At 68.9% G+C, this 54,797-nt stretch carries 57 protein-coding genes and 1 pseudogene (2 of these 58 running past the window's edge); 40 read left to right on the forward strand and 18 right to left on the reverse strand.

Annotated features, from left to right (window positions below; all coding sequences use genetic code 11):
- Positions 1-139, reverse strand: the start of a protein-coding gene (gene hydF / locus ACZ45O_RS15730) for a [FeFe] hydrogenase H-cluster maturation GTPase HydF (RefSeq protein WP_464854278.1). 1,103 nt of this gene lie to the left of the window's left edge; 139 of the gene's 1,242 nt are visible here — the first part of the coding sequence; the start codon lies at positions 137-139; the stop codon falls past the left edge of the window.
- A 281-nt stretch (positions 140-420) separates the two neighbouring features.
- Here hydF and ACZ45O_RS15735 point away from each other — a divergent pair, with 281 nt between their 5' ends.
- The 5 genes from ACZ45O_RS15735 (at position 421) to ACZ45O_RS15755 (ending at position 4,237) form a co-directional block, all read left to right on the forward strand.
- Entirely contained in the window at positions 421-1,272 is an 852-nt protein-coding gene (locus tag ACZ45O_RS15735; protein WP_464854279.1) for a BglG family transcription antiterminator, read from the forward strand.
- A 200-nt stretch (positions 1,273-1,472) separates the two neighbouring features.
- Entirely contained in the window at positions 1,473-2,597 is a 1,125-nt protein-coding gene (locus ACZ45O_RS15740; RefSeq protein ID WP_464854280.1) for a PTS transporter subunit EIIC, read from the forward strand.
- Positions 2,598-2,640: 43 nt separating this feature from the next.
- Positions 2,641-2,880 (forward strand): glucose PTS transporter subunit EIIB, encoded by a 240-nt coding sequence (locus tag ACZ45O_RS15745; protein ID WP_464854281.1) that lies wholly within the window; start codon positions 2,641-2,643, stop codon positions 2,878-2,880.
- Positions 2,881-3,363: a PTS sugar transporter subunit IIA gene (locus tag ACZ45O_RS15750; RefSeq protein ID WP_464854282.1), complete on the forward strand. Its 483-nt coding sequence runs from the start codon at positions 2,881-2,883 to the stop codon at positions 3,361-3,363. It begins immediately after the preceding gene.
- Positions 3,350-4,237, forward strand: coding sequence for a DUF7916 family protein (locus ACZ45O_RS15755; protein WP_464854283.1), 888 nt, complete (start codon positions 3,350-3,352; stop codon positions 4,235-4,237). The genes ACZ45O_RS15750 and ACZ45O_RS15755 overlap by 14 nt, the downstream gene beginning before the upstream one ends.
- A gap of 51 nt (positions 4,238-4,288) precedes the next feature.
- Here ACZ45O_RS15755 and ACZ45O_RS15760 read toward each other — a convergent pair whose 3' ends face one another.
- Positions 4,289-4,591: a rhodanese-like domain-containing protein gene (locus tag ACZ45O_RS15760; protein WP_464854284.1), complete on the reverse strand. Its 303-nt coding sequence runs from the start codon at positions 4,589-4,591 to the stop codon at positions 4,289-4,291.
- Positions 4,592-4,762: 171 nt separating this feature from the next.
- Here ACZ45O_RS15760 and ACZ45O_RS15765 point away from each other — a divergent pair, with 171 nt between their 5' ends.
- Positions 4,763-6,448, forward strand: a complete 1,686-nt coding sequence (locus ACZ45O_RS15765) for an FAD-dependent oxidoreductase (RefSeq protein WP_464854285.1) — start codon at positions 4,763-4,765, stop codon at positions 6,446-6,448.
- Positions 6,449-6,500: 52 nt separating this feature from the next.
- Here ACZ45O_RS15765 and ACZ45O_RS15770 read toward each other — a convergent pair whose 3' ends face one another.
- Both ACZ45O_RS15770 and ACZ45O_RS15775 read right to left on the reverse strand, forming a co-directional pair.
- Entirely contained in the window at positions 6,501-7,157 is a 657-nt protein-coding gene (locus ACZ45O_RS15770; RefSeq protein WP_464854286.1) for a formate dehydrogenase subunit gamma, read from the reverse strand.
- A gap of 2 nt (positions 7,158-7,159) precedes the next feature.
- Positions 7,160-8,167, reverse strand: a complete 1,008-nt coding sequence (locus ACZ45O_RS15775; protein ID WP_464854287.1) for a 4Fe-4S dicluster domain-containing protein — start codon at positions 8,165-8,167, stop codon at positions 7,160-7,162.
- A gap of 353 nt (positions 8,168-8,520) precedes the next feature.
- On the opposite strand from ACZ45O_RS15775, the gene tig reads away from it, so the two are divergent.
- From tig to ACZ45O_RS15810, 7 genes are all read left to right on the forward strand, one after another.
- Complete coding sequence (gene tig, locus ACZ45O_RS15780; RefSeq protein ID WP_464854289.1) at positions 8,521-9,810, forward strand: trigger factor; 1,290 nt, start codon at positions 8,521-8,523, stop codon at positions 9,808-9,810.
- A gap of 44 nt (positions 9,811-9,854) precedes the next feature.
- Complete coding sequence (locus tag ACZ45O_RS15785) at positions 9,855-10,463, forward strand: ATP-dependent Clp protease proteolytic subunit (RefSeq protein WP_464854290.1); 609 nt, start codon at positions 9,855-9,857, stop codon at positions 10,461-10,463.
- Between the two features lie 17 nt (positions 10,464-10,480).
- Entirely contained in the window at positions 10,481-11,755 is a 1,275-nt protein-coding gene (gene clpX, locus ACZ45O_RS15790; RefSeq protein ID WP_464854292.1) for an ATP-dependent Clp protease ATP-binding subunit ClpX, read from the forward strand.
- Positions 11,756-11,928: 173 nt separating this feature from the next.
- Positions 11,929-13,677 carry an ATP-dependent protease LonB gene (gene lonB / locus ACZ45O_RS15795; RefSeq protein WP_464854293.1) on the forward strand — a complete coding sequence of 583 codons (1,749 nt, stop codon included), beginning with the start codon at positions 11,929-11,931 and terminating at the stop codon, positions 13,675-13,677.
- Between the two features lie 220 nt (positions 13,678-13,897).
- A complete protein-coding gene (gene lon, locus ACZ45O_RS15800; RefSeq protein WP_464854295.1) occupies positions 13,898-16,309 on the forward strand; it encodes an endopeptidase La in 2,412 nt (803 codons plus the stop codon).
- 99 nt (positions 16,310-16,408) lie between these two features.
- Positions 16,409-17,110 carry a GTP-binding protein gene (locus ACZ45O_RS15805; protein WP_464854297.1) on the forward strand — a complete coding sequence of 234 codons (702 nt, stop codon included), beginning with the start codon at positions 16,409-16,411 and terminating at the stop codon, positions 17,108-17,110.
- 94 nt (positions 17,111-17,204) lie between these two features.
- Positions 17,205-18,707, forward strand: coding sequence for a methyl-accepting chemotaxis protein (locus ACZ45O_RS15810; RefSeq protein ID WP_464854298.1), 1,503 nt, complete (start codon positions 17,205-17,207; stop codon positions 18,705-18,707).
- Here the strand turns inward: ACZ45O_RS15810 and ACZ45O_RS15815 are convergent.
- Positions 18,704-19,621: a DMT family transporter gene (locus tag ACZ45O_RS15815; protein WP_464854299.1), complete on the reverse strand. Its 918-nt coding sequence runs from the start codon at positions 19,619-19,621 to the stop codon at positions 18,704-18,706. The genes ACZ45O_RS15810 and ACZ45O_RS15815 overlap by 4 nt on opposite strands.
- 204 nt (positions 19,622-19,825) lie before the next feature.
- Here ACZ45O_RS15815 and ACZ45O_RS15820 point away from each other — a divergent pair, with 204 nt between their 5' ends.
- The 13 genes from ACZ45O_RS15820 (at position 19,826) to minE (ending at position 31,881) form a co-directional block, all read left to right on the forward strand.
- Positions 19,826-20,383: a GNAT family N-acetyltransferase gene (locus ACZ45O_RS15820; protein WP_464854301.1), complete on the forward strand. Its 558-nt coding sequence runs from the start codon at positions 19,826-19,828 to the stop codon at positions 20,381-20,383.
- Between the two features lie 320 nt (positions 20,384-20,703).
- Entirely contained in the window at positions 20,704-23,439 is a 2,736-nt protein-coding gene (locus ACZ45O_RS15825; protein WP_464854302.1) for a valine--tRNA ligase, read from the forward strand.
- A 5-nt stretch (positions 23,440-23,444) separates the two neighbouring features.
- Positions 23,445-24,800: a bifunctional folylpolyglutamate synthase/dihydrofolate synthase gene (locus ACZ45O_RS15830; RefSeq protein ID WP_464854303.1), complete on the forward strand. Its 1,356-nt coding sequence runs from the start codon at positions 23,445-23,447 to the stop codon at positions 24,798-24,800.
- Between the two features lie 111 nt (positions 24,801-24,911).
- The gene (locus tag ACZ45O_RS15835) at positions 24,912-25,766 is read left to right on the forward strand and encodes an SPOR domain-containing protein (protein WP_464854304.1); all 855 of its coding nucleotides are present in this window, start codon (positions 24,912-24,914) and stop codon (positions 25,764-25,766) included.
- Between the two features lie 183 nt (positions 25,767-25,949).
- Positions 25,950-26,183: a DUF4321 domain-containing protein gene (locus ACZ45O_RS15840; protein WP_464854305.1), complete on the forward strand. Its 234-nt coding sequence runs from the start codon at positions 25,950-25,952 to the stop codon at positions 26,181-26,183.
- A 15-nt stretch (positions 26,184-26,198) separates the two neighbouring features.
- The gene (locus ACZ45O_RS15845) at positions 26,199-26,780 is read left to right on the forward strand and encodes a Maf family protein (protein ID WP_464854306.1); all 582 of its coding nucleotides are present in this window, start codon (positions 26,199-26,201) and stop codon (positions 26,778-26,780) included.
- Between the two features lie 16 nt (positions 26,781-26,796).
- Positions 26,797-27,501: a RadC family protein gene (gene radC, locus ACZ45O_RS15850; protein ID WP_464854307.1), complete on the forward strand. Its 705-nt coding sequence runs from the start codon at positions 26,797-26,799 to the stop codon at positions 27,499-27,501.
- Between the two features lie 48 nt (positions 27,502-27,549).
- Positions 27,550-28,569, forward strand: a complete 1,020-nt coding sequence (locus ACZ45O_RS15855) for a rod shape-determining protein (protein ID WP_464854309.1) — start codon at positions 27,550-27,552, stop codon at positions 28,567-28,569.
- A 39-nt stretch (positions 28,570-28,608) separates the two neighbouring features.
- On the forward strand, positions 28,609-29,457 hold the full coding sequence (gene mreC / locus ACZ45O_RS15860; protein ID WP_464854311.1) for a rod shape-determining protein MreC: 849 nt from the start codon (positions 28,609-28,611) through the stop codon (positions 29,455-29,457).
- The gene (gene mreD / locus ACZ45O_RS15865; RefSeq protein ID WP_464854313.1) at positions 29,454-29,969 is read left to right on the forward strand and encodes a rod shape-determining protein MreD; all 516 of its coding nucleotides are present in this window, start codon (positions 29,454-29,456) and stop codon (positions 29,967-29,969) included. The genes mreC and mreD overlap by 4 nt, the downstream gene beginning before the upstream one ends.
- A 131-nt stretch (positions 29,970-30,100) precedes the next feature.
- Complete coding sequence (gene minC / locus ACZ45O_RS15870; RefSeq protein WP_464854314.1) at positions 30,101-30,787, forward strand: septum site-determining protein MinC; 687 nt, start codon at positions 30,101-30,103, stop codon at positions 30,785-30,787.
- A complete protein-coding gene (gene minD, locus ACZ45O_RS15875) occupies positions 30,787-31,593 on the forward strand; it encodes a septum site-determining protein MinD (protein WP_464854315.1) in 807 nt (268 codons plus the stop codon). Before minC ends, minD begins: the two co-directional genes overlap by 1 nt.
- A 15-nt stretch (positions 31,594-31,608) precedes the next feature.
- Complete coding sequence (minE, locus tag ACZ45O_RS15880; protein ID WP_464854317.1) at positions 31,609-31,881, forward strand: cell division topological specificity factor MinE; 273 nt, start codon at positions 31,609-31,611, stop codon at positions 31,879-31,881.
- Positions 31,882-31,925: 44 nt separating this feature from the next.
- Here the strand turns inward: minE and pxpB are convergent, their stop codons facing one another.
- The 6 genes from pxpB to ACZ45O_RS15910 form a co-directional block, all read right to left on the reverse strand.
- On the reverse strand, positions 31,926-33,815 hold the full coding sequence (pxpB, locus tag ACZ45O_RS15885; protein ID WP_464854319.1) for a 5-oxoprolinase subunit PxpB: 1,890 nt from the start codon (positions 33,813-33,815) through the stop codon (positions 31,926-31,928).
- A 174-nt stretch (positions 33,816-33,989) separates the two neighbouring features.
- Positions 33,990-34,511, reverse strand: coding sequence for a signal peptidase I (gene lepB / locus ACZ45O_RS15890; protein WP_464854321.1), 522 nt, complete (start codon positions 34,509-34,511; stop codon positions 33,990-33,992).
- Between the two features lie 46 nt (positions 34,512-34,557).
- Positions 34,558-35,328, reverse strand: coding sequence for an ABC transporter ATP-binding protein (locus tag ACZ45O_RS15895; protein ID WP_464854323.1), 771 nt, complete (start codon positions 35,326-35,328; stop codon positions 34,558-34,560).
- On the reverse strand, positions 35,325-36,023 hold the full coding sequence (locus tag ACZ45O_RS15900; protein ID WP_464854325.1) for an ABC transporter permease: 699 nt from the start codon (positions 36,021-36,023) through the stop codon (positions 35,325-35,327). The genes ACZ45O_RS15895 and ACZ45O_RS15900 overlap by 4 nt, the downstream gene beginning before the upstream one ends.
- Before the next feature lie 27 nt (positions 36,024-36,050).
- On the reverse strand, positions 36,051-36,980 hold the full coding sequence (locus ACZ45O_RS15905) for an ABC transporter substrate-binding protein (RefSeq protein ID WP_464857809.1): 930 nt from the start codon (positions 36,978-36,980) through the stop codon (positions 36,051-36,053).
- Between the two features lie 180 nt (positions 36,981-37,160).
- Positions 37,161-38,222: a substrate-binding domain-containing protein gene (locus tag ACZ45O_RS15910; protein WP_464857811.1), complete on the reverse strand. Its 1,062-nt coding sequence runs from the start codon at positions 38,220-38,222 to the stop codon at positions 37,161-37,163.
- Positions 38,223-38,379: 157 nt separating this feature from the next.
- Here ACZ45O_RS15910 and ACZ45O_RS15915 point away from each other — a divergent pair, with 157 nt between their 5' ends.
- The 8 genes and pseudogenes from ACZ45O_RS15915 to ACZ45O_RS15950 all read left to right on the forward strand — a co-directional run.
- The gene (locus tag ACZ45O_RS15915) at positions 38,380-38,898 is read left to right on the forward strand and encodes a hypothetical protein (RefSeq protein ID WP_464854327.1); all 519 of its coding nucleotides are present in this window, start codon (positions 38,380-38,382) and stop codon (positions 38,896-38,898) included.
- On the forward strand, positions 38,867-40,198 hold the full coding sequence (locus tag ACZ45O_RS15920; RefSeq protein ID WP_464854328.1) for an AAA family ATPase: 1,332 nt from the start codon (positions 38,867-38,869) through the stop codon (positions 40,196-40,198). The genes ACZ45O_RS15915 and ACZ45O_RS15920 overlap by 32 nt, the downstream gene beginning before the upstream one ends.
- A gap of 25 nt (positions 40,199-40,223) precedes the next feature.
- Positions 40,224-41,063, forward strand: a complete 840-nt coding sequence (gene cpaB, locus ACZ45O_RS15925; protein ID WP_464854329.1) for a Flp pilus assembly protein CpaB — start codon at positions 40,224-40,226, stop codon at positions 41,061-41,063.
- A 2-nt stretch (positions 41,064-41,065) separates the two neighbouring features.
- On the forward strand, positions 41,066-41,866 hold the full coding sequence (locus ACZ45O_RS15930) for an AAA family ATPase (RefSeq protein ID WP_464854331.1): 801 nt from the start codon (positions 41,066-41,068) through the stop codon (positions 41,864-41,866).
- Positions 41,867-43,138: a CpaF family protein gene (locus ACZ45O_RS15935; RefSeq protein WP_464854333.1), complete on the forward strand. Its 1,272-nt coding sequence runs from the start codon at positions 41,867-41,869 to the stop codon at positions 43,136-43,138.
- A gap of 4 nt (positions 43,139-43,142) precedes the next feature.
- Complete coding sequence (locus ACZ45O_RS15940) at positions 43,143-44,042, forward strand: type II secretion system F family protein (protein WP_464854334.1); 900 nt, start codon at positions 43,143-43,145, stop codon at positions 44,040-44,042.
- A gap of 12 nt (positions 44,043-44,054) precedes the next feature.
- On the forward strand, positions 44,055-44,918 hold the full coding sequence (locus tag ACZ45O_RS15945) for a type II secretion system F family protein (RefSeq protein ID WP_464854336.1): 864 nt from the start codon (positions 44,055-44,057) through the stop codon (positions 44,916-44,918).
- 45 nt (positions 44,919-44,963) lie between these two features.
- A pseudogene (locus ACZ45O_RS15950) lies at positions 44,964-45,023 on the forward strand (hypothetical protein); the annotation flags it as partial.
- On the opposite strand, the gene ACZ45O_RS15955 reads toward ACZ45O_RS15950, so the two are convergent.
- Entirely contained in the window at positions 44,999-45,151 is a 153-nt protein-coding gene (locus ACZ45O_RS15955) for a hypothetical protein (protein WP_464857839.1), read from the reverse strand. The pseudogene ACZ45O_RS15950 and the gene ACZ45O_RS15955 overlap by 25 nt on opposite strands.
- 221 nt (positions 45,152-45,372) lie before the next feature.
- On the opposite strand from ACZ45O_RS15955, the gene ACZ45O_RS15960 reads away from it, so the two are divergent.
- Positions 45,373-46,131, forward strand: a complete 759-nt coding sequence (locus ACZ45O_RS15960; RefSeq protein ID WP_464854338.1) for a pilus assembly protein TadG-related protein — start codon at positions 45,373-45,375, stop codon at positions 46,129-46,131.
- A gap of 90 nt (positions 46,132-46,221) precedes the next feature.
- On the forward strand, positions 46,222-46,356 hold the full coding sequence (locus ACZ45O_RS15965) for a Flp family type IVb pilin (RefSeq protein ID WP_464854339.1): 135 nt from the start codon (positions 46,222-46,224) through the stop codon (positions 46,354-46,356).
- A gap of 37 nt (positions 46,357-46,393) precedes the next feature.
- Here ACZ45O_RS15965 and ACZ45O_RS15970 read toward each other — a convergent pair whose 3' ends face one another.
- From ACZ45O_RS15970 to ACZ45O_RS15990, 5 genes are read right to left on the reverse strand one after another with little or no spacing between them, the layout of a single operon-like run.
- Positions 46,394-47,227: a type II secretion system F family protein gene (locus tag ACZ45O_RS15970; protein ID WP_464854341.1), complete on the reverse strand. Its 834-nt coding sequence runs from the start codon at positions 47,225-47,227 to the stop codon at positions 46,394-46,396.
- Positions 47,228-47,239: 12 nt separating this feature from the next.
- Positions 47,240-48,052 (reverse strand): type II secretion system F family protein, encoded by an 813-nt coding sequence (locus tag ACZ45O_RS15975; protein WP_464854342.1) that lies wholly within the window; start codon positions 48,050-48,052, stop codon positions 47,240-47,242.
- On the reverse strand, positions 48,052-49,374 hold the full coding sequence (locus ACZ45O_RS15980) for a CpaF family protein (protein WP_464854343.1): 1,323 nt from the start codon (positions 49,372-49,374) through the stop codon (positions 48,052-48,054). Before ACZ45O_RS15980 ends, ACZ45O_RS15975 begins: the two co-directional genes overlap by 1 nt.
- Positions 49,371-50,492 carry a hypothetical protein gene (locus tag ACZ45O_RS15985; RefSeq protein WP_464854344.1) on the reverse strand — a complete coding sequence of 374 codons (1,122 nt, stop codon included), beginning with the start codon at positions 50,490-50,492 and terminating at the stop codon, positions 49,371-49,373. Before ACZ45O_RS15985 ends, ACZ45O_RS15980 begins: the two co-directional genes overlap by 4 nt.
- Positions 50,489-51,094, reverse strand: coding sequence for a hypothetical protein (locus ACZ45O_RS15990; RefSeq protein WP_464854346.1), 606 nt, complete (start codon positions 51,092-51,094; stop codon positions 50,489-50,491). Before ACZ45O_RS15990 ends, ACZ45O_RS15985 begins: the two co-directional genes overlap by 4 nt.
- A gap of 99 nt (positions 51,095-51,193) precedes the next feature.
- On the opposite strand from ACZ45O_RS15990, the gene ACZ45O_RS15995 reads away from it, so the two are divergent.
- Genes ACZ45O_RS15995 through ACZ45O_RS16005 form a run of 3 tightly spaced genes read left to right on the forward strand, consistent with a single transcriptional unit; the run spans position 51,194 to position 53,658 of the window.
- Entirely contained in the window at positions 51,194-51,958 is a 765-nt protein-coding gene (locus tag ACZ45O_RS15995) for a TadE/TadG family type IV pilus assembly protein (protein ID WP_464854348.1), read from the forward strand.
- 13 nt (positions 51,959-51,971) lie between these two features.
- Positions 51,972-52,676, forward strand: coding sequence for a TadE/TadG family type IV pilus assembly protein (locus ACZ45O_RS16000; protein WP_464854349.1), 705 nt, complete (start codon positions 51,972-51,974; stop codon positions 52,674-52,676).
- On the forward strand, positions 52,651-53,658 hold the full coding sequence (locus ACZ45O_RS16005) for a hypothetical protein (protein WP_464854350.1): 1,008 nt from the start codon (positions 52,651-52,653) through the stop codon (positions 53,656-53,658). Before ACZ45O_RS16000 ends, ACZ45O_RS16005 begins: the two co-directional genes overlap by 26 nt.
- A gap of 10 nt (positions 53,659-53,668) precedes the next feature.
- On the opposite strand, the gene ACZ45O_RS16010 is transcribed toward ACZ45O_RS16005, so the two are convergent.
- Positions 53,669-54,580: a complex I NDUFA9 subunit family protein gene (locus ACZ45O_RS16010; protein WP_464854352.1), complete on the reverse strand. Its 912-nt coding sequence runs from the start codon at positions 54,578-54,580 to the stop codon at positions 53,669-53,671.
- A 193-nt stretch (positions 54,581-54,773) separates the two neighbouring features.
- On the opposite strand from ACZ45O_RS16010, the gene ACZ45O_RS16015 reads away from it, so the two are divergent.
- Positions 54,774-54,797 carry the 5' portion of a DUF302 domain-containing protein gene (locus ACZ45O_RS16015; protein ID WP_464854354.1) on the forward strand. Its footprint extends 366 nt past the window's final position, so the window shows 24 of its 390 coding nt (coding positions 1-24); its start codon is at positions 54,774-54,776; its stop codon lies off the right edge, out of view.

A 54,797-nucleotide genomic window follows, 5' to 3' on the forward strand; every position in this document is an offset into this window, starting at 1 on the left:
TGGTCGTGCCGGCCACCGGGGAGACGAGCGAGACCGCCTGCTGGCTCAGGGCGTTGATCAGGCTCGACTTGCCGGCGTTGCGCCGGCCGAAGAAGGCGATATGCAGGCGTTGGCTCGAGGGGGTACGCTGTGCCGTCATATTTGTTCACCCTTTCACATGCCAAGGTCATTGTAATCCGTTTGTAATGGGTCCGGCGCAGCCGCTCCGCGGGTTTGCCGAAAACGGGCCCTTCCGGAGCAGGTGAGCTGAACCGAAGGCGGAGGGGTATCTAGGGTGATCCCCCGAGGGCGGTGCCCGCAGCGCATCCGACTTCCAAAGGAGGCGCGTGGGAGGCGCGTGAATTCGTGTGGCGTAACGTTTATATACTCAGACAGCCGCCCTAGCAGGAATTTTGCAAACCGAGGGGAATACCATGTCACATGGAGACAAACCGGGACTGCCGCTTGCAACCCCTGAAGGCCCTGAACAACAACGTCCTGCTCGCGTACGACCTGGCGTCCGGCCAGGAGGTCGTGGTGGTGGGGCGGGGGCTGGGGTTCCAGGTCTCGGGCCCTGTCAGCCCCGACGATTCGCGCATCGAGAAGGTCTTCCGGCTGGATGAGAGCCGGAACCGCAAGCGGTTCCTGCGCCTGACGGAGACCATTTCGGGCAGCGTGATCGGCGTGGCCGAGGAGATTCTCCACCTGGCCGCCGGTCGGTTCGGCCCCCTGGGGGAGGAGGCCCACCTCACGCTGGCGGAACACCTGGCGGCGACGGTGGACCGGGTCCGGCAGGGGATGCCGATCCCCAACCCGTTCCTGGCCCAGATTCAGCTGCTCTACCCCGAGGAGTACGAGTTGGCCGGTCAGGCGGTCCGGATGATCGCGGCCCGGCTTGGCGTGACGCTGCCGGAGGAGGAGCAGGGAATTCTGGCGCTGCACCTTCTCGGGGCGCGGCGCAGGGAGTCGCCCAAGGCCGTGGCGCGCCACCAGGCCCTGATCCGTGAGTCGGCCGCATTTCTGGCCGAGGAGGCGGGCATCTCCTGGTCCGAGAACGATCCGCGCCTGGCGCGCGTCCTGCTCCATCTCAGGCTGGCGATCGAACTGATCGTCTCGGGAAAGGGTGAAACGAACCCGGTTCTGGACCGCATTCGCAGCGAGTACCCCGAAGCGTTCGCCCGGGCCCGCCGGCTGGGCGACTACATGGCCCAGCGGCTGGGCCGCCCGGTGAGCGACGACGAGGTGGGGTACCTGGCCCTGCATCTCCTTCGCTTGAAAAACCTGACTCAGTGACTCGCGGAGCTGGCGTGTTACCGTTGACCGTAAACGGGCATGAGCCAGCCAGAGGAGTCCCGGCACCTGCGCGGGTGGTGGGGCGCTCTGGCTGGCTTTCTGTTTCGCCCGGGAAACGGGGGAAGGGGGGAAAGGCGACAGGTGACTGCAGCTCCCGGTCCTGGCTTACAACAACATGCTGTGAGAAGGAGGTCTGGAGGATGCTTGCTCAGCTGCAGAAGGTTGGTAAGGGTCTCATGATGCCCGTGGCGGTCCTCCCCGCGGCCGGTCTGCTCCTGCGGCTCGGTCAGCCCGACGTGCTCGACTGGCCGTGGATGGCGCAGGCAGGCGACGCCATCTTCAGCAACCTGCCCCTGCTCTTCGCGGTGGGCCTCGCGGTCAGCCTGGCCAAGGACTCCGGCGTGGCCGGACTCTCCGGCGTGGTCTCCTACTTCGTCATCACCAAGGTCGCCGTGACCATCAATGACGAGATCAACATGGGCGTCCTGGCCGGCATCATCGGCGGCATTCTGGCCGCCAACATGTACGTGCGCTTCAAGGACACCAAGCTGCCGGACTACCTGGGCTTCTTCGGCGGCCGGCGCTTCGTGCCCATCATCACCGCCGGCGTCTCCACCCTGCTCGGCCTCGTCTTCGGTTTCATCTGGCCGCCCATCCAGCACGGAATCGGGCTCGTCGGCGAGTGGCTGGTGGCGGCGGGGGCCCTCGGCGTCGGGGTATTCGGCCTGCTGAACCGGCTCCTGATCCCGCTGGGGCTGCACCATGTCATCAACAGCCTGGTCTGGTTCGTCTTCGGCGAGTTTCCGAAGGCCGACGGCACCATCGCCACCGGCGACCTGAACCGGTTCTTCGCCGGCGACCCGAGCGCGGGCTTCTTCATGGCCGGCTGGTTCCCGATCATGATGTTCGGCCTCATCGGCGCAGCCCTCGCCATGACCCACGCCGCGCGGCCGGAGAACCGCAAGCGGGTGGGCGGCATCATGCTCTCGGCGGCCTTCACCTCGTTCCTGACCGGCATCACGGAGCCGATCGAGTTCTCCTTTATGTTCGTGGCGCCGCTGCTCTACGTCATCCACGCTGTGCTGGCCGGGATCTCCATGGCGGTCGCGCAGCTGCTGGACATCCACCACGGGTTCACCTTCTCCGCGGGCCTGATCGACTATGTCCTGAACTACGGCATCGCCTCGGACAACGCCTGGATGCTGATCCCCATCGGCCTGGTCTTCGGGGTGCTCTACTACGTGATCTTCCGGTGGGCCATCGTGCAGTTCAACATCCCGACGCCCGGCCGGGAGGTGGACGACAGCGGCGCACCGAGCGTCTGACCAGGCGTCTGATGTATGGATAGAAAACGAAGGAGTGATCGTGATGGACGACAGGACCAAGGCGCAGGAGATCCTGGCCGCCCTGGGCGGCAAGGAGAACATCATGGAGCTCGAGTCGTGCATCACCCGGCTCAGGCTGGTGGTCGACAACCCCGGCGCTGTGGATGACAAGCGGCTGAAGTCGCTGGGGGCCGTGGGCGTCATGAAGGTCGGCCAGGTGGTGCAGGTGGTGCTGGGCACCTCCGCCGAGCGCATCGAACAGATCATGAAGGACATGATCTAGATGCCCGCGGTCACCCTCCTGGCCCCGATCACCGGCCGCGCCGTGCCGCTGGATGACGTTCCCGACCCGGTGTTCTCCGGCCGGCTGCTGGGCGACGGCCTGGCCATCGATCCCAGCGGCGACGTGGCCGTTGCCCCGGTCGCCGGCGAGGTGGCTGCCCTGTTTCCCACAGGCCACGCGGTGGCCCTGAGGACGGACTCGGGCGCCGAGATCCTGCTTCATCTCGGCGTCGACAGCAGCCGGGCCAGGGGCGTCTTCCGCCCCCTGGTCGGGCTGGGCGACCGGGTGGAGGCGGGCCAGCCGCTGATCCGCCTGGACCTGGAGGCCCTGCGGGCGGAGGCCCGCTCGCCGGTGAGCCCCCTGGTGGTGCTGAACGCCGGCGCGGACCGCCAGGTCGAGGTGGTGGCGGACGGACCCGTCGTGGCCGGCCGGGACGCCGTCTGCCGGCTCCGGGAAAGGAGGAAAGGCGATGCGACTCCTTGATCTGCCGCCCTCGGCGCTCACGCAACTCACGCGCGACGCGCTGCTGGAGGGCATCAGGCTCTCTGAAGGCCGCCTGGTGGTGGCCGAGACGGTGGTCGTGGCCCCGCCGCTGGTGGACGGCGTCAGCAACGCGGAGCTCGCGGCTGCCTTCGGCGCGGACATCCTGCTGCTCAACTGCTACGACTGCGAAGACCCGACGATCCTCGGACTGCCCGGAGAGCCGGGCAGGGGACAGACCTGCCGGGACCTGAAGACGCTGGTCGGCCGGCCGGTCGGGGTGAACCTGGAGCCCAGCGACCTGGTCCCGCCCGGCCGCAGGGCCACCCCGGAAAACGCCCTCCGTGCGGTGGAGCAGGGCGCCGACTTCATCTGCCTGACGGGGAATCCCCGCACCATGGTGACCAACGCGGGCATCCTGGAGAGTCTCCGGCGCATCAAGGAGGCCGTGGGCGACCGGGCCGCGGTGATCGCGGGCCGCATGCACGCCGCCGGCGCCGGCCTCTCCGCCGGCGGGGGACTCATCACCCCCGAGGAGGCCGAGGCGTTCGTGGACGCCGGCGCCGACGTGCTGCTGGTGCCCGCGCCGGGCACGGTGCCTGGCAGCACCGTGGGCGAGGTGCGCGCCTGCGTGCAGGCGGCCCAGCGCAAGGGCGCCCTGGCGATGTCGGCGATCGGCACCTCCCAGGAGGGAGCGGACGAGGGCACCATCCGGCAGTTGGCCCTGAACGCCAAGATGGCGGGGGTCGACCTGCACCACCTGGGCGACGCCGGCTACTTCGGCGTCTCGGTGCCCGAGAACATCCTGGCCTACTGCCTGGCCGTGAAGGGCAGAAGGCACACCTACCGGCGCATGGCGTTCTCCGCGAGGCGGTAGCGGCGCCGGCAGACGAAGGGGGGCGGCATCAGGCCGCCCCCTCCTACTCGATTACCGGGCCACTTTGCCGCGCCAGGTCACCATGCCGCCCGACACGTTCTTCACATTGGTGAACCCGAGCCGCTTCAGGAACTGGTAAGCCACGGCGGAGCGGCTGGCCGTCCGGCAGATCAGCAGGATCTCCTCGTTCTTGTCCAGCTCCCGCGCCCAGGTGCGAATCTGGCCGAGGGGCTTCAGGAGCGCCCCTGGAACGTGCCCCTCGTTGTACTCCCAGGGTTCACGCACGTCGATGATCTTCGGCTTCTCGCCCCTTTCCAGGCGCGCCTGCAGCTCAGCCGTGCTGATGGATTCCATGCGCAGTCCAAAACCAAACACGAACCATCGCCCTTTCGTGTGATCTCGCTTTGCAAAACCTCAACAAGGCCATAATACCCCTACCAGTACCGGTAAAGCAAGGGGTTGCAATACCCTGGGGGGTATAGTATATGATAGGCGTGAGTGCATGCAATCAGGGAGGAGAAAATGATGTCCCAGCGCAAGATCGTGATCGTCGGCGGGGTGGCCGGCGGGGCAACGGCTGCGGCCCGGGCCCGGCGCACCGATGAGCACGCCGAGATCATCCTGTTTGAGAAGGGTCCCTACATCTCGTTTGCCAACTGCGGGCTGCCCTACTACGTGGGCCGGGAGATCGGCGACCGCTCGGCCCTGCTGCTTCAGACCCCGGAGAGCTTCAAGGCCCGCTTCAACGTGGAGGTGCGGGTGAACCACGAGGTCATCGGCATCGACCGTGCCGCACAGCGCGTGACCGTGCGAAACCTGGAGACCGGCGAGAAGTTCTCCGAGAGCTACACCGCCCTGATCCTGGCGCCGGGCTCGGTTCCCATCCGGCCGCCGCTGCCGGGCATCGATCTGCCCAACATCTTCATGGTGCGCACGGTTCCGGACGCCGTTGCCATCCGGCAGCTGGTGGAGCAGGAGAACCCGACCCGGGCCGTGGTGGTGGGTGCGGGCTTCATCGGTCTGGAGATGGTGGAGAACCTGGTGGGCCTGGGGCTCTCCGTGACGCTGGTGGAGAAGGCGGACCAGGTGCTGCCGCCGCTGGATCCGGAGATGGCGGCCTTCGTGCAGCTGAACCTGGAGCAGATGGGCGTGGAGGTCATCACGGGCGACGGCATCGCGGCCTTCGCCGGCAGCGACCGCGCGACGGCGGTCCGGCTGGAGAGCGGCCGCGAGGTCGAGGGCGATCTCTTCATTTTGGGGCTGGGCGTCCGGCCGGATACCCGGCTGGCGAAGGAGGCCGGCCTGGCCATCGGGCCCACCGGGGGCATCCAGGTCAACGAGCGGATGCAGACCAGCGATCCCGACATCTACGCGGCCGGCGACGCCGTGGAGACGATCCACCTGGTGACCGGGCGGCCTGCCCTGATCCCGCTGGCCGGCCCGGCCAACAAGCAGGGGCGGGTGGCCGGCGCCAACGCCGCGGGCGACTCGCTCACCTTCCCCGGGGCGATCGGCACGGCTATCGTGCGGGTGGGCAGCGTGGTGGCCGCCTGCACGGGCCTTTCCGAGAAGGCGGCCCGGCGGGAGGGGTTTCAGGTCTACACCAGCTACACGGTCTCCGGCGATCACGCCGACTACTACCCCGGCATGCAGGAGCTGATGAGCAAGCTGGTCATTGAGGAGGGCACCGGCCGGCTGCTCGGGGCCCAGGTGATCGGCGCGAGCGGCGTCGACAAGCGGACGGATGTGTATGCGACAGCCATCCTGGGCGGGATGACCGTGGACCAGCTGGCGAGCCTGGACCTGGCGTACGCGCCGCCCTTCGGCTCCGCCAAGGACCCGGCCATCGTGGCCGGCATGGTGGCGCAGAACATCCGGCGGGGCGCCCTGCGTGTCATCACGCCGGAGCGGCTGCTGGAGCGGCTGGAGGCCGGCGAGGACCTGCAGGTGGTCGACGTGCGCAACTCCTACGAGTTTGAGATGGGCGCGGTGCCCGGCGCCGTGAACATCCCGGTGGACGAGCTGCGCAGCCGCATCGGCGAGCTCGACCCGGCGCGCGAGACGGTGGTCTACGACCGCACGGGTGCAACTGCCTACGTGGCCGCCCGGGTGCTCATGCAGCGGGGCTTCACCGTGTCCAGCCTCACGGGCGGATACGCCCTGTTCCCGGCCGCGGAGGCGGTGCGGATGCAGCGGCTGCTGCAGGGCTAGGACGCTCACATAAGGAAACCGGCCCCCCGGGCGGGGGGCCGATTCAATTTGCTCACTCGGCCGGCGGCGGGTTCCAGAGCGGGTGCCGCTTCCGGGCGTACTCGGCGTCGACCGTGCCGGTGAAGATCGATTTGACCAGCGGCCGGTTGGGGCGGAGCAGGAAGGCGGCCAGGTGAGCCACGATCCCGAGGATGATGAGCCCCGTGCCGATGTTGTGCAGGGCGGTGTTCCATTTGAGGACCGCGTACGGCAGCGAGACGCCCGGCAGGTTCTTGATGACCTTCACCAGGCCGGTCAGGATGAGCAGCAGCACCGTTGCAGCCATGTAGGCGTAGGCGAGCCGCTGTTCGGCCAGGAACTTGCCAGAGGGGGGCTCTGGCTTGCCGGTGAGCATCGCGGCGATGATCTGGACCGACTCCTTCAGGTCGCCCCGGCGGGGCAGGAGGCCCAGCCGCCGCGTGCGCAGGTTGAACAGCACGTGGTAGGCCGCCACGCCGATGAGGACGGCTGCGCCGATGTAGTGCAGGAGCAGGGTAGCGCCGTAGTCCGCCGACCACGCCAGGCCCGGAAGGTCCGCCACCTTGTAGCGCTTGTACATGGGCATCTGGCCGAAGCCGCTGAAGAGCAGCAGGAAGATGGAGAGCGCCACGCCCCAGTGGACCACACGGTCGGACAGGGTGTGCCGGCGCACCTGAGGTCGCCTTGCCATTCTCACGCGTCATCCCCCTTCTTCATCACACGGGCCGCCCCGGCCACCGCGGCCGCCACGCCGGCCACGGGGGCGATGAGCATGGAGAGCGCGAGGCCGGTCGGAGTGTCCAGCATGTTGCCCACGCCCACCGGCATGCCCGGACGGCCGGGCCTGGTGTCGCTTTCCTCCGCCTTGCGCTTGCGAATCGCTGCGTCGATCAGCTCGAACGGAATCTTGGACACATAGAAGGTAGAGGTACCGCCGTTTTCGGTCTCCCCGTAGATGTAGCCGCCGATCTCCTCGGCCCTGCGGCGGGCCAGGGCCCGCATCTCCTCCCGGGGCCCGAACGTGATGGCCCCACGCGGGCAGGCCGCTGCGCACGCCGGCGTCTCGCCGGCCTCCAACAGGTCCACGCAGCCGTCGCACTTGAACATGGCGCCGCCGCCCAGGTATTGCGGGGCGATGTCGAGGTAGGGGCCCACCCCGGCCTGCCGCTGGGGAATGCCCCAGGGGCACACGTCGCGGCACTTGGCGCCGCCCATGCAGGCCGACTGGTGGATCTCCACCATGCCGCTGGCATGCTGCTCGATGGCGGAGAACGGGCAGAGGCTCATGCAGGTCGGGTTCTCGCAGTGCATGCACCGCCGCGGCACCGATACCTCCTGCGCTACGCCGTCCACCTCCACGGTCACCGTCTCCACGTAGGTCCAGTTGTAGGGGGTGAGCCGGGTGATCACGTCGCGCTGCTGCGACCAGTCCTCGTGCTTCTTCTGGGGCCAGTAGTCCAGGATGGGCTGTACGGGTTCCGGGAACCGGTCGGCGTTCTTGGTCCGGCACGCAGCCACGCAGGCCGGCACCGCTTCCCCCTTGCAGCCGTCGCAGCGCGTGAGGTCGATGACCGATCCCATCGGGACCGTACCCGACCCTGCCGCCTCCGCGCGGCCGGTCAGGCCGTAGAGGATGCCGGCCCCCACCGCGCCGGCTGCCACGGAGCGCCTGAGGAAGCTGCGCCGTGATAATGCTGCCATCTGAGACCCTCCTCATCCAGCAATACCTGTACCCGTAGGGGTATACACCGACAGTTTACAGCGGCCAGCCCGGGCCCGCAAGGCACCTTAGACGAAAGTGTGCGGATTTGGCACGAAGGGACTATTTGGGTGCTCGGCTGACGTATCCAGATCGGGAGAGGCAAGGTCCAAACGCGAGGCAGCTCCGAACCTCGCCGCATGCGCGAGACGTCTTATAGACACGCGAGACCTTCGTTGTCTGCGCGGCTGCAGCATGGTATAATACCTGAGTTGCAGCCACAAGATCTGGCTGAATGTAGCGTATATGGCCAGCATGTGGTGGCCATATACTGAATAATTGAGGGGGAAACCAGATGAAGGCGACCTGGGACAAGTTAGAAAAAAACTGGATGCAGTTTGAAGTAGAGGTGGAGGCCTCTGAATTCTCCAAGTCGGTCGAGGCCGCGTTCAGGAAGATGAACCGGCAGGTGACCATTCCGGGCTTCCGCCGGGGGAAGGCGCCGCGGGCCATCTTTGAACGCGTCTACGGCAAGGAGGCGCTTGTCCAGGAAGCCGTGGATCAGCTTCTTCCCCGCGCGTACAGCGAGGCGCTGGAGCAGGGGCAGATCGAGCCGATCGCCCAGCCGGAGATCGAAGTGGTGCAGGCTGAGGAAGGCCAGCCCTTCATCTTCAAGGGCAAGGTTCAGGTGACCCCTGAGGTGACCCTGGGCCGGCTGTCGGGCTTCGGCATCGAGAAGGAAGTGCCCGAGGTCACCGACGAGGAAGTCGAGGAGCAGCTGAACGCCCTGCGGGAGCGGCTGGCCACCCTGGTCACCGACGAGTCGGGCGAGGTGGCCGAGGGCAGCTTCGCCGTCATCGACTTTGAGGGCTTCATCGACGGCGAGCCCTTCGAGGGCGGCAAGGGCGAGGGCTACACCCTCGAGATCGGTTCGGGCAGCTTCATCCCCGGTTTCGAGGAGGGGCTGGTCGGCGCGAAGGCCGGCGAGACCCGCGACGTCAATGTCACGTTCCCTGAGGAGTACCACGCCGAGCACCTGGCGGGCAAGCCGGCCGTGTTCAAGGTGACGGTGCACGAGGTGAAGAAGAAGGAGCTGCCCGAGCTGAACGACGAGTTCGCCCAGCAGGTGAGCCCCTTCAAGACCGTGGAGGAACTTCGGGCCGACATCAAGAATCGTCTCAGTGAGGCCGCCGCGGAGAAGGCGGAGCAGGAGTTCCGCAACAAGATCATCGAGGCCGTGGCCGACGAGGCATCCGTCGAGGTGCCCGAGGTGCTGGTGCACGACAAGGTTCACGACATGATCCACGATTTCGAGCACCAGCTGGCCCACCAGGGGATTACCCTGGAACTGTGGCACCAGATTACGGGCAAGACCCATGAGGACCTTCACAACGAGTTTGGGCCCCAGGCGACGAAGTCGGTGAAGGTGGACCTGGTGCTGTCCGCGGTTGCGAAGCAGGTGGGTCTGACCGTGACCGACGCCGAGCTGGAGGCGGAGTTTGACCGGCTCCTGGCCCTGTACCCGAACCAGCAGTCCTACATCAAGCAGCTCCGGCAGAGCGCGGTCTACCGGGCCCGGCTCCGCAGCGACCTCCTGAAGCAGAAGACGGTCGAACACCTGGTTGAGATTAACTCCGCTGCCTGAATCGGCCAGTTGCGGTATAAGTATCGGGTGGAGGAGGTCAGACTATGAGCTACCTGATTCCGTACGTCATCGAGCAGACGAACCGCGGCGAGCGCTCCTACGACATTTACAGCCGCCTGTTGAAGGACCGCATCGTGTTCCTGGGCACGCCTGTTGATGATCAGGTGGCGAACGTCGTCATCGCCCAACTCCTCTTCCTCGAGAGCGATGATCCCGACAAGCCGATCAACCTTTACATCAATTCGCCGGGCGGCTCGGTCAGCGCCGGTCTGGGCATTTACGACGCGATGCAGCACATCCGGCCGCCGGTGAATACCACTGTTGTGGGAATGGCCGCCTCCATGGGCGCCCTGCTCCTGGCGGCCGGAACCGGCAAGCGCTACGCGCTGCCCAACGCCCGGGTGATGATTCACCAGCCCCACCTGAGCGGGGTGGGCGGTCAGGTCACCGACATTGAGATTACCGCGCGGGAGGCTGTCAAGACCAAGCAGCTCATGGCTGAAATCCTCGCCAAGCACAGCGGCCAGCCGGTGGAGCGCATTCTGGCGGACACCGAGCGCGACCGCTGGATGTCGGCGCAGGAGGCTGTGGAGTACGGCCTGGTCGATGAGGTGCTGCACCCCAGGGAGAAAGCGAGCCGCTCCGCACGCTAAGGAAAAGGGGTGGGGGAATGTTCAAATTCACGGGTGAGGACAAGGGCCAGCTCAAGTGCTCGTTCTGCGGCAAGTACCAGGACCAGGTGAAGCGGCTTGTCGCTGGGCCCGGCGTCTATATCTGCGATGAGTGCATTGAGCTCTGCAACGAGATCATCGAGGAGGAGCTCAGCGAAGAGGTCGACATCGACCTGCGAACCGTACCGAAGCCGGCTGAGATCAAGGCCATTCTCGACCAGTACGTGATCGGGCAGGAGCGCGCCAAGCGCACCCTGGCCGTGGCGGTGTACAACCACTACAAGCGCATCAACCTGGGCAACAAGGTGGACGATGTTGAGCTCCAGAAGTCCAACATCGTGATGCTGGGGCCCACGGGTTCGGGCAAGACCCTGCTGGCGCAGACCCTGGCCAAGATCCTGAACGTTCCCTTCGCCATTGCGGACGCGACGTCGCTGACCGAGGCGGGTTACGTCGGCGAGGATGTCGAGAACATCCTGCTGAAGCTCATTCAGGCCGCCGATTACGACATCGAGAAGGCCGAGCGGGGCATCGTCTATATCGACGAGGTCGACAAGATCGCCCGCAAGTCCGAAAACCCGTCCATCACCCGCGATGTTTCGGGCGAGGGCGTGCAGCAGGCCCTGCTCAAGATCCTGGAGGGCACCGTCGCCTCCGTGCCGCCGCAGGGCGGGCGCAAGCACCCGCACCAGGAGTTCATCCAGATCAACACCACCAACATCCTGTTCATCTGCGGCGGCGCCTTCGACGGCATCGACAAGATCATCGCCAACCGGGTCGGTCGGCGCGGCATGGGCTTCGGCGCGGACATCCGGTCGAAGCAGGAGCAGAACGTCGGCGAGCTGCTGCGGCAGATTCTGCCTGAAGACCTGCTGAAGTTCGGGCTCATTCCGGAGTTCGTCGGCCGCCTGCCGATCATCGTCACACTGGACGCTCTGGATGAGAACGCGCTGGTGCGCATCCTGAAGGAGCCGAAGAACGCCCTGGTGAAGCAGTACCAGAAGCTCCTTCAGATGGACAACATCGAGCTGGAGTTTGAGGAGGAGGCGGTCCGGGCCATCGCCCACGAGGCCATGCGCCGCAACACGGGTGCCCGGGGCCTGCGCTCGATCATCGAGGACATCATGACCGATGTCATGTACGAGGCGCCCTCCCGCACGGACGTCGCGAAGTGCATCATCACCAAGGACGTCGTGCTGAAGAAGGAAGAGCCGATTCTGGTGCCGGTGGGCGATGCCAAGAGCCGGCGCGCCAAGAAGGAGGAGTCGGCCTGATTTCAGGCAGCTGCGAGCCCCAGTGGTTGAAATGACCACTGGGGCTCTTTTCATGTGCGGAACGTTCATCCAGCATTCGGCCCATCCGGAAGCGGAATACTACCTGAGAAACGCCGCGGAAGACCGGCGCTGCGGCTGGTGCCCAACACGGATGCGGAGGAGGGTTTCCAAGCATGGCCCTGGGCGGCATTCTTACAATCATCCACGTGCTTTTCGCCATCGTGATCGGCGTTTACTTCTGGAACCTGCTGCGGAGCCAGCAGGGAAACCGGCTCGCCGTCGAACGCGAGTCGCGCAAGGAAATGGATAGGCTGCGGCGCCTGCGGGCGATCAGCCTGACGGAGCCGCTCTCGGAGCGGACGCGCCCCGCCAGCTTCAGCGAGATCGTCGGGCAGGAGGAGGGGCTCAGGGCCCTGCGGGCGGCGCTCTGCGGCCCGAACCCGCAGCATGTCATCATCTACGGCCCACCGGGCGTGGGGAAGACGGCGGCCGCGCGCCTGGTGCTGGAGGAGGCCAAGCGCAACCCGGCCTCGCCGTTCGGCCCTGACGCCGCCTTCGTCGAGATGGACGCCACCACGGCCCGTTTCGACGAGCGCGGCATCGCCGACCCCCTGATCGGGTCCGTTCACGACCCCATCTACCAGGGGGCGGGTCCACTGGGCATCGCGGGCATCCCCCAGCCGAGGCCCGGCGCGGTGACCCGCGCCCACGGCGGCATCCTCTTCCTGGACGAGATCGGGGAACTCCACCCCATTCAGATGAACAAACTGCTGAAGGTACTGGAGGACCGCAAGGTCTTCCTGGAGTCCGCGTATTTCAGCCCGGAGGATCCCAACATCCCTTCCCATATTCGGGACATTTTCCTGAACGGACTGCCCGCGGACTTCCGGCTGGTGGGGGCCACCACGCGTCTGCCCCACGAGATTCCCCCGGCCATTCGCTCCCGCTGCATGGAGATCTTCTTCCGGCCGCTGCTCCCCGACGAGGTGGCCCAGGTAGCCCGGCGGGCGGCCGAGAAGGTGGGGATGGCCCTGGAGCCGGGCGCGGAGGAGGTCATCAAGCGGTACGCGTCCTCCGGACGCGAGGCCGTCAACATCGTGCAGATCGCGGCCGGGGCGCTCGCCGGTACCGGCCGGCGCACCATTCCCCGGTCTGAGGTGGAGTGGGTGATCAACTCCGGCCAGCTGCAGCCCCGCCCGGACCGGCGCATACCGGCCAAGCCGCTGGTGGGCTGCGTGAACGGGCTGGCGGTCAGCGGACCCAACGTCGGCCACCTGCTGGAGCTGGAGGTGGACGTGCGGCCGGCGAAAGCCCCGGGGCAGGGGGTGGTCACGGTCACCGGGGTGGTGGACGAGGAGGAGATGGGCGCGCCGGGCCGGACCATGCGCCGCAAGTCGATGGCCAAGGGCTCGGTGGAGAACGTGCTGACAGTGCTGAAGCAGTACCTGGAGGAGGACCCGCGCGACTTCGACATTCACGTGAACTTCCCCGGCGGCGTGCCCGTCGACGGGCCCAGCGCCGGCGTGGCCATCGCCGTGGCGGCGTACAGCGCCTTCACCGGCCGGCCCGTGGACAACCGCACCGCGATGACCGGCGAGGTCTCCATCCGGGGGCTGGTGAAGCCGGTGGGCGGCGTGGTGGCCAAGGTGGAGGCGGCGCGCCAGGCCGGCTGCACCCGGGTGATCATTCCCCAGGAGAACTGGCAGGAGTCCTTTGCGCACATGCCGGGCATCCGCGTGGTGCCGGTGGAGCGGCTGGAGGAGGTCTTCGCCCTGGCCTTCGACGTGCAGCCGGAGCGGGCTGCGGCGGCCGCGGCCGCTTCCCTGGACGAGCCGCGACCGGCGGAAGAGCCGCGCCCGGCGCCGGTCTTCGAGCTGCCGCTGCCACAGCCGGCGGTCTCGCTCACGGGTGCCGAGCCTTGACGGCGGCGGGGCGGGGACTCACGCAGTCCCCGCCCCGCATACTCCTGTGGAGGGCAGCGAAAGCTACTTCCGTTCAAACCTCTCGCAGGTGCAGGCGCACCTCTGGCCGCTTTGCAACGTCTTAATATAACGCGTACAGTGGTCCGTCAGGAGCCGAGTGGTTGAACCGGTTTGTTATGATAGAATCGGGAACACGCGGTACTGCCAGGAGGTGAGACCGGTGGCCAACAAGCGTACAGAGCAGCTTCTGAACCTGCCCTTGCTTCCGCTCAAGGGCCAGATCGTCTTCCCAACCATGATCGTTCCGCTTGAGGTGGGCCGGGAGAAGTCCATGCGGGCGGTGGAGGCCGCGATGAACGAGGGCCGGCGCATGGTTCTCGCCATGCAGAAGGACGCCAAGAACGAGACGCCCACGCCCGACGACATCTACCTGGTGGGTACGATTGTCGAGATCAAGCAGGTTGTGAAGGTTCCGGGAGGCACGTTCAAGGTCGTCTTTGAGGGCGTGGCCCGGGCTCGCATTGAACGTTATGTCGCCGAGGATCCCTATATGCGGGTCGCCGTGACGCAGGTGCCCGAGCCGACGACCCGCAGCGCCGAGGCCGAGGCGCTCATGCGCATGGTGATCAGCCAGTACGAGCGGTATATCAAGTCGGCCAAGAAGGTGCCGCCTGAGTCGCTGGTGACCGCCGTTCAGGTGGAGGAGCCGGGCCGTCTGGCCGACACCATCGCGGCGTACCTGACCAACCTGGACATGAAGGACAAGCAGGCGGTGCTCGAGGCCTTCGATGTGGTGGAGCGGCTCGAGCGGGTCTCCGACATCCTGAGCCGGGAGATGGAGGTCCTCGATCTCGAGCGCAAGATCAACGTGCGCGTCCGCAAGCAGATGGAGAAGACGCAGCGCGAGTACTACCTGCGCGAGCAGATCAAGGCCATCCAGAAGGAGCTGGGCGAGCGCGACGACCGGGGCACCGAGGCTGAGGCCTTCCGGGAGAAGATCGAGAAGCTGGGCATGCCGGAAGAGGTGAAGGAGAAGGCCCTGCGCGAGGTGGACCGCTTCGAGAAGATGCCGCCCATGGCTGCTGAGGCCGTGGTCGTGCGGAACTACCTCGAGTGGATCACCAGCCTGCCCTGGTCCACCTACACGGAGGATCAGGTGGATCTGAAGCGGGCCGAGGAGGTCCTGGAGAGCGAGCACTACGGGCTGAAGAAGCCCAAGGACCGCATTCTCGAGTACCTCGCGGTGCGCAAGCTGGTCAAGAAGATGAAGGGGCCCATCCTGTGCCTGGCCGGCCCGCCCGGCGTGGGCAAGACCTCGCTGGCCAAGAGCGTCGCGAACGCCCTGGGCCGCAAGTTCGTGCGCATCTCTCTGGGGGGCGTGCGGGACGAGGCGGAGATCCGCGGGCACCGGCGCACGTACGTGGGCGCGCTGCCCGGGCGCATCATTCAGGGCATGCGCCAGGCGGGCTCCCGGAACCCCGTCTTCCTGCTGGACGAGATCGACAAGATGTCGTCCGACTTCCGGGGCGATCCGGCGTCGGCCCTGCTGGAGGTGCTCGACCCCGAGCAGAACCACAGCTTCTCGGACCACTATATCGAAGTGCCGTTCGACCTCTCCGACGTGCTCTTCATCACCACCGCCAACGTGGTCTGGAACATCCCCCGCCCGCTGCTTGACCGCATGGAGCTCATCACCATCTCGGGCTACACCGAGGATGAGAAGGTGGAGATCGCCAAGCGGCACCTCCTGCCCAAGCAGCGGCAGGACCACGGGCTTACGGAAGAGAACCTGGAGGTCTCGGAGAACGTCATCCGCAGCATCGTGCGGGAGTACACCCGCGAGGCCGGCGTGCGCAACCTGGAGCGGCAGCTCGCGACCATCTGCCGCAAGGCCGCCCGGGAGATCGCGACCAAGGACGATGTTCAGACGGTGCGGGTGACCACGCAGAACCTCCACACCTTCCTCGGGGCCCCCCGGTACCAGTGGGGCAGGCGGCTGAAGGAGGACCAGGTCGGCGTGGCGACCGGCATGGTCTATACGGAGACCGGCGGCGACATCCTGCCCATCGAGGTCTCGCTCATGAAGGGCAAGGGCAATCTGATTCTCACCGGCAAGCTGGGTGAGGTCATGAAGGAGTCGGCCCAGGCAGGCCTCTCCTACATTCGCTCCCGTGCCCGGGACCTGGGGCTGGAGGAGGACTTCCACGCGAAGCATGACATCCACATCCACGTGCCCGAGGGCGCCGTGCCGAAGGAGGGTCCTTCCGCCGGCATCGCGATGGCCACCGCCGTCGTCTCGGCCCTCACCAACCGCCCCGTCCGGGCGGACGTGGCCATGACCGGCGAGATCACGCTGCGCGGCCGGGTCCTGCCCATCGGCGGGGTCAAGGAGAAGTTGCTCGGTGCGCACCGGGCGGGGATCAACAACATCATCCTGCCCCGGGAGAACCAGAAGGACCTGGAGGAGATTCCGGGCAACGTCCGCAAGAAGTTGCATGTGCATCTGGTGGACCACATGGACGAGGTACTCCGGGTTGCCTTGTTGGAGCCCAGGGAAGGCGATGAGCAGATCCTGCCGCCGCCCGAGGCCATCGGGGTGGAAGGGACGCATCCCAGCAGCCCTGTCGTATGAGTTAAAGGGCGGGAGGAACCTCTACCGGGGTTTCTCCCGCCTTCTGCATGGTTGGTAAGGGGCCCGGCGCCGGGCCCTGGCCGGACGAGGAGGGGTTCCATGGGAGTACACGCTGAATTCGTGCTGAGCGCGGCTGCGCCCAGCCAGTTCCCCGCCGACGAACTGCCGGAGGTGGCCCTGGTGGGCCGCTCCAACGTGGGGAAGTCGTCGCTGATCAATGCCCTCGTGCAGAATCGCAAGCTCGCGCGGACATCCAACACCCCCGGCCGCACCCAGACGCTCAACTTCTACCGTATCTGGCCGCAGGGGAAGCCCCGGCTGGCCGCCGCACCCCCGGCGGGCGCAGGGCCTGACCGCTTCACCCTGACCGGCGGGGCCCTCCAGGCGGCACGGGAGAGCGGGGCCTTCTACCTCGTGGACATGCCGGGGTACGGCTTTGCCCGCGTTTCCGAGGCGCAGAGGCGGCAGTGGGCCCGGCTGATCGAGGGCTACCTGCTGACGAGGGGGGTCCTGCGCGGGATCCTGCAGGTCGTCGATCTCCGGCACCCGCCCAGCCGCGACGACATCACGATGCGCGAGTGGATCCGGCACCACCGCCTGCCCAGCCTCTGCGTGGCCACCAAGGCCGACAAGATCGGGCGGACGGCCTGGCCCAGGCATCTGAAGGTGATCGCCCGGGACCTGGGGGTGGGGGGCGACGCGGAGCCGCTGATCCTCTTTTCCGCGGAGACCGGTGCCGGGCGGGAGGATGTGTGGCGGTGGGTCACCGAACAATTAGGCCGTGGGAACATCAACGGATAGGGCAGGAAACATATTTCAATATCCAAGTCAGATGTGTTACATTTAGAACTGTACGGTTTACTCCGTCATAGTGCTGTGCGCGGAGGGGAAAGACATGCGCTTGTCGCACCTGCTGAATCCACTGCAGTGGAACTTCGGGATTCGCACAGTGGCCACCCTGCTCACCTGGGCGCTGCTGCCCGTGGCCCTTACCGCCTTCGCCGCGTTCCGTCGCCTGCGCACCGCGGCCGCGACGGTGGGGCTGGGGGCGGAGCAACTCCAGATGCTGGAGTCTGAACTCCTGGAAGCTATCCTGTGGGTGGAGATTCCCATTCTGATCGTGGTTGTGGGCGCTTCCATCCTGTTCGCCTGGGTGGTCGTCCAGCCCCTGGCCCGCCTGAAGGAGGCAATGCACCGCGTCGCCCAGGGCGACCTGTCTGCCACCTCGGTGGTGGTCACCAGCCGGGATGAGGTCGGACAGGCCACCCGCTCCTACAACACGATGGCGACGCAGCTGGCTGCGATGGTGCGCACCATCGCCCAGACGGCTTCAGACCTCGACGAGGCGGCCGCCGGGCTGGATCGCAGCGCCCGCGAGGCCGACGAGGTGACGGAGGCTTCCACCCGGGAGATCGAGACGGTGCGCACGATGGCCGCCCAGCAGGCGGAGTACGCTGCGGACGGCGCGCGGGCCATCCGTGAGGTGGAGGAGGCGGCCTCCCAGGTCGCCGCCGCCGCGCAGTCGCAGGCGGAAGAGGTGGAGCGGGCCGCGGCCACCGTCCGGCAGATGGCCGAGGCGATCGAGCAGGTGGCGGACAGCGCCGGGGTGGTGGCCGAGGCGGCCACCCGTACCCGTGAGGCGGCCGAGCAGGGCGGCGAGGCGGTGCGGCTCTCGGCCGAGGGGATGAACCAGGTGCGCGACCGCGTGCTGGACGCGTCCAACCAGGTGCGCCAGCTGAGCGAGTCGCTGCAGCAGGTGGACGAGATTCTGCAGCTCATTACCGAGATTGCCGGCCAGACGGACCTGCTGGCCCTCAACGCCGCGATCGAGGCGGCGCGGGTGGGCGAGCACGGCAAGGGCTTCGCCGTGGTGGCCGGTGAGGTGCGCCGCCTGGCCGAGCGTGTGCGCACGGCTGCGGGCGAGATCGCCGGGCGGATTGAGGGGCTCCGGGCCAGCGCCGCGGTCGTCGTGCAGACCATGGAGGCCGGCACCGAGGACGTGGAGCGGGGCGTACAGCTCTCCGCGGAGGCCGGCGCCTCGCTGGAGCGGATTCTGAAGGCCGTGGCCGACACCCAGGCGGAGGCGCAGGCGATCTCCGCCGCCTCCGAAGAGATGGCCGCGGCCAGCCAGGATGTGGTGAACGCCACGGTGCAGCTTTCCGCCATCGCGCAGGAGAACGCGGCGACGGCGGAGGAGATGCTGGCCAGCGCCAAGGCCGTCACGAACCTCATCAGCCAGGTGGAGCAGCAGTCCCAGGCCGGCCAGCATGCCATGGAGGCGATGAGCGCGTCCGCGACGCAGGTCCAGGCGACCATGCACCAGCTGGTGGAGCTGGCCGGGAAGGCGGCCGAAATGGCCAACACCCTGCGTCAGCAGGCGAGCCAGTTCCGCTTCTAGTTCGCGGTGGCCTGCCGCCCCCGGCCCACCGGCAGTTCGGCCAGCAGCATGCCGATGACGATGAGCGCCGCGCCCAGGTAGCCGCGGGGCGACAGGATTTCGCCCGCGAGCAGGAAGGCGAAGATGGCGCCCCAGACCGGTTCGGCCGCAAAGATCAGGGCCGTGTGGGTGGGCGTGGTGTACGGCTGGAGCAGGTTCTGCAGAAGGTAAGCGGCAGCCGTGGCGAGGAGCCCGCAGATGATGACCGCCGCGAAGACGTGGGCCGGTCCTTCCCACCAGAGTACGCCGTCTACCCCCGGGCCGACGGTGCCGCGCTCGACCAGGTGCAGCAAGGTGGAGAGGCCGCCCGCGGTGCCGAGCTGGATGACGGCCAGGGCATAGCGGTCGTGCGCGGGGCCGAACCGGCTGACGCCGGCCACGTGCAGGCCGAAGCCGAAGGCCCCCATCAGGACCAGGAGGTCGCCGCGCGTGGGCGCCAGGCTGTCGCCCAGCGACAGGAGGGCGAGCCCCGCCAGGGCGGTGAAGACCCCCAGCCAGGCCCCCAGCGAGGGCGCGCTGCGCAGCCACACGACCGACAGGACGGGCACGATCACCACCGACAGCCCGGTGATGAAGGCCGCCTTCGCGCTGGTGGTGTAGGCCAGGCCGAAGGTCTGAAGCGCGTAGCCGGCGAAGAGAAAGATCCCCAGGAGCACGCCGGCGCGCCAGGTGGCCGCGGGCAGGCCCCGCAGCCGCCGGCGGAACAGGGCGGCCAGGAGGACCGTCGCCATGAGGAAGCGAGCCGCGAGGAACCAGTACGTGGGCACGCCGCCAGCCGAGAGGCTGGTGGCGTTCTTTACAAGGGGAAACGTGGCGCCCCAGATCGCCGTGATCGCCAGCAAGACCAGATCTGCCTGCCAGGTGCGGATCTGCAACCCGGTACTGCCTCCTTATAGTATGATAATATTTTTTATCCTAGCAAATTGCGCGGTCTGCGTCCATTGGGCCGACGGGCCGCCGGGAGCGCTCCCGGCGGCCCGTCAACACATTTTCCCTGAAGGTGGCCTGCCGTCGCCCGTCGAAACTTCAGCCCGTGGCAAGTCACACAGTCTAGTTAGTAAGGGTGTGCAATAATAGACATGGCAACGACAGACGGCGTCTTACCGGGTTTGCCCCGCGTCGGGCTGCGGCCGGTGGAGCAGGCCGATCTCGAGCTGCTTTCCCGGTGGGATGAGGACCCGGTGATCCACGCGCTGATGGGCAGGCGGTTCGTGGACCTGAGCCCTCTTGAGTGGCTGCGGAACGTGCGGCGAAGCCGCTCCTGCCGGGTGTGGATGATTGAGTGGGAAGGCCGGCCGGTGGGCGAGGTGGAGCTGGCTCAGGTGAACCGCCGCACGCGCACGGCGGAGATCAGGGTGTGTGTGGGCGAGCGGCCGCTCTGGGGCCGGGGCATTGGCACCGCGGCCATGACCGCTTCGCTGGATCACGCCTTCGGCCCCATGGGGCTGGAGAGTGTCTACCTGCGGGTATTCACCACCAACCAGCGGGCGATCGCCCTCTACGAGCGGCTCGGTTTTCGCCGCGAGGGGCTGCTGGAGCCGAGCCGCCGCCGCGCCGACCCGGCGCCCGTGCTCCTGATGAACCTCTCGCGCGGGCGCTGGCTGGCCAGGCAGCGCGCGGGAAGGGTCGTCTGTTGACAACGACTCGCCGGAGCCCTATCATGATGCCATACGCATCCATCACAAAGGCGTTGAGGCGGAGGAGTAGCCTGCAGACCGCCTGGCAGAGAGGGAGCCCCGCGGGTGGAAGGGTTCCCAGGCAAGGCGCAGGTGAAGTCGCCGCGGATGCCGCATTCCCGACCCGGGCCGGTGCGCAGCGCCGCCTGCTCAAGGAATGCCGGGTAGGCCCGTTACAGCGAACGAGTGCCCCGCCAAGGGGAAATAAGGTGGTACCGCGAGCCCCGGCTCGTCCTTATGGACGGGCCGGGGTTTGATCTCGTCTTAGGGGGGACTCCGACATGGCAGCAGAACAGAAGCAGGGCGGGACGGAGCTCGCGCCGCGCTACGACGCGAAGTTGGTGGAGGACGAGTACTACCAGTACTGGATGGACGGCGGCTTCTACCGCGCCCCTGTCGTGGAGGGCCGGCAGCCGTATACCATCGTCATCCCGCCGCCCAACGTGACCGGCACGCTGCACCTGGGTCACGCGCTGAACAACACCATGATCGACATCCTCATCCGCTGGAAGCGGATGCAGGGTTATCCCACGCTCTACCTGCCCGGCACCGACCACGCCGGCCTGGCGACGCAGATCCGCGTGGAGGAGGACCTGCGCAAGTCCGGTGGTCCGACGCGGCATGAGCTGGGCCGCGAGGCCTTTGTGGCGAAGGTCTGGGACTGGAAGGAGCGCTACCACGCGACCATCTCCGGTCAGCTGCGCAAGCTGGGCGTGTCGGTGGACTGGAGCCGCGAGGCCTTCACCATGGATGAGCGGCTCTCCCGGGCGGTGCGCGCCTTCTTCGTGCAGCTCTACCAGAAGGGGCTCATCTACCAGGGCACGCGCATTACCCACTGGTGCCCGCAGGACCAGACCGCGCTCTCCGACATCGAGGTGGAGTACGAGGAGCGTCAGGGCCACATGTGGCACTTCCGCTACCCGCTGGCCGACGGCTCCGGCGGCATCGTGATCGCGACCACCCGGCCCGAGACGATGCTGGGCGACACGGCGGTGGCAGTCAATCCCGACGACGAGCGCTACAAGCACCTGGTGGGCAAGATGTTGCGCCACCCCGCGACGGGCCGCGAGATCCCGATCATCGCGGACAGCTACGTGGACCCGGAGTTCGGCACCGGGTGCGTGAAGATCACGCCGTTCCACGACCCCAACGACTTCGAGATCGGCATGCGCCACGGCCTCGAGATGCCGCAGGTCATCGGCCCCAGGGGCGAGATGACCGAGGCAGCGGGCAAGTACGCCGGCCTCGACCGTTACGAGTGCCGGAAGCGCATCGTGGCCGACGCCGAGGCCGAGGGCTGGCTGGTGAAGGTGGAGGAGCACCAGCACGCCGTGGGCTGCTGCGCCCGCTGCGGCACGGTCATCGAGCCGCTCATCTCCCGGCAGTGGTACGTGAAGATGAAGCCGCTGGCCGAACCGGCGATCAAGGCCGTGGAATCGGGCCAGATCAAGATCGTGCCCGAGCGCTTCACCAAGGTCTACCTGCACTGGATGGAAAACATCCAGGACTGGTGCATCTCCCGGCAGATCTGGTGGGGCCACCGCATCCCGGTCTGGTACTGCGACGACTGCGGCCACCTCACGGTGACCGAGACCGACCCGACCCAGTGCGAGAAGTGCGGCTCGGCGAACATCCGCCAGGACGAGGACGCGCTGGACACCTGGTTCTCCTCGGCCCTGTGGCCCTTCTCCACGCTGGGCTGGCCCGACCAGACCAGGGACCTGGACTACTTCTTCCCCACCGACGTGCTGGTCACGGGGTATGACATCCTCTTCTTCTGGGTCGCCCGCATGATCTTCAGCAGCCTGGAGCTCACGGGCAAGATTCCCTTCCACACCGTGGTGCTGCACGGGCTGATCCGCGACGCGCAGGGGCGGAAGATGTCCAAGTCGCTGGGCAACGGCGTGGACCCCATCGACGTCATCGACCAGTACGGCACCGACGCCCTGCGGTTCATGCTGGTTACCGGATCCAGCCCGGGCAACGACATCCGCTTCCACACCGAGCGGGTGGAGCACGCCCGGAACTTCGCCAACAAGCTCTGGAACGCCAGCCGGTTCGTGCTGATGAACCTGGCCGACTGGGAGCCGGCCGAGGGCGGGGCCGACTTGCAGTACGACCTGGCCGACCGGTGGATCCGGCACCGCTTCAACGAAGCGGCCCGGGGTGTGGAGGCGCTGCTCTCCGAGTATCAGTACGGCGAGGCGGCGCGCACGATTCACGACTTCATCTGGAGCGAGTTCTGCGACTGGTATATCGAACTGGTGAAGCCCCGCCTTTACAATGAGGCGGACCCCACCCGGGCCGCGGCGCAGGAGACCCTGGCCCTGGTGCTGGAGGCCACCCTGCGGCTGCTGCACCCGTTCATGCCCTTCGTCACCGAGGCGATCTGGCAGCGGCTGCCGGCGCAGTCCGGGCAGGTCGACATCGCCGCCGAGATCGCTGCGCAGGCCGGCAAGGCGGAGCTGGGCCCGTCCATTTCGGTGACGCCGTACCCGACCCCGCTGGGCGCCTGGGACGACGCCGACGCGGATCAGCGCATGCGGCTCATCATCGACGCGATCCGCGCCCTGCGCTCCATCCGGGCGGAGTTCCGCCTCGGCGAGCACGCGAAGATCGACGCCATCCTGATGGCCACCTCCGACGAGGCGCTGACCATTCTGGAGGAGGGCCGCGGCTTCATCGAAAACCTGGGCAGGACGGCCTCGCTCACGATTCAGCCGGTGGCGGAGACCAAGCCCCGGAACGCCGCCACGGCAGTGGTGGCGGGCGCAGAGGTCTACGTGCCCGTGAAGGGCCTGATCGACGTGCCCAAGGAGATCGAGCGCATCGGCAAGGAGCTGAAGGCGACCGACGCCGAGCTGGCCAAACTGGAGAAGAAGCTGAGCAACCAGGGCTTCCTGACCAAGGCCAAGCCCGAGATCGTCGAAAAGACCCGTGAAGAGGCCGCCGCTCTGGCGGAGAAGAAGCAGGCCCTGGAGGCCCGCCTGGCCATGCTCCGCGAGATGGAGGGATGAGGGCGATGACCTACGCCGAAGCGCTGGGCTACCTGGAGGGGCTCCAGCGCTTCGGCATGAAGCCCGGCCTCGGCCGGACGGCCGCGCTGCTGGACCAGCTGGGGCGGCCCGACCGCAGGGTCGGGCGGGTGGTGCACATCACCGGGACCAGCGGCAAGGGTTCGGTCGCGGCCATGGTGGAGGCGGGGCTCAGGGCAGCCGGGCGGCGGGTGGGCCTGTTCACCTCGCCTCCTCTGGAGCGGTTCACCGAGCGCATGCAGGTGAACCGGGCCGAGATCGGCGAGGACGACGTCGCCCGCCTCACCGCCCGGCTGGCCGAGGCGGTGGAGACCCTCACGGCGGCGGGGCAGGAGCAGCCCACCCAGTTCGAGGTCATCACGGCCATGGCCCTCGCGTGGTTTGCCGAGCAGTCTGTGGACGACCTGGTGCTGGAAGCGGGGATGGGCGGCCGCTTCGACGCGACCACCGTCGTGGAGGCTCCGGCGGTCACCGCCATCACCAACGTCGGGCTCGACCACACCCGCTGGCTGGGCGAGACCTGCGAGGCGATCGCGCAGGACAAGGCCGGCATCATCCGGCCCGGGGTGCCCTGCGTCACCGGCGCCGACCACCCCGGAGCCCTGGCCGTCATCGAGCGTGCGGCCCGGGAGCAGGGAGCCCGCCTGGTGCGGGTGACCCAGGCGGACTACCGGGTGCAGGAGGCGGTCGTTACCGGGCGGCATGCGGGCACGGCCGGGCAGGATGCGGGCCCCGTCGGGCAGGTGGTACACCTGCGCGGGGAGCGGGGCTGGTACCGGGGAGTGCGGCTCAGCCTCCTGGGCCGGCACCAGGCGGCCAACGGGGCCGTCGCGCTGCGCATCCTGGAGCTGCTGGGTGTGGAGGAGGCCGCGATCCGGGCGGGGTTCGCCGGGGTGACGTGGCCCGGCCGGCTGGAACCGGTTCAGTCGGGCGACGGGCCCCTCGTGCTCCTGGATGCGGCCCACAACCCCGCCAAGTGCCGCGCCCTGGCCGAGGCCGTTCGTGAGCTGTTTCCCGGGCGGCGGGTCCACGTGCTGCTCGGGGTGCTGGCGGACAAGGATGTGGCGGAGACCGTCGCGCCGCTCCTGCCGCTGGCGGAGCGTGTCTGGGCGACGACGCCCGAGAGTCCCCGGGCCCTTCCGGCTTCTCAGCTGGCTGAGGTCTGCCGGCGGCAGGGGCATCCCGCAGAGGCCGTCGCCGATCTGACCGAGGCGCTGCAGGCGGCGCTCGCGGCTGCCGCATCCGGCGATCTGGTGGTGGTCACGGGGTCCTTCTACACGGTGGGACCTGCCCGGCGCGTTCTTGTCCCGCGCCGGGTTATACAAGCCTTCCCCCCCGCATAGGCATGGTGGGGAAACGACCCGCACAGGCGAGCGGTCAGGGGCCGACACCATGGGCCGCCCCGAACCGTAAGCTCCACCGGCGGGCGAACCACCCAAGCGGGAGGGGACACCATGCATCGGTTTGGTCGATCCGTGCAGAAGAAAGCGAACGACCGGTGGGGCGGCGTGTTTATCCTGGCCGTCGTGCTGGCCGTGGTGGGTGCCTGGCAGCTCGGCGGCGTCCTGGGCAATCTCCTGGGCGAGGAGAAACCCGCCGCGATGGAACCGGTACCGGGAATGGAAGACGTGACCGGCCTGTCGGGCCCGTCGGGTTCGCCGTCCCAGGTGACCATCGTCCCGAGGCCCTTCCAGGTCCATTTCGTCCAGGTCGGCGCTTTCCGGTCTGAGGGGGCCGCCCGCAATCTGGTCAGCGAGCTGGCCGGGCAGCAGGTGGTCGCGGCGATGACCCCGCGGAGCGAGATGGGGCTGGTGAAGGTGTACATCGGCCCCTTCATGTCAGGCGAGGAGGCGGGTGAGGTCCTCGACGTCATGCGGGAGACCGGGGTGGCGCCGAATGCCTTCACGGTGGCCATGGATGTGGACTACGCCCCCGAGGCGGTCATGGCGATGACCGGGTCGGTCAATCCGGATTTGCAGACGGGTCTCGACGCCCTCAACAACTACCTCTACGAAGCGGGGGCCTGGTTTGCCAGGCGGGCGGCGGGCGAGCCGGCGGACGGCGGCCTGCTGGTGAGCCTGGGGCAGGAGATGCGGGCGGCGGCGGCCAGGCTCGCTGCGGCCGATGAGAGCCCGGCGATCGCCCGGTTCCTGGGGCTGGCCGACATGGCGACGGTGAACGCCGCCGACATCGAGGTGGCAGCCAGCGCCGCCCCCGGCAGCGAGGAGTTCCAGCGTGCGATGAACGGCTACGTCAGCCTGCTGGAGCAGTACCACAACTTCTACGCGGCCGAGGCGGCCGAGGAGTAACGCGGACACGGGGCCATCACCATGGGATGGCCCCGTTCCATATATTGCCAATCCAACTGCCCCTGTGCTATGCTGGTCGCGGGTCTGCCTCCCGCGCAGGAATCTTGCTGGGAAACCACGAAACTTAGCCTATTCGAAGTGCGTCATATCAAGGGCCTCGGCGACCGGTAAGGGGGCAGTTTCGTGAAGCGCGGTTGGTTGGTGTTCATGTGGGCGCTCATCGGCGCCGTGGTGGGGCAGCTCATCGGCGGTGCGCTGTCTCACTACATTCCCTTCCTGGACTATCACATCCCGCTGGGAATGGCGCCGGCGACGCTCGACCTGAACTTTCTAGTCGTCACCTTCGGGGTTTCGTTCAAGCTAACGATAGGCGGCGCGATCGGGCTGGTGCTCGCGCTCTGGCTGGCCCTGCGCTGATGCGAGGTGACGGCGATGCAGATCATTCTGGCCTCTTCTTCACCCCGAAGGCAGGAACTGCTGCGGCAGATCGGAATCCCCTTCGTCATCGAGGTGCCGGAGGTGGACGAGCACGCGGTGGAGGCCGCTTCCCCGGCGGAGCTGGTGGAGCGGCTGGCTCTGCGCAAGGCGCGCGCCGTCGCCGAACGGCATCCCTCGGCCATCGTGCTGGGGGCCGACACCGTGGTCGTCGTGGACGGCGAGGTGCTGGGCAAGCCGGCCGACCGGGCCGAAGCCGCGGCGATGCTCGGCCGGCTGTCGGGCCGCCCCCACCAGGTGCTCACGGGCGTGGCCGTGGTCCGGGGCAGCGAGGCGCTGGTGGCGCACGAGGAGACCGTCGTCCGGTTCGCAACCCTCACGCGGGAGCAGATCCAATGGTACGTGGAGACCGGTGAACCGATGGACAAGGCGGGGGCGTACGGCATACAGGGCCGGGCCGCCGCGCTGATCGCATCGATCTCCGGCGACTACTACAACGTGGTCGGCCTTCCCCTCCATCGCACTGTTCAGATGCTCGCGCAGTTCGGCTACCCGATCTTCACGGGAGGCGCCCGCTGAAGGGAGAGCACCTCTGGTGACGGCATCTCTGAAGAGGCTGCCTGCGGCAGACCGGCCGCGTGAGCGGCTGCTCCGGTTGGGTCCCGAGAAGCTGTCGGATGTGGAGTTGCTGGCGATTCTGCTAGGAACGGGTGCCAAAGGCCGCTCGGTCATTGAAGTTGCCCGTGATTTGCTGCATCATTGTGAGGCGAAAGATCCCGGCGGTGGGCTGCGGGCCCTGCTGCACCTGCAGGACGTGGAGCGCAAGGACCTGGTGAAGGGGCTGGGCCCGGCAAAGGTGTGCACCATCCTGGCCGGCCTGCATCTCGGCCTCCGCGCCGGCGCGGCGCCGCTGAGGAGAGTGGACCTCTCCAACCCGCGCGCCGTGTTCGAGTATCTCGCGCCCCGCCTGGCCCACCTCAGCCGCGAGCAGTTTCACGTCATTCTCCTGAACGCCAAGAATCAGGTGATTGATGTCGAATGTGTGTCTGAAGGGACATTGACCGCCTCGCTGGTGCACCCCCGCGAGGTGTTCAAGACGGCCATACGCAGGAGCGCGCACTCGGTCATTCTGGCGCACAACCACCCCAGCGGCGATCCCACCCCCAGCCGGGAGGACCGGGAGATCACCCGCCGGCTCGTGCAGGCGGGCCGGGTGATCGGCATCGAGGTTCTGGATCACCTGGTGGTCGGGCAGGGCCGGTACACGAGTTTCCGCGAGCGGGGCCTCCTGACCGGGTGAGAAGCCACGCTCCTGTCTGCCGCTCAGAGAAGAAAGGGGAACAGTGCGGTGTCCTTCTGGCAGTTTTTCGCACGCGACGTTGGGATTGATCTCGGTACCGCGAACACCCTGGTATACGTTAAAGGCCGCGGCATTCTGATCGACGAACCGTCCGTGGTCGCGGTGGACCGCGACCGCAAGACCCCGCTGGCTGTGGGCTCTGAGGCCAAGCAGATGCTGGGCCGCACCCCCGGAAACATCGTCGCCATCCGGCCGATGAAAGATGGTGTGATCGCGGACTTCGACACCACCCAGACCATGCTGAAGTACTTCATCGGCAAGGCGGCCAGCCGCCGGGCCCCTTTCCGTCCCCGCATCATCATCTCCATCCCCTCCGGGGTCACCGGCGTGGAGCGGCGTGCCGTGCAGGACGCCGCGCTCCAGGCGGGCGCGCGCGAGGCGCACGTGATCGAGGAGCCGATGGCTGCGGCCATCGGGGCCGGTCTGCCGGTGGAGGAGCCCACCGGCTCGATGGTCGTGGACATCGGGGGCGGCACGACGGAGGTGGCGATCATCTCGCTGGGCGGCCTGGTGACCGCCAAGTCGATCCGCGTGGCCGGCGACGAGCTGGACGAGGCGATCGTGCAGTACATCAAGCGGAATTACAACATGCTGATCGGCGAGCGCACCGGCGAGGAGGTCAAGCAGACCATCGGTTCCGCCTATCCCACCGGCGAGGAGGAGTCGATGGAGATCCGCGGGCGCGACCTGGTGACCGGGCTGCCGAGAACGCTGCGGGTCACGTCCGATGAGATCCGGAAGGCCCTGAGCGAGCCGGTGGCCGCGATCCTCGAGGCGATCAAGATCACCCTGGAGAACACCCCGCCCGAGCTGGCGGCCGACATCATGGACCGCGGCATCGTCATGACCGGCGGCGGCGCCCTGCTGAAGGGGCTCGATCTGCTCATCTCCAAGGAGACCGGCATGCCCGTTCACGTGGCCGACGAGCCGCTGCTCTGCGTCGTGAAGGGATGCGGCAAGTGCCTCGATAATCTCGATATTTTAAAGCGGGTGGCGCGCAACTCGTAGCTCAGCGCCGGCCGTCCGGAGGGCGTGAAGCTGTCACCCATGCGATATAATAAGCACCTACGGTTCCTTGGGGTCGCCCTGGGCGTGCTGGTCGTCATCTTCATCACCATGGCCCTGACGGCGCGGGAGCGCACCGCGGTCACCCCCATCGAGAAGGGGATCGCCACGCTGCTCTACCCGTTTCAGGTAGCCACGGACTGGGTAGGTGACCAGACGCGGGGCGTCGTCGATTCCATACGTGAGCTGACCCGGCTGCGCGAAGAGAACGCCGCCCTGCGGCAGCAGGTGGCGGACATGGCGCAGGACCGGGCCCTCATTGTGCAACTCCAGCATGAGAACCAGCGGCTGCGCAGCGAGCTCGGACTGAAGGAGCGGACGGACTACCCCATGCTCACGGCCGAGGTCATCAGCCGGTCGGCCGAGAACTGGTACCAGACCGTCATCATCAGCCGGGGCAGCCGCGACGGCGTGCGGCAGGGCATGGCCGTCGTCAACTGGCAGGGGCTCGTGGGCAAGGTCGCCTACACCACGCCGTACAGCTCCACGGTCCAGCTGGTCAGCGACGCCGGCTTCAGCCAGGCCGGTTTCGGGGCCGGGGCGAAGCTGCCCAACGGCGAGCAGGGCGTGCTGGAGACGGTGGAGGGCGGCTATCTGCGCATGCGGTTCTGGTCCACCGATCCCTCGGTTGCGGTGGGCCTTCCCGTTTATACCTCCGGGCAGGGCATCCTGCCCGCGGACCTGCTGGTGGGCTGGATCGACGAGGTGGACACCAGTTCCTCGTTCACGAAGTACGCGATCGTGCGCCCTGCCGTGGATGTGCACAAGCTGGAAGTGGTGCAGGTGGTGCTGACCCCGACCGATGACGACAGGGGGTCGAACGCGCCATGAGATACTGGGCCCTGACGGCCATCGTGCTTGCGGCCTACCTCATCCAGAGCGTGCTGGGCCCGTTCCTGGCCATTGCCGGGGTCGTGCCCAACGTCGTGCTCGTGGTCGCGATCAGCTGCGGGCTGCTCTTCGGGTGGCAGGTGGGCCTGGGGGTGGGCTTCGGCGGCGGGCTGCTCATCGACCTCACCATCGGCCAGCTCATCGGCAGCCACGCCCTGGCCGGGAGCCTGGTGGGGTTCGTCGCCGGCCTGGTGGAGGAGCGGGTCTTCAAGGACAACCTCCTCCTTCCGCTGGTCGGCGGCGTGGTCGGATCGCTCCTCGGCCAGACGGTGATCATGATCTGCCTCACCATGTTCGGGCGCCGCATTTCGCTCGCCGAGTTCGGCAGCACCCTGCTGCCCTCGATGGTGTACGACACCGTGCTCTGCATCCTGGTCTACTGGCGCATCTTCCGGATGTACGGCTTCCTGAAGCCTGACCCGCGGGGGTTTATCGTGATCAGGCGCCGCTGAGCGCCGGTTTCGTGGCAGCAATGTCGGAGGCAGCCGCCTCCGACATTATTTGTAAGTCTGAGGAGGAGATTCGCCGCCCGAGGCGAACTAGACGAAGAGGATAAAACTACCGCCAGGGTCGTGAAGAGAGCATGCGACAGGACATCATCATTCGCGGTACGACCAGAACGGGACTCGTTGTGCTGCTCCCCGACGAGGGCGAGTTCGCTGCGGTCCTGCAGCGGCTGGAAGACCGGCTCGCCGGCAGCGGCCGGTTCTTCGCCGGCGGCAGGGTCAGAGTTCACGTGGGAAACCGCCAGTTGACAGCAGAGGACAGTGAAGCGCTCGAGCAGACCCTGCAGCGGGCAGGGATGGTGCTCCTCAGCGTGAAGGAAGGGGGAGACCCCGTAGCCGAAATGCAGGCACCGGAAGCCGGGGCCCCGCCGGCGCCGGAGCCGTCCCCCGGGAACGCACTGGTGATCACCAAGACCCTCCGCTCGGGCCAGGAGGTTCGCCATGACGGTGACGTGATCGTCCTGGGTGACGTCAATCCGGGTGCGATGGTGGTGGCGACCGGCCACATCGTAGTCATGGGCGCGCTGCGGGGCGTGGCGCACGCCGGGTGCGCCGGCAACAGGACGGCCATCGTGGCGGCGACCAAGCTCCGACCCACGCAGCTCCGGATCGCAGAGGTGATTGGGCGGGCGCCCGACGGTGACGCTCCACAGTCCTACCCTGAGGTGGCGCGCATCCGGGGTGACCTCATCGTGGTTGAGGCGTCCGCGGAGAAACGCCAGGCGAGTGCGCTGGAAGCGGTCGGCGCGAAGGAGGATCGTTGATGGGACAGGTCATCGTGGTGACTTCGGGCAAAGGCGGCGTGGGAAAGACGACGACGACGGCCAATCTGGGCACGGCTCTGGCCCAGCTGGGCAATAGGGTCGTGCTGGTGGATGCCGACATCGGTCTGCGCAACCTCGACGTCGTAATGGGCTTGGAGAACCGGATTGTCTACGACCTCGTCGACGTGGTCGAGGGCAACGCCCGGTTGAAGCAGGCGCTCATCAAGGACAAGCGCAGCGAGAATCTCTACCTGCTCGCTGCGGCCCAGACCCGTGAGAAGAAGGACGTCTCGGCCGAGCAGATGAAGAACCTGACGGACCAGCTCGCCCGGGAGTTCGACTTCGTGCTGCTGGACTGCCCCGCGGGCATTGAGGACGGCTTCAAGAACGCCATCGCCGGCGCCCAAAAGGCGATCATCGTGGCAAACCCCGAAGTCTCCTCGGTGCGTGATGCCGACCGCGTTATCGGGCTGTGGGATGCCCAGGAGGGGGAGAGGAGCCCGGCCATGCTGATCGTCAACCGGGTGCGCCCGCGCATGGTCGCGCGCGGCGACATGCTGGAGATTGACGACATGCTGGAGATGCTCGCCGTAGACCTGTTGGGGGTTGTGCCGGAGGACGATCACATCATCGTCTCCACCAACCGGGGGGAACCCGCGGTCTACTCCCGCGACAGCAAGGCGGGCAAGGCATTCCACAACATCGCCCGGCGGCTGATGGGTGAGGCGGTGCCCATCCTGGATCTGGAGGCGGACGAGTCCTTCTGGGCCAGGTTCAAGCGCATTGTGGGGTTCGGCCGGAGCTAGAAGGGGGGGCGTGGCATGCTGGATCTCATTTCCCGGGTCTTCGGACGCGATCACTCGAGTGCGGATATCGCCAGGGAGCGACTGCGCCTGGTGCTCGTCCACGACCGGACGAACGTGTCGCCGCAGTTCCTCGAGGCGCTGAAAGAGGAGTTGATCGAGGTCATCTCCCGCTACATGGAGATCGAGGAAGAAGGTATGGATGTCACCCTTCAGACGGCCGAGAACCAGGTAGCCCTCGTGGCCAACATTCCCGTACGCCGCATGAAGCGGGCAGCCGTGGGGCGGTAAACGCGAAGAGAAGAAAACCACCGGAGCTTCCGGTGGTTTTTCGCTTAGTCGAAGACCTCCTCAACCTCGCAGAGGAACTCCGTGTCGCCGACCGCGATGCGGTAGATGCGCACGCCGGGGCGGGCGGGCGGCGTCCCGGGCGTCGCCTGAACCGGACCCGGGGCTGCCGGTGGCGCGGCGCCGACGGCGGCCGACGCCGCCGGGGAGGCAGGCTCGCCGGTCGGCCGGAAAGCGGCGGGCGAGCGCCGCTCCAGGTAGCGGCGGATCTGTCCCAGGCGCCGGCGCTCCTGCCAGGCGATCGCATGCCCCTCCGCGACGTCGACTTGCTGGAAGGAGATCCGGTCGCCCTCCTTCAACTGCGCCGCGCGCCACAGGTCGGTGAAGACCGCAGTGGCGATCTTGGGGTAGCCCCCGAGGGTCTGCCGGTTGCTGAGCAGCAGGATGAGCTGGCCGCTGGGCACAGCCTGCAGCGCGCCGGGCGGGATCGGCTCCGAGAGCATCTCGGCCGGCCCGTCCGGCCTTAGCTGCGGCCCGATCAGCCTGATGCCCTGCCGGTCCGCCAGGGGGCCCACCTGGAAGCCCTCCGCGAAGAGGCGGGCGAGGCTCTCCGCAGAGAACTGGTCCGCCTGCGGCCCCGGGACCGTCCGGATGACGGCCTCCCCCTCGAAGGCGGGGATCGCATCGGGGGGCAGGGCGCGCCCGGCCAGGTCGGCCGGCGGGTGGAGCGGCAGCCCGATGGGCAGCCAGTCGCCGGCCTGCAGGGGCCGTCCCAGCGGTCCGATGTGGCCGAACAGGTCCTCCGAGAGGCTGCCCAGGACCGGCGGCAGGTCGATGCCCCCTGCCACGCAGAGGTAGGCGCGGCAGCCGGCGGTGACGGTGCGAAATCGCAGCCGGTCTCCCGGACCCGCCAGGACCGACGTCCACCCGGGCACGGGCCGGGGCGATCCGCCAGCGGCGGGGATCAGCTCCGCGGGGATGGGCGCGCCGGTCAGGGCGAACGCCGTCGGGCCGGTGAACTCCACCTCGGGCCCGATGAGGGTGATCTCCAGGGCTGCGGTGCGGGCGCGGTTGCCCAGCAGCCAGTTGCCGATCATGAGGGACTGCTGGTCGGCGGCCCCGGCCACCGACACGCCGTAGGCGGCGTACCCCCGGCGGCCCAGATCCTGCAGGGTGGTCAGCCAGCCCGGCCGGAGGATGCGCAGCCCGGTGCGACCGGGCGCGAAGGCCGGCAGAGCGGGGCTTTCCCTGTGCTGCTCCCGCTCGAGGTCCGCGTACGCGCCAGGGTCCACGGGGACGAAGCGGACCTGGTCGCCCGGCGTGAGGAGCGCCGGCGGATCCCGCCGGGGGTCGAACAGCCTGACGGGGGTGCGCCCGATCAGCCGCCAGCCGCCGGGCCCGCCGCCGGGGTAGATGCCGGTGAGACGCCCGCCGAGGCCGACCGAACCGGCCGGCACGTGGACCCGGGGTTCGTCGAGCCGCGGGGTGCTGAGGAGCGGGTCGAGCCCGCCCAGGTAAGGGAAGCCGGGGCTGAAGCCCAGGCAGTAGACCCGGTAGGCGCCCGCGGCGTGCCGCGCCGCCACCTCCTCGGGGGCGAGTCCCGTATGGGCTGCCACGGCGTCCAGGTCGGGGCCGTGGTCGCCGCCGTAGATGACCGGGATCTCCACCACGCGGCCCTGCTCCTCCGCCGCGGACGCCCGGGCGGCGGCGTCCCGCACCAGCGACACCAGGTGCTCCAGGCGGATGCGGACCGGGTCGTATTCCACCATGAGCGCGTGAAACCCCGGCGTCACGTCCACGATGGCCGGGTGGGCGCCGCGCAGGGCGCCCGCGAGCCCGTGAACCCGCCGGCTGGTCTCCTCATCCAGCGTATCGCCCAGGTAGCACAGCAGGGCGCGGTCACCGCAGGGAACGAGTCGGAGGCCGCCCAATGCCATCACCTTCATCTAGTCATATTAGCAGGTCCCAGTACTCTTCGAGGCCGCCATGCCCGGACCCTGCACACGCGCGCAGGAGGCGCGCGTTTTTCCTTACGATGATGTCCGCCGGTCCGCGGAGGCATACGGGCGCGAAACACCCCCTCCCCTTTCCGCGGGGAGGGGGTGGCCGTCTCACTTCATGGGACCGATGCGGCCCAGCGGCCAGATGCGGTAGACCGCCCGGGCGAAGATGCGCTCCCGCTCCAGCAGCCCCCACTCGTGGCTGTCGTTGGACATGTTCCGGTTGTCGCCGAGCACGAAATACTGGCCCTCGGGGATCGTGACGGGGCCGTAGCGGTAGCGGGGAGGCTCGGCGATGTACGGCTCGTCGAGCGGCTCGCCGTCGATGAAGACCTTGCCGTCCCGCACCTCCACCGTCTCACCGGGCAGGCCGATCACCCGCTTGATGTAGGGGAACTGCGCCTGCACGGGCGGGGGTGGGTCAAAGACGACGATGTCGCCGCGGCGGATGGAGCCAAAGCGGAGCCCCAGTTTATCGGTCCAGAACCGGTCGCCCACCAGAATCGTAGGCTCCATCGAGCCCGTGGGGACCTCCCGCACCTGCCCGACGAAGGTGATGATCAACAGCCACAGCAGTACGCCGTAAAGGATGTCCTTCAACAGGGTGAGCAAGGGACGCCATTTTTCAGCCATCGGGGTGCCTCCTGATCGAATGCGTCCCTGATCAGTTCCACCCGGGCTAGGGGGCTTCCTGCTGCCGCCCTGTATCCAGCGTGCGCACGAGGTCGTGCGCCACCTTCACCAGGTCGCGCACCAGGGGGGTGGCGGGGTGGTTGAACACCTCTGACGGGGTGCCGATCTGAAGCAGCTTGCCCTCCGCCAGCACGGCCACCCGGTCGGCCAGGGGCGGAATCTCGGTGAAGTCGTGGGTGACGAAGAGGGCCGCCGTACCCGAGGCCGTGAGGATCCGACGCAGGTCTGCGAGCAGGTGCGACCGGGCCAGCACGTCCAGCGAGGCCATGGGCTCATCCAGGTAGAGCAGGCGCGGGGAGGAGGCCAGGGCCCTGGCGATGGAGACCCGCTGCGCCTCGCCCCCGGAGAGCTGGCGGGCCGAGCGGTTGGCCAGGTGGCTGATGCGCAGCTGTTCCAGCATCTCCATGGCCACCTCGCGCCGCCGGTCCGCCGGCACCCCCCTGAGCCGCAGCCCGAGGGCGACGTTCTGTAGCACGGTGCCGGTGAGAAGGAGAGACTCCTGGAAGACCACGGCCATCTTCCGCCGCAGCGCCAGCGCCTCCTGCGGCAGGCTGACCTGCCGCCCCTCCCAGAGGTAACTGCCGAAGGAGGCGGGGTACAGGAGGGCGAGCGCGTGCAGCAGGCTGGACTTTCCGGAGCCGTTGGGCCCGATGACCGCCAGCACCTCGCCGGGCTGAATGGCGAGGTGGGGGATGTCCACCACCAGCCGGCCGCCCCGCTCCACCTTCACGTCGGTGACTTCCAGCAACGCCGTCACTGTGGCCGCCCCCTTTGCTGAAGCCTGGTGAGCGCGTAGGTGACGAGCCAGATCAGGAACATCAGGATGATCGAGAGCGCGATGGCGATGTCGAAGTTGCCCTTGCTGACCTCCATGACCGTGGCGGTGGTCAGCACGCGCGTCCGGCCCAGGATGTTGCCGCCCACCATCGTCGAGGCGCCGACCTCGGAGATGACGCCGCCGAAGCCGCCGATGATCGCCGCCAGCAGCGAGAGGCGGGCCTCGCGGATGAGGAGCCAGTAGAGCTGCCAGCGGGAAGCCCCCAGGGCGAGGATCTGGTCCTGCAGCTTGGGGTTGAGCTGGCCGATGCCGGCCAGCGCAAACCCCGTGACCAGGGGCAGCGCGATGATGAACTGCGCGAAGATCATCGCGGTGGGGGTGTACATGAGCTTCAGGTAGCCGAAGGGACCGGAGCGCCACAGCAGGAGCGACACGACCAGCCCGGCGACGACGGGAGGCGTGCCCATGCCGGCGTTGATGAGGCTGATCATGAACTCGCGCCCGCGAAAGCGGGCGAGCGCCAGCAGGCAGCCCAGAGGGATCCCCACCAAGATGCTGAGCAGGGTCGCCGTACCGGCGACCCTGATCGTCAGCAGCGTAACCCGTACGAGTTCCGCATCGCCGGACGCGAGCATCTTCAGAGCGGCCACGATGCCCTGTCCGATCATTTCCAAGCTACATACCTACCTTCCGCCAGAGGTTTATCCGCCGAGAAGCTCCTCCTCCGTCTTGCCGCCGTCGGGGAAGAAGAGCGGCTCGCCGTACTTGTCCACGCCGAAGGTGCGGATGATCTCCTGGACTTCATCCTCCAGCATGAAGTCCACGAAGGCCGCAGCGCCCTCGCCATTGACCATGGGCCACTTCTCGGGGTTGACCTGCATCACGTGGTAGATGTTCAGGAGCGGCGTGTCGCCCTCCAGCACGACCTCCAGGTCGATGTTCTTCTTGTGGGCCAGGTACGTCCCCCGGTCGCTCAGGGTGTAGCCCAGCTTCTCGTTGGCCACGTTGATGGTGGCGCCCATGCCCTGGCCGGTCTCCTGGTACCACTGGCCGCCGGGCTCGACGCCGGCCGCGGCCCACAGGGAGCGCTCCTTCTTGTGGGTGCCCGAGTCGTCGCCGCGGGAGATGAAGATGGCCTCGGCCTCGGCGATCTTCTTCAGCCCCTCGGCCGCCGTGGCCGTCCCCTTCACACCGGCGGGATCGTCGGGCGGGCCGATGATGACGTAGTCATTGTGCATGACGAGCTGGCGGTTGATGACCGCACCGCTCTCCACCAGGGGCTTCTCCGACTCCGGCGCGTGCACCAGCAGCACGTCCGCCTCGCCGTTTTCACCCAGCTTCAGCGCCTGGCCGGTACCCACGGAGATGGTCTTCACGATGTACCCGGTCCTCTCCTCGAACATCGGAACCAGCACATCCAGCAGGCCGGTGTCCACCGTGGACGTCGTGGTGGCCAGGATCACTTCCGGATTCTCGGGGGCAGCCGGCTCTTCAGGCTCTGCCGGGGCTTCGGGCTCGGCCGGAGCTTCGGGCTGGCTCGAAGGCTGCCCGGTCTGCTGCTCTTGCTGCGGCTGGCCCGGCTGCGGGTCGGTGCTCGCCTGTTGCCCGGAGCAGCCGACGATGAGGGCCATGATGGCTGCGAGGACCACGAACCGGTGCAAGCGTTTCACGTTGAACGATCCCCCTTCTGTGCGTATGTGCCTACCGAAACATAACAGGCGCGAAAACAGCGTACTTGTACCGTCGCCGTTATGTCCAGTTAGAGCATATCGCACAGGAGGGGCGGTTGGCAACCCGGTTTCCAGGGAGAATTACGGGGTACGAAATAACGGCTCTCCGTACGATTCTGCGCCGAACGCGCGGATGACGGCCTGCCCTGCGGGACCGGTGGCCCAGGCCACGAAGCGCTGGGCGGCTGCGCCGTTGACGGCAGGGAAGAGCTCCGGGTTGACCGGGATCAGGTTGAACTGGTTGACCAGCGCGGGGTCTCCCCGGTACAGCCCCGCGTACCCCTCGGGACAGGCCATGATCAGGGTCGCGGAGTCCACCAGGGTGTAAGCCCCGATGGCCGCCGCGTGGCGCATGGTCGCGATGCTGCCCTGGCCGCCGAGGGGCCACGGCTCGTACCAGGGGGCCCCGGGCTCGATGCCCGCCGTCTCCCACAGCCGGAGTTCCCGCTGGTGCGTTCCGGACCGGTCGTTCCGGCTGATGAAGGCGTGGCCCCCCTGCGCGATGCGACGCATGGCCTCAGCGGCAGATCCGGCGGTGCGGATGCCGGCCGGGTCCGCGGCGGGCCCGCAGATCACGAAGTCGTTCTGCGCCAGGGGATGGCGCCCGGTGCCGTATCCCTCAGCGAGGAACTTCGCTTCCAGTTTGGGCGCGTGCACCAGCGCGAGGTCCACACGCCCGGCCCGGGCCAGGTCGAGGGCCTGGCCGCTGCCCGCGGCGATGTAGCGGACCCACTGGCCGGTCCCGGTGCGATACGCGCTCACCAGCGCATCCACCAGCCCGACCTCGACGGGGCCGATGGTGGAGGCCATCAGCAGCGGGCGGTCCGCGGGTGCAGCGGCACCCTCCGGCCCCATGATGGCCGCGGCCTCCCGCGTCAGGAGGCGGTGGCGCCGCAGGAGATCCTGTGCCGTCTGCGTCAGCCTGGCTCCTCCGCCCGCGGCGCCTCCGACCTTGCGGATGAGCAGCGGGGTCCCGATCTCCTCCTCGGCACGCCGCACCAGGCCCCAGGCGTAGCGGTACGAGACGCCCAGGGCCTCCGTGGCCTTGCGCAGCGACCCGTGCTGCGCCACGGCGCTGAGGATGGAGCAGAGCCTCTCGAACTGGTCGTCCCTTGCCAGCAGCGGGCGATAATCGGCGGGCATGCGCTTCACCCCGTTTCAACGGTACTTGCGTATTGTCGACACTGTTTCCGTAGCAGAACTACGCTCCCAGATAAAATCGCCGCTGACCCCTTGCACGAACAGCGAGAGCTGGTAGAATAAGGTAAGGAAATAAATGGCGAATTTGGGAGGACGCGACATGACCGTGTCATCGGCCACCTGGAACCCGCCCACGCCCCAGCACGGCGCGGTGATCATGACCCGCACCTGGCGCATCGTCGTCTACGGCGACGGGGCTCCCCGGGGCTCGCGGCTGTACGTGGCGCTCGGCCCGGGATCGCTTGCCGAGGGGTACGAACGGCTTTTTCCCTTCCTGGAAGAGCAGCGGTTGTGCCACCGGCATGTCCGCTCGCCCGAACTGCTTCAGCGGCTGGAATCGCTGGCTGCCTGGTCCGGCAAGTCCGTGGCGGTCGATCTGCCGGAACCCGCCGATCCGGCAGAGCTGGCCCTGGCCCTGGATGATCTCCTGGTCGGGCGGGGCCTGACCGGCCCTTCGCTCATCGCCGGCGCCCAGCCGTTCGGCGGGAAGACGGGGCTGGTCTTCATACGCCGGGCAGAAATCCGGGAGGAACAGGGGGGCGCGCGCCTGTGGCTGGCGCGCCTCCTGGGCGAGGGGAGGCCGGCCCATGCGCCCCGCGGCCTTGGCGTGCACGGGTGACCCCCTGCTGGACGAGCTCTTGCGGGAGTGCGAGAGCTTCACACTCATGCGCCAGCCCGACTGCGAGCGGGCGGCCGACGCCCTGCCCCTCCTCGCTGCAGAGCGCCCGGATCTGATCTTCACGAGCCCTGCCCTGGGCGATGTGGATGCCCTGCTTCAGGTGAAGGGCCCGCGGATCTGCTGGCTGGCGGAGGGCAGCGTGCCGGCGCCTCCGCGGGGCGTGGATGTGCTGCGGGCGGAGCGGCTGACCGCGCAGCTGATCGACGCGTGGGTCCGCCGCCAGAAGGCGGCGGCTTCCCGCCAGGCGCCTCCGCCGCCGGTGAGGCCGCTGCCGCCCCCTGCCCGCCAGGCTCCGGGGCGAAGCGCATCGCCGGTCGGCCACGAGGCCGGTGGCCACGGCGGCCTGCAGAGAGCGGCCGACGTGCGGCCCCAGCCGCCGGGGGCCTACTACGCAGCCCATCGGGCGCCGCGCCCGGCGATCCGGGTGGTGCGCCAGCAGGTGATCGCGTTCTGGGGCGGCAAGCCCGGCGCAGGCCGGTCGACGCTGGCCCTGGGCCTGGCCGATCTCCTGGCCCGGTCGGGCGACCTGCGGGTCTGCACCGTCGATCTGAACCCGTACAACTCCTCGCTGGCCCCGCTGCTGGGGCGGGAGCAGGAGGTTTCCAGCTGGGTCCACGCGGCCGAGGCCATGGCCCGGGGGCAGCCGCTTCCCGAAGACGGCCTGCACTGGATCCGGCCCAACTGGGCCCTGGTGAGCGGGCCGGACGGCCGGCCCGACCTGGTCACGCAGGTGACGCCCGAGGCCATCGCCTGGCTGGTGGACGGGCTGCGCAGTCAGTTCGATTATATCATTCTCGACCCGGAAGCACGCCCCGGGCCGATTCGGGACTCGGCGGCCCGGCTGGCTCAGCTGGTGCTGGTGACCGTGACCTGCGATTACCCGGACGTGCTCGACACCGCCAGGGGGTTCGAGGCCGCGGTGGCGCAGGGCGCGCTCAGCCGGGACCGCTGCCGCCTGGTGCTGAGCCGCTGGCTGGACACCCCGTACCTCACGAAGGCCGAGGTGGCGGACTGCTTCGGTCTGCCGGTGGCGGCGACGGTTCCGCTGAGCCCGGAGGCCGCGCTGCACGCCGGGGGAGGTGGTCAGCCGGTGACCCGGCTGACGGATTCGGGCGCCGCCCGCCTCACGCAGGCTCTGGAGCAGCTGCTGGGGGTGGTGGCGCCCGCCCTGGCCGCCGCAGGGGCTGAGCGTGCCCGGTCCGGCCCGGCCAGCCCGTGGATGGGGTGGCTCAGCCGCTAGTTCCGGGGTTGGGGAGGAAGAGAGTATGCGTGGAAATCTGGGGCGGCTGGCCCTGGTCGGCGCTTTCGCCTGCGCGCTGCTGGCCGCCTGGTTCAATATCCGCTTCCTGCAGATGCAGCAGGAGCGGTTCGAGGTGCTCACCGTCGTCCGGGAGGTGCCGCCGTACACCCCGGTCGGCCCGGAGGCCGTGCAGGTGGCCCTGGTGCCCCGGGAGGCGGTGCCGGCCGACGCCGTCACCGATCCGGCGACCCTCCGGGGGCGCTACACCCGGGCGCTCCTGATCCCCGGCACCGTGCTGCGCGAGGCGCACCTGGTGCGGGCGGGCGGCTCCAGCCTCGCTGCCCGCCTGGCCGCCGAGCCGTCGCCGGAGGTGCGTGCCATGGCGCTTCAGGTTGACGAGGCGACCGGCGTGGCCGGCACCCTGCAGGAAGGCGATCCGGTGGATGTGCTCGTCGCGATCAACGCGGATGTGGCGGAGGCGGCCGAGCCCGGGCAGGGCCGGGCTCCACGGGGGACGCTCGCGCGGGTGATCGCCCAGCGCGTGCCCGTCCTCCACGTGCAGCGGGACGACATGGGCGGCCCGAGCGCGGTCGTGCTGCAGGTCACGCCGCGCACCGCGGAGGAGATCGCCTTCGCGCAGGCCAACGGCATGATCTGGCTGCTGACCAGTCCTTACGACGGGTCGGATGAGCCCGTGGCCACCACCGGCGTCGACCGCGATGTGTTCTTTGAGCGGTACGGCATCGGGCAGGACGAAGCGGCCCCGGGCGAGCAGGTTGAGGCCGCGGCGGCGCCGGAGCCGGCGGGTCCGGGCCGCGAGCCGGCGGTGGCCGCGCCGGTTGCGGGCCTCTTAGGAGGTGGCTAGCCGTGGCGAAGGGATTGGTCATCGCCCTCTGGAGCCCAAAAGGGGGCGTGGGCAAGACGCTCCTTTCCGTCGCGATCGCGCTGAGGCTCAGCGAGCGGCAGCGGACCGCGATCATCGACGGGAACGCCGACAATCCGGACCTGGTCACGCTGCTCCAGTCGTCCAGTCTGCCCAACATTGGCACCTGGCCCGGCCGCGTGGCGCCTGAGGAGGTGGAGGACCACCTGGTGCGCTGGACGAGCCGCCTGTTCGTGCTGCCCGGCCCCACGCGGTTCATCGACGAAGCGGTGCTGTCCGGCGAGGCGATGGAGGCAGCCGTGCGGTCGCTCTCCGAGGCCGGGCTGCACGTGGTGGTCGACCTCTCCGCGGGCCTGCGCGACTCCACGCTGGTGGCCCTGGACCTGGCCGACTGGGTGCTGCTCCCCGTCACCCCTGACCTGCTGGCCCTCACGCCACTCAGGCGGGTCGCGCGGGAGCTGGACTTCCTGAAGCTGCCCGCGGGGAAGTTCCGGGTGGTGGTCAACCGCGAGGCGGAGGGGCAGGAGATCAGCCCCGTGGATATCCGGGAACTGAGCCCGTTTCCCGTGCTGGGGGCTGTGCCCTCCAGCCGGCAGACGGCGCAGGCGATCAACCGGGGCGACCTGCAGGCGGCCCTGGCCGCCTCGACCCCCGTGGGGAAGGCGGTCGCGGCCGTGCTCAGGGGAATTGTCGAGACGGAGCCGTCTCCGCAGCCTGCCGCGTCCGCATTCGGGGCCGGGCTGCTGGCAAGGCTCTGGCCCATCGCCGGGAGGGAGGGGGCGTAAATGACCAGCCGCGCGCTGCTTCAGCGGCGGGTGGGCGCCGCGCTGGCGCGCGACCCCGCCGCCCAGGTTCAGTACGAACGGCTGCGGGATTACGTCCGCGACCGACTGCTGCAGGAGATCAGCGGCGACCTCCTCCTGCGGCCGTCTGACGCCTCTCTGCGGCTCCTGGCCCGGGAGCGGATCACCGCCATGCTGGAGAGGGACGGCTCGGTGCCGGCCGCGGTGCGGGATACGATCGTCACCCGGCTGGTGCAGGACCTGGTGGGCTTCGGCGTCCTCCAGCCCTTGATGGACGACCCGGAGGTCACGGAGATCCTGGTCAACCGCTACGACGACATCTGGGCGGAGCGCCAGGGCCGCCTGGAGCGGGTGGAAGGGCTTGCGTTTGAGAGCGACCAGGCGGTGCGCCACCTGGCCGAGCGCATCGCCCAGCCGATCCGGCGGCGCATCGACGAGCGGCACCCCATCCTGGACGCCCGCCTGGCCGACGGCAGCCGGGTGTGCGCCACGCTCTCGCCGCCGGCCCTGGACGGCTGCGCGCTGGCCATCCGGAAGTTCAATCCCCGCATGCTGGGCTGGCAGACCCTCGTGGAGACCGGCACGCTCTCCCGGGAGGCGGCGGACTTCCTCCGACGGGCAGTGCGGGCCCGTTGCAACCTGCTGGTCACCGGCAGCACCTCCAGCGGCAAGACCACCGTGCTCAACGCCCTGTCGGCGTTCATCCCGGCGGAGGAGCGGGTGATCACCATCGAGGACGCGGCGGAGCTGCGGCTGCAGCAGCCTCACGTCCTGCGCTACGAGACCCGGGCCGGGAACGCCGAGGGGCAGGGGGCCATCACGATCCGGGACCTGGTGCGCACCTCGCTCAGGCTCCGCCCCGACCGGATCATCGTCGGCGAGGTGCGGGGGGCTGAGGCGCTCGACATGATTCAGGCCTGCAACACCGGCCACGACGGGAGCTTCTCCACCCTGCACGCCAACAGCGCCCGGGACGGCCTCGCCCGCCTGGAGACCATGGTCCTCATGGCCGACAGCGGCCTGCCCATCCGGGCCATCCGGCAGCAGGTGGCCGCGGCCTTCGAGCTGATCATCCACTGCGCGCGGCTTCGCTCGGGGCAGCGGCGCATCGTGGAGATCGTCGAGGTGGATCTGGAGGAGGAGAGCTACCGGCTCCGCACGTTGTTCCGGTGGAACCCGTCGCTGGACCGGCTGGAGGCCACCGGCATCCGCCCAGAGCGCATCGTCCGGCGCTATCTGTGGGAGGAGGGGTAGGGGCGTGCAGTACCTCGCCGCACTCTGTACCTTCCTGGCGGTGGCGCTGGCCCTGGGCGGGCTGGCCGGCGCGCTTCAGCGCCGCTCCCGGCTGGCCGAGCGGCTCCTGCGGGAGCGCGACCCGCTGGAGCAGGAGGGCGCGGCCCTGCACCGCAGCCCGGGGCCGCTGGAGCGGCTGGAGCGGGAGGCCAGGCAGGCCGGGCTGAACCTGACCCGGCGCCACCTGGCCCTGGCCTTTGGGGCCAGCGGGGGCCTCGCCGTCCTGTTCGGCCTGACCGGCGACCTGACCAGCGCCGCGGCCTGCCTGCTGCTGGGCCTCGTCGGTCCGCTGCTGCTCATCCGGCACCGGGCCCGTGCCCGCGCGACCCGCTTTGCGGAGCAGCTTCCCGAGACGCTCCTGCTCATGGCCAGCGTCATCCGGGCCGGGGGCACCCTCTACCAGGCTGTGCAGACCGTCGTGCAGCAGGCTCCCCAGCCGATGCGCGCCGAGTTCGTGCGCGTGGAAAGGGCCATGCAGCTGCAGGTGCCTGCCGGCGACGCCCTGGCCCTGATTCAGGACCGGGTGGGCCTCAGCGAGTTCGCCAGCGTGGTGGTGGCGTGCAAGGTGGCCGGGGAGGCCGGGGCCGACCTGGACCGGGTGCTGGAGTCCATCTCCCGTGAACTGGTGGAGGACCGCCAGTTCCTCCGGGCGATGGAGGCGGCCAGCGCCGAGGGCAAGGCCAGCGCCCGCCTGGTCACCGCGGTCCCCCTGGTGGTCATGGCCCTGGTGAGCTACCAGAACCCCGCCTATTTCGGCGAGGCCCTGACAGATCCCCTGGGCCGCATGCTCATCCTCGGCAGCCTGTGCGCCATGGCCCTGGGGTGGCTCCTGATCCGGCAGATCACGGACGTGCGCAACTGGTGAGGGGTGAAGCGAATGGCCGCAACGTGGTCATTCCTGGCCGTGCTGCTCTTCGGTCTCGGCGTGTACGACCTGGCCACCGCCCGGCGGCGCCGGCTCCGGGCGATGGTGGAGCGGGCGGGCAGCCTCGCGGTTCAGCCCGCGGGGGAGAGGCGGCTGCAGGAGTGGCTGAAGGAGCGGGTGCTGCCGCGACTGCCGCTGGTGCCTGGCATCGGGTCTCTGGACGAGTTGCGCCAGCTCCTGCTCTGGGCGGGCCGCCCCGGCGGGATGGGGGCGGAGGAGTTCTACTTCCTGCAGCTCGTGCTCGCCTCCGCCCTGGCCCTGTTGCTGCTGGGGCTCCACGGCTGGATGGGCGCCGCCCTGGGGTTCCTGCTCGGCCTCCTGGTCTCGCGGCTGTGGCTGCGCCGCCGCGTCAGCGAAAGGAGCCGGCTCCTCCGGCGGGAGCTGCCTCAGTTCGTCCACCTGCTGGCCACCTGCCTGGAGTCCGGGCTCAGCCTGACGGAGGCGGTGCGGCGGGTGGCCGCGGAGAGCCCGGGGTTGCTCTCAGGCGAGATGCTGCGCACGGTGCACGAGATGGCGGCCGGCAAGCCCGCCCAGCGGGCATGGCGCGACCTGATGGACCGGCACGAGTCGCCGGAGCTGAAGGAAGTGGTCTCGGCCCTGCAGCAGAGCCACCAGTGGGGCGTCTCCATCGCGGATCAGCTCCGGTTCACCATGCGGGCCATCCGGCAGCGCAAACAGCAGCAGGCGCAGCAGAAGGCCCAGGAGGCCTCGGTGCGCATGCGCGTGCCCATGGCCCTGCTGATCCTCATGCCGACCATCGTCATTATCCTGGGGCCGGCCGTGCTGCGGTTGCTCAGCCAGTTCGCGGAGGGATGAGCCTTGGCGATTCGCCGCCTGTTCCGCAGCCAGCGGGGCAGTCAGATGGTGGAGTTTGCGCTCCTGGCGCCGATTCTGATTTACCTGGTTCTCTGCATCCCGGTGTTCGGGATGTTCGCACACAGCTGGATGGTGGTGTCCGGCGCCGCCAGGGCGGGGGCGCGCGCGGCCAGCCTGCTCTGGGTGCCGGGCAGCCGGGAAGCCGTCGCCCGCAAGGCTGCCGACCAGAACATGTACCTCAGGCGGGCACAGGGCGACATCGTCTATTTCGATCCGAAGCGTGACGTGGAGGTGCAGATCAGCGGCGGGGCCGTGACGGTCTGGGTCACCTACCACCAGCCGTCGTACCTGCCGTTCCTCAGCGGTCTGCTGGGGGGATCCGGCGAGGCCGGAGGCGACACCGTGCCCCTCACGGCGGCCGCGACGTTTCTGATCGAGCAGGGGGAAGCCTGCCTTGACCAGGTGGCTGATGCCGGAGCGAGGCTCGACCTCGGCGCTCTTCATCTTCATCTGGTCCGTCGCGCTGCTCGCGATCGGCTTTGCGCTGGATATCGGCCGCGTCTTCGTTTTCCGGGAGCAGTTGCGGACGGCCGAGGAGGCCGCGGCACTGGCCGGGGTACAGCAGGCCCGGTACATGGTGGAGGCCCGGTTCCGCAGGGAAGAGAACCGCCCGTACCTCCGGTGTGAGGAGATCCCCGGCGCCCTGCCCGGGGAGGAGCCCACCCTGGAGTGCGACCTGGTCGACAACTGGGTGGAGGTCGCCCCGGCGGTGATCCTGGGTCCTGAGGCCGAGGTGTGGCCGGATGCCCACCGCCTCTGGGCCGACCAGTGCATCGGCTACAACGTGCGCTGCGCGCGCCAGTACCACGCGGCCGAGTGCTGGATTGAGCCCCGGTCTGGCTGGGCGACTGTGCGGGCCGCTGCGCAGGAGGCGTTCCAGATGAACGCGCGCTGGGGCGGCCAGGCGCGCACGGCAGGCCCGGTGGCGGTGGAGATCGAGACCGATGGAAGCAGCAAGCCCAGGCAGCTGAGGGTCAGCGTCACCGCAGTCCTCGAGATGGACACGCTGCTGCTCCCGCTCGTGGGGGTCGATGCCCTGACCGTGGCCACCCCCGGGGACCGGACCACGGCGGAGCTGGTCCGGCGGGAGTGGTCGGGGCAGTCCGTCTGGATCGGCGGTGTGCGGGTGAACTCTCCGTGCCTGTTCCCATAAATAACAAATCATGAATGAAAGGATGGGTTTGCGGTGAGCAGGATCGCCAAGGGTTTCCGTCGTCTGCTCGTTCGCCAGGAAGGGCAGGGAATGACCGAATACGGCCTGATCATCGCCCTGATTGCGGTGGTGCTGATCACGACCCTGACGGGTCTCAACAAGGCGCTGGACAAGACCTTCAACAAGGTGACCACCCAGTTGGAGTCGGCGGTGAAGAAGAAGTGAGCACGGAACAAGCCCCCTGCCGGCCAGGGGGCTTGGCTCACGGGCCGAGCTGGGTCAGGAAGGCGTAGATGGCCGGTCCGGCCGCCATGGCCAGCACGGCAGGCAGGACGAACAGCACCAGGGGCACCAGCAGCTGGACGCTGGCCCGGGCGCCGGCCTCCTGCGCCAGCCGGCGCCGCCTGTCCCAGGCCTCCGCGGCCTGCATGCGCAGCGTGGCCGCGAGCCCCTCCGTCCCCTTCTCCATGGTCTGCGCCAGGGCGCCCACGAAGCGGGTGAGGTCGCGCACGTCCAGTCGGTGGGCCATGTCCAGGAAGGCCAGAGCCGGCGGCTGTCCCATCTGGATCTCGGCCAGCGCGGTCCGCACGGCCTCGCCCAGCGGACCGCGGCTGCCCCTGGCGTAGTGGTCCAGGGCGGGCAGCAGCTGCATGCCGGACTCGGTCAGCACCGCCAGGGTGAAGAGGAAGTAGGGGAGGTCCTTCTGCACCGCCCGGCGGCGGGCCGCCGCCGCCCGGGCGACCTCCATGTCCGGCCCCCGGAAGGCCCAGACCGCGCCGGCGAGGCCCAGCGCCGCCAGCGTCGGCTGCCCCAGAATGGCGAGGAGCAGGGCGCCGGCGAGAGCCAGCCCTGCCAGCCGGAGTTTCCGCGCCGCAAGCTCCTGCAGGGTGAGGCCCAGCCCTGACACCGCCAGCTCCCGTTCCAGGCGGCCGGAGGCCATGAGATCCGCCAGCTGGTCGGCGAGCCGCCTGCCGATGCCTCCTGGCCCGCGACGCCCCCAGGAGGTCTCCCCGTGCGGGGGCCCGTCCAGGGGCAGCAGGAGCAGGAACACGGCTCCGGCCACGAGCAGCGCGATAAGCGGAATGATGGTCGTCACGATGCCGCCCCCTCACATCTCGATGCTGGCGATGCGCCGGGCCATCCAGTACCCGCCCGCGACGGTCAGCAGGATCAGCCCGAGGGCGACCTGCCCCCAGCGGGTCGCGTGGAACACCCCCAGATAGGCGGGATTGGTGATCCGCACGACCAGGTAGATGCCCAGGGGAATGACGGCGAGAATGGCGGCCTCCGTGCGCTTCTGGGCCGTCAGCACCTGGATCTCCCGCTCGACGGCCAGCCGGTCGGCGACCATCTGGCTCACGTTGCCCATCACCTCGACGATGTTGCCTCCCCGCCGGCGGGTGGTGACCAGGGCGTCGACCATGGCCGCCATCTCCTCCAGCGCCACGCGCTCGCGTAAGGAGAGCAGCGCCTCATCCACCGGCGTGCCGAGCTCCACTTCCCGGGCGGCCAGCTCGATCTCCTCGATCAGCCTGCCGCCCCTGGGGTGCAGCCGGCGCATCTCCACCGCACAGCGCTGCAGCGCGTGCGGGAGCGACTGGCCAGCCTTCAGCGAGGTGGCCAGCGACAGCAGCGCCTCCTGCAGGTGGTCGCGGAGCGCCTGGGCCTCCCTGCGGGCGAGCGCATCCCGCAGGGTTCTCCGCAGCAGGAAGCCCGCCGGCAGGCTGATGAGGGCGGTGATCCAGGACCCCGTCAGCAGCAGGATCCCCGCGAAGGCGCCCGCGGGCAGGAGCCAGAGCAGCCGGTCGCCTGTGTCCGCCGGCACTCGGTCAAACAGGGCCCTCCCCGTTGGGGCGGGGCCGCCGGGCATCAGGGCCAGGAACACAGCTGCGGCGATCAGCAGACCGATCAGCAGCGCCATCACAATCCCTCCGGCAGCGGGACCCCCGCCATCTGGAACTTCTCCCGCCGTGCGACCGGCCGCCCCGCGGGCCGCAGCTCCCCGGCGTCCAGGTCGTACTGGAACACGGGCTCCGTGACGATCTCACCTTCCTGCACGCCGACCACCTCCAGGACCTCCAGGAGCCTGCGGGAGCCGCCGCCTAGCCGCTCCAGGTGGAGGATGAAGTCCACCGCCGCAGCGACTTGCTGGCGGATGGCCGGAACCGGCAACTCCACGCCCGACATGAGCGCCATCGTCTCGATGCGGGCCAGGGCGTCCCTGGCGGAGTTGGCGTGAACGGTGGTCAGCGACCCGTCGTGGCCGGTGTTCATCGCCTGCAGCATATCCAGCGCCTCTCCGCCGCGGCACTCGCCCACGACGATGCGGTCGGGCCGCATGCGGAGCGAGGCCCGGACCAGGTCCCGGATCGTCAGGGCGCCCCTGCCCTCGACGTTGGGCGGGCGGGCTTCCAGGCTGACCAGGTTCGGGAGGCCGGTGAGCTGCAGCTCGGCCGAGTCCTCGATGGTAATCACCCGCTCGTGCGGCGGGATCTTCATCGACAGGGCGTTGAGGAACGTGGTCTTGCCCGTGGACGTTCCGCCCGAGACCACGAGGTTGCACCGGGCCTGTACCACACGCGCCAGGAAATCCGCCGCCAGCGGCGTCAGGGTTCCCCGTTCCACCATCTGCTCCAGGCTGAGGGGACGCCCCGGAAACTTGCGGATGGTGAGCACCGGGCCGACGAGCGACACCGGCGGCAGGACGACGTGCACCCGGGCGCCGCCGGGCAGGCGGGCATCCACGATGGGCGTGGCCTCGTCCACCTTGCGGTTGACCCGCGCCACGATGCGCTCGATCAGGTGCAGCAGCTCCGCCTCGCTCTCGAACCTGAGGGGCTGCCCGTCCTCGCCCACTGCCGGCTCGGGGTGGCCCGCCCGCTCCACGAACACGCCGTCCGGCCCGTTGACCATGATCTCCTTCACGCTGTCGTCCTGCAGGAGCGGGTCCAGGATGCCGAAGCCGTAGATCTGGTACTGGAGCCTGTCCACGAGGGCCGCCTTATCGGCGTGAGTGGGGTTCAGGTAGGGGAAGCGCTCGGCCAGCACCTCCTCCAGCAGGGACCACATGTAATCCCTCACCTCGCGGCTCTCCAGGGCGCCCAGCGGCGGGCCGTCGCCCCGCAGCCGCTCCCTCACGGCCTCGATCACCGGCCGGAACCGGTCGTGGGGCCGCGGCGCGCGGGCCGCTCCGCCCGCGCGCCCCTGCCGACGCTCGATCAGCTGACGCAGGCCGCCGTTCATGTTCCCATCACCTCCTGCACCCACGCTTCCAGCAGCCTCTCAAGGGCGCGGGCGGCGCCGCTTCCCGGACGGAAGCCCGCAAACCTCCCGGCCGGATCCACGGGCGGCCTTGCCTCCTCGGGCACGCGCACCCAGGGGCGGTAGGGAAGGAATGCCAGGGCCTCCTCCAGACCCCGCGGCACCGGCTCCCGCACGCGGTTCAGCACCGGGTGCACGCGCCCGGGCGGAACCTGCAGGCTGGTCAGCAGGTGCTCTACTTGCACCATCCGGTACGCGGAGACGGCGTCGGGCAGGCCGATCAGGCAGACGGCGTCCGCCGCCGCCAGGGCGGCCGCAGCCGGCACGGTCATCTCCGCGGGGGTGTCCACCAGGGCGCAGGCGCAGCCGCAGGCCCCCAGCAGGCGCAGCACCGCTTCCACCAGGTCGGGTTGCAGTTCGTCCATGGCGGCCGGTCCGGCGCTGGGGAGCAGGTGGAGCCCGGGTTCCACCTCGGAGAGCGCCGCCGCGACCCGGTCCGGCCCCCACGGGTCGCCCAGGAGGTTCTCCGGCGGGACCTCGATGAGATCGGCCCAGCCGCCCCCGGGCCGGATGCCCAGGAGAGGAGCCGCGCCGCCTCCGCCGCTCACCTCCACCACGGCCACGGTCAGTCCCCGGCTGCGGAGCGCGCGGGCGGTGTGCAGCAGCAGCGTGCTCGTGCCCGCGCCCCCCCGGGGCGAGTGAAAGGCGATGATGTGTCCGGCCGCGGCGGCTCCGGAGGCCAGCCCGAGCAGCTGGCGCAGCAGGGCGGCGGCGCGGGAGGGCTCTGCATCCGGGCAGATGGCCAGGCCCAGCTCTGCCGCCCGGCGGCGCACCCCGGCGGGTGCGGCCCCGCCTGCCAGGCAGAGCACGGCGTACCCGGCCGCGGCAAGCTCCTGTGCGCACGAGAGCCCTTCCAGCCCCAGGCGCGCGTCGATGATGACCGCGTGGGCCGGTGTGGCGGAGAGGCCGTCGAGGAGGCTGTCCACGTCGGGGGCAGTGAATGCCACCGAGAGTTCCAGGGCCGGGTGCGCCGCGAACCAGCTCTGCAGCCGCAGGGCCAAGTCAGGAGCCAGCCCGCAGAGGGCCACCTGGAGCGTCACCGCAGGAGCCCCTCCAGGCGGCGCACGACCTTTGCCGTCACCCCGTCCGTGGCGGAAAGCACCAGCGGCACCTGCTCCTCGGGAACGAGCACGCTCACCCAGTCGGACTCCGCCTGCACCACCCGTGCCGCGGACAGGATGCGCAGGGCGTCCCCGCCCTCCACCGGGATGACGTAGAGGTCCACCTCCTCGCCGGGGCGCAGCTCGGGCAGGCCCGCGGATTCGGCCCGCAGGCTCACGACGCGCAGCTCCTCGGGTGCGGCGATGTGACCGGCGGGCGGCTCCGGGCTCACGTTCCCGGCGGGGATGAGCGGCTCGCCCGTCCGGATCGGCCGTATGGCATACCACGCGCCCGGCGCGTCGGCGCCTGTTTGCGGCAGGGCTTCCCGGGCCAGCAGGCGCCGGGTGGGGCCGTCGACCTCGACCCGCAGCAGGAGCTCCTCCCGGAGCTGCTCCCCCGGGAAGATCTCCTGGCCCGCGACCCAGATGATCTCGCTATCGGACCCGGCAGCGCTGCCCACGCCTCCGAGGTACAGCGCGGTGAGCAGACCGGCCGCGACGGCACAGGCGGCTGCCAGGAGATAGCGCAACCGGGAGTTCATTCCATTCACCTCCTGCACCTAATCACGGATCAGGAGGCACAATGGTTCAACTGATCACACCGATTCGGTTGCACGATAAAGGGTATGGAGGTGGTCGGCTTGCAGCGCAGGCTGGCGGGCCGGCGGGGAAGCGTGGCCGTGGAGGTCGCGCTGGCACTGCCCGTGCTCTGTCTGCTGGTGATCGGCGGCTGGGTGGCGGGCTACATGGCCTTTGCGAAGATGGCTCTGGCCCTGGCGGCCAACCGCGCGGCGCGTGATTTCGCCGCCGCGGTGGCCCTGCACGACAGGCTGGGCGTGCCGGACCGCGCATACCGCTACGACGGGGGCTTCGCGGAGAGCTTCGGCCTGCCGCGCTGGGCGGTGCACGCGCTGATCATGCGGACGCAGGCGGCTGCCGGGAAGGCCCATTCGGACCAGGCCGTGGTGGTGGCCATGTGCTACCGCCTGCCGCTCACCCTGCCGGGCGGGCTGCTCGCCCCGCCGCGGGAGGCAGAGGCGGCGCCTTACCCGGGAGAACCGGACCTGGACGGGCTCCTGGACCGGGTTGCCCCGGAATACCGGGCCCTCTGGCGGGAGGTTGAGGAAGAGTACGAGGAGTGGGAGCAGCTCCTGCGGAGGGCCGAGGAGATTGCGGCGCGCGGCGAGGAGATGGCGGAGCGGGCCGGGTGGGCGGCGGACGTCTGGCGGCAGGCGATCGAGGGTCCGCCGCCGGACTTCACGCCCTGGGACGCGCCTGACCCGGAAGGGCCCGACGGGCTTGAGAAGGCGGCCCGCAGGCTCTGCGAGCCGCCGGGCGCGGAGGGGCGCTCCCTCATCGTGACCGCGCGCGCCGCCTATCTGCTTCAGACCGTGTTCGAGCCATAGGGAGGTGGCGCCGATGAAGCGGCTCCTTTCGGCTATGCAGGGGTCGATCACCGTGGAAACGGCGGTCACGCTGCCCCTGGTGCTGCTGCTGACCCTGGGGGGAATCTCCGTCCTCCTGTGGCTGCATCACAAAGCCTGGCTGCAGGTGCTCGTGAGCGAGACCGCGCGGGAGCGCGCGGCAGACGCGGCGTGGACCGGTTACTACAAGGACATCCGCGACAGCCTGAGCAGGCCCGATCCCGGCTTGGTTCTCGCCGATGTGCGCCTGCTCAGTTTCCACCTGCCGACCGACCCGCCCTTCGTCCTGGCCGGCGCGTGTGCCTCTTCCACCGGCTACGTGCCGACCCTTGCCATCGCAGGAGCGGGCGCGGCGGAACCGGGGGAGCCGCCGCCTGAGGGGGGAGGGTGGCTTCAGCCCGTACGCGGCCTGCGCTGGCGCCTGAGCCGGTGGCTGGAGCAGCTGGACCGGCTGGCGGATGAGGCGGAGGACCATCTGGAGACAGCCGTGACGCTGGGCGAGCAGGCGGTCTGGTACAGGCGGGTGGCGGAGGGGCTCACCGGAGGCGACCCCCACCAGGCGCGGCAGGCCGTCGACTACCTTGCCGGCGCGGCCGTGGAGGAGGTCATGCACCTCCCCTGCCGGCAGGACGGTTCCGGGAATACGGTGCTGACGGCGAAGGCGGTGATTCAGGGTGAGCGGACCTTCGGTCAGCGGTAGGCGGCGCCAGGCGGGGTACGTGTCGGTCTACGTCGCGCTGGCGGTCAGCCTGGTCCTGGTCCCCCTGACCCTGATCGTGATCGACCTGACGATGCTGGCCTACTGGCGAGTGAAGCTGCGCAGCACGGCCGATGCGCTGGCCATCGGGGCCGTGGTGGAGTCGCGGGAGTTCCACATCCCGATCCCCACCGAGTTCGCGGGCTACTTTCCGGTGAACGGGTTCCTGATCAACGCGCTGCACCTGAGCAACCTGAAGCCTGGCGGCATCCGCACCGAAATCGAGCCGAAGCTGCAGCGGCTGGCCGAACTCAACCGGGACGGCATCGGCGCGCAGGTGGAGGTGCGGGTGGGCGAAGCCTGGGTATGGCCGATGGGCAACTTCATCTCGCCCTTCATGTACGTGCAGATCCCGGTGGAAGCGGAGGTGCCGCTCCTCACCCCCTTCCTGGGGCCGTTGCTGGGCAGCGACCATCCGAACGCGGTCACCCTGCGGGCGGAAAGCTGCGCGGCCGCCTGGTACCGCCCGGACGCCTGGGTTCACCGGTGGTGGGACGCCGATCCTGACACGCTGGTGAAGACGATCGACGCCGTGATCAACGTCACGGACGAGCCGCAGAAGTACTACCGGCTGATCAACTGCGTCGACGAGGCGGCGGATGTGTTCTCGCTGCTGGAGATCGTCGCTTCGGAGCACCTGGCGCAGGACCCCGAGGCGTTGGAGCTCCTCGGGCAGTGGATGGGCAGGCGGCCGCCGCAGCGGGAGGTGGTGCGCACCCGGAGGGGGCTGGAGCGGTTGCCGGAGCGCTGCGGGTACGGCGATCCGTGCGTCGATGGGTCCCGCGCCTCCGTCGAGCAGTGGACCCGGAGCATCGAGGAGCGGCTGAAGGCGGAGGAGGAGGCCGCGCGGGCGCGCGCAGAGGCCGCCCGGAGGGCGGCCGAGAAGGATGTGGAAAAGAACGTGGTTGATAACGATGGATCCTGAACCCATGAGCTCACCGGCGGGCGCTGCGCAGGTACGACAGCCCCTCCGCCAGCGGCGTCAGCTTCAGGCCGAGGTCGCGCTGCGCGAGCGTATTGTCCACGGGCTCCTCCATCAGCACGAAGTCCACTGCGCCCGGAGAGAGCGGCGCGGCGGGAAGGAATTGCAGCGGCCATGCCGCGATCTTCATCAGCCCGGCCGGGCTGTGCAGCAGCGGCTTGCGCCGGCCCATGACCCGCAGCATGATGCGGATGATCTCGTCCATCGTCAGCTCCTCGGGCCCGCCGATCTCGTAGGTCTGGTTTACCGCCGCCCCGGTGCGGAGGCTGGCGGCCACGGCCTGTGCCAGATCCTCGACAAAGAGGGGCTGCACGCGCGTCTTCCCGCTGCCGATGACCGGAACGAAGGGCAGCAGCCGGGCGAAGGTCGCGAACTTGTTCAGGCTGCGGTCCTCCGGCCCGTAGACCCAGGACGGGCGGAAAATGGTGTAAGGGACGCCGCTCTCCCGGATGGCCTTCTCCGCCATGAGCTTGGCGATGAACCAGGGCCGGGTCTGCCCCTCCCGGGTGCCGGCGCCCGACAGGTAGACGAAGCGCTGTACGCCGGCCTTTCTGGCCGCCTCCACGAGGTGGACGGTTCCCTCCCCGTCCACCCTGATGTAGGTGTAGCCCTTCCGGGGGTTCTCCACCGGGTGGTTCGGGAACTGCACCGCGCTGACCACGACCTCGACGCCCTCCAGCACGGGGCCGAGCGTCGCGGCGTCCGTCGTGTCGCCTGCCCTGACCTCCACGCCGGCGGGCACCTTTCCCCGCGCCTTTTCCGGGTTCCGGGACATGACGATCACCCGGTGCCCGTCCGCCGTGAGCCGGCGCACGATGTGGGAGCCGATGAAGCCCGTTCCGCCTGCTACCAGTACGACAGCCATGGCCTTTCCCTCCTGATGTTTCCCCTGCCATTCACCCTCATCGTACCGGGAAATCCCCGCGGTGGACAGCACTGTGTTCACGGCTGTCCGAAAAGTGTCAGGGTTTGCCCTGATCTTCGGGCTTGATTGTACCATACCCCGTGGGGTATTATGGAGGCGTACTGCCTGACCATCATCCGTGGGGGTGTTTTTCGTGGAGTTTGCGTACGAGGTCCGT

This window comes from Symbiobacterium turbinis (assembly GCF_055383075.1).

What these genes read in the sequence shown, in the direction of transcription:
- ACZ45O_RS15735 (WP_464854279.1), top strand. Translation starts at nt 421, where the DNA reads ATGGAGACAAACCGGGACTGCCGCTTGCAACCCCTGAAGGCCCTGAAC.
- ACZ45O_RS15740 (WP_464854280.1), top strand. Translation starts at nt 1,473, where the DNA reads ATGCTTGCTCAGCTGCAGAAGGTTGGTAAGGGTCTCATGATGCCCGTG.
- ACZ45O_RS15745 (WP_464854281.1), top strand. Translation starts at nt 2,641, where the DNA reads ATGGACGACAGGACCAAGGCGCAGGAGATCCTGGCCGCCCTGGGCGGC.
- ACZ45O_RS15750 (WP_464854282.1), top strand. Translation starts at nt 2,881, where the DNA reads ATGCCCGCGGTCACCCTCCTGGCCCCGATCACCGGCCGCGCCGTGCCG.
- ACZ45O_RS15755 (WP_464854283.1), top strand. Translation starts at nt 3,350, where the DNA reads ATGCGACTCCTTGATCTGCCGCCCTCGGCGCTCACGCAACTCACGCGC.
- ACZ45O_RS15760 (WP_464854284.1), bottom strand. Translation starts at nt 4,591, where the DNA reads ATGGAATCCATCAGCACGGCTGAGCTGCAGGCGCGCCTGGAAAGGGGC.
- ACZ45O_RS15765 (WP_464854285.1), top strand. Translation starts at nt 4,763, where the DNA reads ATGTCCCAGCGCAAGATCGTGATCGTCGGCGGGGTGGCCGGCGGGGCA.
- ACZ45O_RS15770 (WP_464854286.1), bottom strand. Translation starts at nt 7,157, where the DNA reads ATGGCAAGGCGACCTCAGGTGCGCCGGCACACCCTGTCCGACCGTGTG.
- ACZ45O_RS15775 (WP_464854287.1), bottom strand. Translation starts at nt 8,167, where the DNA reads ATGGCAGCATTATCACGGCGCAGCTTCCTCAGGCGCTCCGTGGCAGCC.
- tig (WP_464854289.1), top strand. Translation starts at nt 8,521, where the DNA reads ATGAAGGCGACCTGGGACAAGTTAGAAAAAAACTGGATGCAGTTTGAA.
- ACZ45O_RS15785 (WP_464854290.1), top strand. Translation starts at nt 9,855, where the DNA reads ATGAGCTACCTGATTCCGTACGTCATCGAGCAGACGAACCGCGGCGAG.
- clpX (WP_464854292.1), top strand. Translation starts at nt 10,481, where the DNA reads ATGTTCAAATTCACGGGTGAGGACAAGGGCCAGCTCAAGTGCTCGTTC.
- lonB (WP_464854293.1), top strand. Translation starts at nt 11,929, where the DNA reads ATGGCCCTGGGCGGCATTCTTACAATCATCCACGTGCTTTTCGCCATC.
- ACZ45O_RS15805 (WP_464854297.1), top strand. Translation starts at nt 16,409, where the DNA reads ATGGGAGTACACGCTGAATTCGTGCTGAGCGCGGCTGCGCCCAGCCAG.
- ACZ45O_RS15810 (WP_464854298.1), top strand. Translation starts at nt 17,205, where the DNA reads ATGCGCTTGTCGCACCTGCTGAATCCACTGCAGTGGAACTTCGGGATT.
- ACZ45O_RS15820 (WP_464854301.1), top strand. Translation starts at nt 19,826, where the DNA reads ATGGCAACGACAGACGGCGTCTTACCGGGTTTGCCCCGCGTCGGGCTG.
- ACZ45O_RS15825 (WP_464854302.1), top strand. Translation starts at nt 20,704, where the DNA reads ATGGCAGCAGAACAGAAGCAGGGCGGGACGGAGCTCGCGCCGCGCTAC.
- ACZ45O_RS15830 (WP_464854303.1), top strand. Translation starts at nt 23,445, where the DNA reads ATGACCTACGCCGAAGCGCTGGGCTACCTGGAGGGGCTCCAGCGCTTC.
- ACZ45O_RS15835 (WP_464854304.1), top strand. Translation starts at nt 24,912, where the DNA reads ATGCATCGGTTTGGTCGATCCGTGCAGAAGAAAGCGAACGACCGGTGG.
- ACZ45O_RS15845 (WP_464854306.1), top strand. Translation starts at nt 26,199, where the DNA reads ATGCAGATCATTCTGGCCTCTTCTTCACCCCGAAGGCAGGAACTGCTG.
- mreC (WP_464854311.1), top strand. Translation starts at nt 28,609, where the DNA reads ATGCGATATAATAAGCACCTACGGTTCCTTGGGGTCGCCCTGGGCGTG.
- mreD (WP_464854313.1), top strand. Translation starts at nt 29,454, where the DNA reads ATGAGATACTGGGCCCTGACGGCCATCGTGCTTGCGGCCTACCTCATC.
- minC (WP_464854314.1), top strand. Translation starts at nt 30,101, where the DNA reads ATGCGACAGGACATCATCATTCGCGGTACGACCAGAACGGGACTCGTT.
- minD (WP_464854315.1), top strand. Translation starts at nt 30,787, where the DNA reads ATGGGACAGGTCATCGTGGTGACTTCGGGCAAAGGCGGCGTGGGAAAG.
- minE (WP_464854317.1), top strand. Translation starts at nt 31,609, where the DNA reads ATGCTGGATCTCATTTCCCGGGTCTTCGGACGCGATCACTCGAGTGCG.
- pxpB (WP_464854319.1), bottom strand. Translation starts at nt 33,815, where the DNA reads ATGGCATTGGGCGGCCTCCGACTCGTTCCCTGCGGTGACCGCGCCCTG.
- lepB (WP_464854321.1), bottom strand. Translation starts at nt 34,511, where the DNA reads ATGGCTGAAAAATGGCGTCCCTTGCTCACCCTGTTGAAGGACATCCTT.
- ACZ45O_RS15905 (WP_464857809.1), bottom strand. Translation starts at nt 36,980, where the DNA reads ATGGCCCTCATCGTCGGCTGCTCCGGGCAACAGGCGAGCACCGACCCG.
- ACZ45O_RS15910 (WP_464857811.1), bottom strand. Translation starts at nt 38,222, where the DNA reads ATGCCCGCCGATTATCGCCCGCTGCTGGCAAGGGACGACCAGTTCGAG.
- ACZ45O_RS15915 (WP_464854327.1), top strand. Translation starts at nt 38,380, where the DNA reads ATGACCGTGTCATCGGCCACCTGGAACCCGCCCACGCCCCAGCACGGC.
- ACZ45O_RS15920 (WP_464854328.1), top strand. Translation starts at nt 38,867, where the DNA reads ATGCGCCCCGCGGCCTTGGCGTGCACGGGTGACCCCCTGCTGGACGAG.
- cpaB (WP_464854329.1), top strand. Translation starts at nt 40,224, where the DNA reads ATGCGTGGAAATCTGGGGCGGCTGGCCCTGGTCGGCGCTTTCGCCTGC.
- ACZ45O_RS15935 (WP_464854333.1), top strand. Translation starts at nt 41,867, where the DNA reads ATGACCAGCCGCGCGCTGCTTCAGCGGCGGGTGGGCGCCGCGCTGGCG.
- ACZ45O_RS15945 (WP_464854336.1), top strand. Translation starts at nt 44,055, where the DNA reads ATGGCCGCAACGTGGTCATTCCTGGCCGTGCTGCTCTTCGGTCTCGGC.
- ACZ45O_RS15955 (WP_464857839.1), bottom strand. Translation starts at nt 45,151, where the DNA reads ATGTTCTGGTCGGCAGCCTTGCGGGCGACGGCTTCCCGGCTGCCCGGC.
- ACZ45O_RS15965 (WP_464854339.1), top strand. Translation starts at nt 46,222, where the DNA reads ATGACCGAATACGGCCTGATCATCGCCCTGATTGCGGTGGTGCTGATC.
- ACZ45O_RS15975 (WP_464854342.1), bottom strand. Translation starts at nt 48,052, where the DNA reads ATGGCGCTGCTGATCGGTCTGCTGATCGCCGCAGCTGTGTTCCTGGCC.
- ACZ45O_RS15980 (WP_464854343.1), bottom strand. Translation starts at nt 49,374, where the DNA reads ATGAACGGCGGCCTGCGTCAGCTGATCGAGCGTCGGCAGGGGCGCGCG.
- ACZ45O_RS15990 (WP_464854346.1), bottom strand. Translation starts at nt 51,094, where the DNA reads ATGAACTCCCGGTTGCGCTATCTCCTGGCAGCCGCCTGTGCCGTCGCG.
- ACZ45O_RS16000 (WP_464854349.1), top strand. Translation starts at nt 51,972, where the DNA reads ATGAAGCGGCTCCTTTCGGCTATGCAGGGGTCGATCACCGTGGAAACG.
- ACZ45O_RS16010 (WP_464854352.1), bottom strand. Translation starts at nt 54,580, where the DNA reads ATGGCTGTCGTACTGGTAGCAGGCGGAACGGGCTTCATCGGCTCCCAC.